This is a genomic window from Paenibacillus sp. FSL H8-0457 (assembly GCF_038051935.1).
GTDB lineage: Bacteria > Bacillota > Bacilli > Paenibacillales > Paenibacillaceae > Paenibacillus_AQ > Paenibacillus_AQ lautus_A.
On record NZ_CP150293.1, the window covers coordinates 72,672 to 130,342 of the forward strand.

Here is a 57,671-nt window from a genome sequence, read left to right on the forward strand (position 1 = left end):
AGCTGGAGATTACCGCCTGGACGGAAGAGGGCGAAATCATGGGGCTTCGGCACAAGCATTATCCCGTGGAAGGCGTGCAGTTTCATCCGGAATCCATCATTACCGACCATGGCCATCAGATGCTGCGCAACTTCCTGAAGCGCACGGCTGGCGCCAAGGCATGAAATATATAGGCATGAACGGCGGCATCGTTGAAGCTGCCGACGCGGTCATACCTGTGATGGATCATGGGCTTTTGTACGGAATGGGTCTATTCGAGACCTTCCGCACGTATCAAGGGAAGCCCTTTTTGCTAGAGCGGCATTTGAACCGGCTGGCGGACTGCTGCCGGGAGCTTGGGATCGCCCACAAGGCGGATGCCGAGAGGATCAGCGGCTGGATTGCGGAGCTGATGGAGGCGAACGGCCTTCAGGATGCCTATATACGGTACACCGTAACCGCAGGAGAAGGATTACTCGGTTTGCCTGCCGGAGATTATGCGAAGCCGGCCGAGATATTATTCGCCAAGGAGCTGCCGGCCGCCAACGCTGCGCTCTACGAGACAGGCAGAGCCATGAGGCTGCTGTCCCTACCGCGGAACACGCCGGAATCATCGGTCCGGATGAAATCCCTGCATTATATGAACAATATACTCGCAAAGCGGGAATTGGCAAGATATCCGGAACCATCGGGTGGTCCGCCAGAGGGGCTGATGTTAACTTCGGCGGGAGACGTGGCCGAAGGCATCGTCAGCAACGTCTTTTTCGTCAAGAAGGGGCGTTTATATACGCCGGACGTGGGTACCGGCATTTTGCCGGGGATTACCCGGGCAGTGGTGCTGGAATTGGCTGCCTATCTTGGCATCGAGGCCGAAGAAGGCCGTTATGGTTGGGATGTATTTACCGGAGCGGATGAAATATTTACCACAGGCTCTGTTCAGGAGATTGTTCCGGTTACGACGCTGTTTGGAGTAGAAAGCGAGGCTCTGACCATCGGACAAGGAGTGGCCGGCCCGATAACCCGTACATTGCTGTATGCGTATAGAAGGAAAGCAGGGCTTGATATATGAAAACAACCATCTATGAACGTGAATATCGTTTGGGCAAGGACGCTGAGTTAAAGCTCGGTCAATCGACGCTTATTATGGGCATATTGAATGTGACGCCGGATTCGTTCTCGGACGGAGGCCGTTATAACGACACGGAGCGAGCGGTGGAGCATGCGCTTCAGCTGATTGAGGAGGGAGCCGACATCATCGATATCGGCGGGGAATCGACGCGGCCGGGACACGAGCCGGTTGGAGCTTCAGAGGAGCTTGCGCGCGTAATCCCGGTTATTGAAGCTATTCACCGGCACGCGCCGCAAATTCCGTTGTCGATTGACACCTATAAAGCGGAAGTGGCGCGCCAGGCAATTGGAGCGGGGGCTCATATCATTAATGATATCTGGGGCTTTAAAGACGATCCTGATATGCCTAAGACGGCGGCAGAGCTCGGATGCCCGGTCATTCTTATGCATAATCGACGCGAACGAAATTACACGAATCTGATAGAAGACGTAAAACGCGATTTGCTGGAAAGCGTCGAAATTGCGCGCACTGCCGGTGTGCAGGATCACCAAATATTGCTTGATCCGGGCATCGGGTTTGCAAAGGACTATGACGAGAACATGAAAGTGATGGCATCACTCGATCAGCTTGTGGGATTGGGGTTTCCGGTACTGCTGGCTACCTCCCGCAAAAGGTTTATCCAAACCGCGCTTGGCGCTCCGGCACAAGACGTGCTGGAAGGAACGGCAGCCACCGTCGCATACGGGATTGCGCAAGGCTGTCAGATCGTTCGGGTGCACGACGTGAAGCATATGAAACGGACAGCCAAGATGTGCGATGCCATGACTTACGCTTCAACGGAGCTTCAACGCAACTAATTTTTTGGGATCAAGGATGGAAGGGCGGAGTACGAGATGGATAAAATGATACTGAGCCGCATGGAATACTACGGTTACCACGGTGTGTTTGAGGAAGAGCGGAAGCTGGGCCAACGATTCTATGTGGATCTTGAGCTGGAGATGGATTTGAGCAAAGCCGCGAAGACGGATGATCTGACATTAACGGTAAATTATGCAGAAATTCATGAACTCCTGCTGGAGATTATGCGGACGGAGTCGTTCCGCCTGATTGAAGCTTTAGCGGAGCATATTGCATCTAAGGTATTGGACACTTATACTATTATCGATGCTTTAACGGTCCGATTGACGAAGCCGCACCCGCCTTTTGACATTCATTTTGAAGGTGTGACCATTGAGCTGCACCGGACCAGGAAGTGAGACGATCATGAATTCACACGCCACCTCTGATTGTTCAGAGGCTTATATTGCTTTAGGGGCCAATTTGGGAGACCGCGAGGGGAACCTGATGGAGGCTTTGGAACGGTTGGATGAAGTGCCAGGCATTGAGGTAGACCGCGTATCCAACCTGTATGAGACCGAACCGGTCGGTTACGTGGATCAGCCGATGTTCCTTAATATGGCCGCAGCCGTGTCGACATCGCTGAGTCCCCATGAGCTGCTTGCCGTAATGCAGCAAATCGAGAAACAGCTCGGCCGGGTCCGTCATATTCACTGGGGACCACGGACGGTGGATCTGGATCTGTTATGGATGGAAGGACGCCGTCTGGATACGCCGGACCTCGTTCTGCCGCATCCCCGCATGCAGGAACGGGCTTTCGTTCTCAGGCCGCTGGCCGATATCGTGTCTGAGCTTGAACCTTCTGGTCTGTACCCCGTGGTGAAGACAGCACTTGAGAACCTGGAAGGAAAGGAAGGAATTCAGCTTTGGAAAACAAGCAGCTGGCGCAGCGTATCCGCGCTTTCCGAAAATTGAAGGGTTTGACCCAGCAAGAGCTCGCCGAGCGATCCGGTATTTCTCTGGCTGTTCTTGGCGCAATCGAGCGGGGGAACCGCCGTGCCGAGGAGCAGATGCTGGTTCAGATTGCCGACGTGCTGGAGATTACGTTGCAGGAGCTTAAGGAACGGAGCTAGATTATCTATCGTGACGGGATTCAGGTTTATTTTTTAGAGACCCTGCCATTAATATAGGAAGATGCTTCTTGGATGGGATCTACAAGAATGAGTGTATTTTGCGGACTGGACGATTGCGCGATTCATGGGTATGATGGTTTGGTTTGAAACTTAGGGATTTCACACTCAAGAAGCGAGATCCTTCAACAATAAATATTTGAAAATAAAGGAGGGAAACATGGAATGGATCAATTGAAAATCGGAAACGTTGAAATGAAAAACCAAGTGGTTCTGGCGCCGATGGCTGGCGTGTGCAATCCGGCGTTCCGATTGATCGCCAAGGAATTCGGCACCGGTCTGGTCTGCGCCGAAATGGTCAGCGGCAAGGCGATCGTTCACGGCAACAAGCGCACCCAGGAAATGCTGTTCGTCGACGAGCGGGAGAAGCCGTTGAGCCTGCAAATTTTTGGCGGCGACCGCGTATCCCTGGTGGAAGCGGCCAAAGTCGTCGATCAGCAGACGAATGCCGATATCATCGACATCAACATGGGCTGCCCTGCACCGAAGGTAACGAAGATGGATGCGGGAGCGCGCTGGCTTCTGGATTCGAACAAAATCTATGAGATGGTCGCGGCGGTTGTCGATGCCGTGAACAAACCGGTCACGGTGAAAATGCGCACAGGCTGGGATAGCGATCATATCTATGCTGTCGAAAATGCGCAGGCTGTCGAACGGGCGGGCGGTCAAGCCGTCAGCGTTCACGGACGTACGCGCGAGCAGCTCTACACCGGGCACGCAGATTGGGACATCATTCGCCAAGTGAAAGAAGCCGTCTCCATTCCGGTTATCGGCAACGGCGACGTAGTGACGCCGGAAGATGCTCGACGGATGCTGGATACGACGGGATGCGATGGCGTCATGATCGGTCGTGGAGCGCTGGGGAATCCTTGGATGCTGTACCGTACCGTGGAATACCTGAAGACGGGCCAGCTGCTGTCGGATCCGTCTCCTCAGGAGAAAATCCGGATAGCCATCCTGCATATGGACCGGTTGATCGCCCTGCGCGGCGAAGCGGTAGCGGTTAGAGAGATGCGCAAGCATCTTTCCTGGTACTTGAAAGGGCTCAAGGGATCGGCTCGCATTAAAGATATTATTATGGAAGAAACGAAGCGCGATGAATTGGTCAGCCTTCTGAACAACTTTGTGAACAATCTGGAGGACCATGAAGAATCGGCAAAAAGCGTATACCCTCAAGCCGCTGCGGCGATTGGATAATACGAGGTGCAGGCTGTTAACGGTTGCGTATATGCGACATCCGTGACAGCCTTTGCGCGCATTGACTTTTTGAAATGGTTCCCATATAATCTTTCAGTATAAATTCAAGAAATTGAGCAGGCATCAGAGGGAAGTTCTGATCCCCAAGAATTCGCATATAGTATGTTGATACCGTGGTTTAAATTATTTACATGACAGGAGAATCGGTTAATGAGCGATAAAGAAGTCATTCTTACCCAGGACGGTCTGAAGAAACTGGAGGACGAACTTGAGAATCTGAAGTCTGTGAAGCGCCGCGAGGTGGCTGAGCGGATTAAAGTTGCCATCGGTTATGGCGATATTAGTGAAAACTCCGAATATGAAGACGCCAAGAACGAGCAAGCCTTTATCGAAGGCCGGATTATCACGCTGGAGAAAATGCTCCGTAATGCGCGCATCATCAACAACGATGATATCAATACCGATGTAGTCGGCGTGGGCAACACGGTGATCGTGGAGGATTTGGAATTTGGCGACACGATGGAATATACCATTGTAGGTACGGCTGAATCGGATCCGCTTAACAACAAAATCTCGAACGAGAGCCCTGTCGGCAAAGCGATTATCGGCAAGCAAAAAGGATCGGTTGTGGATGTTAACGTTCCTGCGGGCGTTATTCAATATAAAATTGTAGACATTAAGAAGTAAGTCGGAATGTGGTGTAGAAAGCTTCCTTCGGGGGGCTTTTTTAAATAGGTTAGGGCCGGGTTGAGGGCTTAATGGATGGATGGCATGTCTTGAAAAATGGCTGCCCTACCGTTAAGTCCTTGCCGAATGTGTACGGGATTCACTATGGAAGCGAAATGAAGGAGATGAATGACGATGACGGAAGAAATGAACAACCAGGAACAAGAACAGGAGTTAAGTGAGCTTTTGCAAATCCGCCGCAACAAATTGGACGAGCTTCGCAAGCTGGGCATCGATCCGTTTGGCGGAAAATACGAAAGAGAACATCACGCAGGTGATATTCTGAAACAGTACGACGAGCTCTCCAAGGAAGAGTTGGAAGAGAAGCAGGTGGAAGTGAACCTGGCTGGACGAATTATGGCTAAACGCGGCATGGGCAAGGCCTCTTTTGCTCATATTCAGGATTTGAGCGGCCGGATTCAGATTTATGTTCGCCAGGATTCCGTTGCAGAAGCGCAGTATGAAGCATTCAGCATCCTTGATCTGGGTGACATCATCGGGGTAAAAGGGGTCTTGTTCAAGACCAAGACCGGTGAAACTACCGTGAAGGTGAAGGAACTGGAGGTTCTTTCGAAATCGCTGTATCCGCTCCCTGAGAAATTCCATGGTTTGAAGGATGTAGAGCTCCGTTATCGTCAGCGTTACGTCGACCTGATCATCAATCCCGATGTGCAGAAAACCTTCATTACCCGTTCCCGGATTATCCAATCGATGCGCCGTTACCTGGATTCCCAAGGTTATCTTGAGGTGGAGACCCCGACCTTGCATTCCATCGCTGGCGGTGCGGCGGCACGCCCGTTCATCACGCATCATAATGCGCTCGATATGGAACTGTATATGCGGATCGCAATTGAGCTCCATCTGAAGCGCCTGATTGTGGGCGGACTTGAGAAAGTGTACGAAATTGGCCGCGTTTACCGGAATGAAGGGATCTCAACCCGTCATAATCCGGAGTTTACGATGATTGAGCTTTATGAAGCTTATGCGGACTACAAAGATATTATGGCACTGACCGAGAATCTGATTGCCCATATCGCCCAAGAGGTGCTGGGCACGCAAGTCATTTCCTATCAAGGGCATGAAGTGGACCTGACGCCGCAGTGGCGCCGCGTATCCATGGTGGATGCGGTAAAAGAAGTTGTCGGCGTAGACTTCAGCGTGGACATGTCCAACGAGGAAGCGCACCGTCTTGCCAAAGAACACAAAGTTCCGGTTGAGCCGCATATGACATTCGGTCATATTTTGAATGCGTTCTTTGAGCAATTCGTAGAAGAGACGCTGATTCAGCCGACGTTCGTAACCGGTCACCCGGTTGAGATTTCGCCGCTGGCGAAGAAGAACGACGTGGATCCGCGGTTCACGGATCGCTTTGAGCTGTTTATCGTGGCGCGCGAACACGCCAATGCATTCTCGGAGCTCAATGATCCGATTGACCAGCGTCAGCGTTTTGAAGCGCAGATGAAGGAGAAAGAGCAGGGCAATGACGAAGCGCACGAGATGGATGAGGATTTCCTGCGTGCACTGGAATATGGTATGCCGCCAACAGGCGGACTTGGCATCGGGATCGATCGTCTGATCATGCTTCTGACCAATTCCCCGTCCATTCGCGATGTCTTGCTGTTCCCGCACATGCGTAATAAGGAGTAGGTTTTGCTCCTTTCATAGATAGAAAAGAGGCAGTCGGCTATAGCTTTCTATAGTCGACTGCCTCTTTTGTGCATAGAGCGCGCTTTTGTTATGAATGTAAAGCTTGTGCTACATTCATTTGGTACAAACAATTAATGGACTGGGTGTTTAGGTGTCGTCTGCTTGGCGCCTATGATACTTGGCTGGGGAACCAGCACGAACGGAGCTGCTAAAGATGATGGCCTGCAGTGGACCGTCATTCTGGGGACTCATATACAGCTTCAGTTATACCTATTCCCGAGAAGCAGACAGAATTAGATGGACTTAAAGAGTCATATAAGGCAAGCAAACGAGTGTATAATTTTACCTTATTCTTAATTTACGAAAAAGGGTTGCATATAGGCGGATGCCATGGTATATTATATTTCCGGCCAAGAAATACGGCCTGGAACAAATGCTTGGATCAACAAGCTAAAATGAATTTGATAAATAAATTCAAAAAAGCTTGCAATGATCGAGCGAATGTGATAAGATATAAGAGTTGCTAACGAGATAACTTGTTGGTAACAAACGAAGAAGTTGATCTTTGAAAACTGAACAACGAGTGAGTAAAACGAACCACTTCGGTGGGACGTTGAAATAGAGAATTGAACAAATTCTCGTCAGTTAAGAAATGAGCAAGTCAAACTTTATTGGAGAGTTTGATCCTGGCTCAGGACGAACGCTGGCGGCGTGCCTAATACATGCAAGTCGAGCGGACTTGATGGAGTGCTTGCACTCCTGAAGGTTAGCGGCGGACGGGTGAGTAACACGTAGGCAACCTGCCCTCAAGACTGGGATAACTACCGGAAACGGTAGCTAATACCGGATAATTTATTTTGCAGCATTGTGAAATAATGAAAGGCGGAGCAATCTGTCACTTGAGGATGGGCCTGCGGCGCATTAGCTAGTTGGTGGGGTAACGGCTCACCAAGGCGACGATGCGTAGCCGACCTGAGAGGGTGAACGGCCACACTGGGACTGAGACACGGCCCAGACTCCTACGGGAGGCAGCAGTAGGGAATCTTCCGCAATGGGCGAAAGCCTGACGGAGCAACGCCGCGTGAGTGATGAAGGTTTTCGGATCGTAAAGCTCTGTTGCCAAGGAAGAACGTCTTCTAGAGTAACTGCTAGGAGAGTGACGGTACTTGAGAAGAAAGCCCCGGCTAACTACGTGCCAGCAGCCGCGGTAATACGTAGGGGGCAAGCGTTGTCCGGAATTATTGGGCGTAAAGCGCGCGCAGGCGGTTCTTTAAGTCTGGTGTTTAAACCCGAGGCTCAACTTCGGGTCGCACTGGAAACTGGGGAACTTGAGTGCAGAAGAGGAGAGTGGAATTCCACGTGTAGCGGTGAAATGCGTAGATATGTGGAGGAACACCAGTGGCGAAGGCGACTCTCTGGGCTGTAACTGACGCTGAGGCGCGAAAGCGTGGGGAGCAAACAGGATTAGATACCCTGGTAGTCCACGCCGTAAACGATGAATGCTAGGTGTTAGGGGTTTCGATACCCTTGGTGCCGAAGTTAACACATTAAGCATTCCGCCTGGGGAGTACGGTCGCAAGACTGAAACTCAAAGGAATTGACGGGGACCCGCACAAGCAGTGGAGTATGTGGTTTAATTCGAAGCAACGCGAAGAACCTTACCAAGTCTTGACATCCCTCTGAATCCTCTAGAGATAGAGGCGGCCTTCGGGACAGAGGTGACAGGTGGTGCATGGTTGTCGTCAGCTCGTGTCGTGAGATGTTGGGTTAAGTCCCGCAACGAGCGCAACCCTTGATTTTAGTTGCCAGCACTTTGGGTGGGCACTCTAGAATGACTGCCGGTGACAAACCGGAGGAAGGCGGGGATGACGTCAAATCATCATGCCCCTTATGACTTGGGCTACACACGTACTACAATGGCTGGTACAACGGGAAGCGAAGCCGCGAGGTGGAGCCAATCCTATAAAAGCCAGTCTCAGTTCGGATTGCAGGCTGCAACTCGCCTGCATGAAGTCGGAATTGCTAGTAATCGCGGATCAGCATGCCGCGGTGAATACGTTCCCGGGTCTTGTACACACCGCCCGTCACACCACGAGAGTTTACAACACCCGAAGTCGGTGGGGTAACCCGCAAGGGAGCCAGCCGCCGAAGGTGGGGTAGATGATTGGGGTGAAGTCGTAACAAGGTAGCCGTATCGGAAGGTGCGGCTGGATCACCTCCTTTCTATGGAGAATCGTTTCCCGCAGCGGAAACATTCAAATATGACTTCGCAAGAAGTCACCCTTAAAATCAGGTTTAGGCCTGTTACTCACTCGTTGGTCAGTTTTGAGAGTTCAACTCTCAACTTGTTGATTCCAGATCTTTCTTGTAGATAAGATCGTTAAGAATTGATAAGATATTCTTCCGGCTGTTAAATAGCCGATTGAATTTGATCCTTGAAAACTAGATAACGAAACGAATTTGCGCAATTAGAAATATCCTTTTAGCTGAACTTGTGTTAAAACAAGTTTAATAAAAAAGTAGCGCGAAGGTTTTGGGATCATCGATCCTTTGGAAGTTTGTTTCTACCTATTGACTCGTTTAGTAGATCAGGAAACAAACGGACAACAGAGCGATGAGCGCAATAACCGGAGCAATTGGTTAAGCTACTAAGAGCACACGGAGGATGCCTAGGCGCTAGGAGCCGAAGAAGGACGTGGCGAACAACGATACTGCCTCGGGGAGCTGTAAGCAAGCTTCGATCCGGGGATGTCCGAATGGGGAAACCCAGCTGATGTAATAGTCAGTTACCCGTATCTGAATACATAGGATGCGAGGAGGCATACCCAGGGAACTGAAACATCTAAGTACCTGGAGGAAGAGAAAACAAGAGTGATTCCGTCAGTAGCGGCGAGCGAACGCGGAACAGCCTAAACCAGAGAGCTTGCTCTCTGGGGTTGTGGGACGTCTCACATGGAGTTACAAAGGAACATATTAGGCGAAGAGGTCTGGAAAGGCCCGCTATAAGAGGTAAAAGCCCTGTAGCCGAAAGTATATTCCCTCCGAGACGGATCCCGAGTAGTGCGGGGCACGTGAAACCCCGTATGAATCCAGCAGGACCATCTGCTAAGGCTAAATACTCCCTAGCGACCGATAGTGAAGCAGTACCGTGAGGGAAAGGTGAAAAGCACCCCGGAAGGGGAGTGAAATAGAACCTGAAACCGTGTGCTTACAAGAAGTCAGAGCCCGATCTATGGGTGATGGCGTGCCTTTTGTAGAATGAACCGGCGAGTTACGTTCCCATGCAAGGTTAAGGCGAGAAGCCGTAGCCGCAGCGAAAGCGAGTCTGAATAGGGCGATTTAGTATGTGGGCGTAGACCCGAAACCGTGTGATCTACCCCTGTCCAGGGTGAAGGTGCGGTAACACGCACTGGAGGCCCGAACCCACGTATGTTGAAAAATGCGGGGATGAGGTGGGGGTAGCGGAGAAATTCCAATCGAACTCGGAGATAGCTGGTTCTCCCCGAAATAGCTTTAGGGCTAGCCTCGGAATGAAGAGTCGTGGAGGTAGAGCACTGATTGGGTGCGGGGCCCGCAAGGGTTACCAAGCTCAGTCAAACTCCGAATGCCATAGACTTATATCCGGGAGTCAGACAGTGAGTGCTAAGATCCATTGTCAAAAGGGAAACAGCCCAGACCATCAGCTAAGGTCCCCAAGTGTGTGTTAAGTGGGAAAGGATGTGGAGTTGCACAGACAACCAGGATGTTGGCTTAGAAGCAGCCACCATTTAAAGAGTGCGTAATAGCTCACTGGTCGAGTGACTCTGCGCCGAAAATGTAACGGGGCTAAACACACCACCGAAGCTATGGCTTGATGCGTATGCATCAGGGGTAGGGGAGCGTTGTATGTAGGTTGAAGGTGTACCGTAAGGAGCGCTGGACAGCATACAAGTGAGAATGCCGGTATGAGTAACGAAAAGATCAGTGAGAATCTGATCCGCCGAAAGCCCAAGGTTTCCTGAGGAAGGCTCGTCCGCTCAGGGTAAGTCGGGACCTAAGGTGAGGCCGAAAGGCGTAATCGAAGGACAACAGGTTGAAATTCCTGTACCACCGTAAACCGTTATGAACGATGGGGTGACGCAGGAGGGTAGTGACGCGGACTGATGGATGTCCGTCCAAGCAGTGAGGCTGATGTGTAGGCAAATCCGCACATCGATAAGGCTGGGCTGTGATGGGGAGTGAAAATTACAGTAGCGAAGGTCATGATCTCACACTGCCAAGAAAAGCCTCTAGTCAGGTGAAGGTGCCCGTACCGCAAACCGACACAGGTAGGCGAGAAGAGAATTCTAAGGCGCGCGGAAGAACTCTCGTTAAGGAACTCGGCAAAATGACCCCGTAACTTCGGGAGAAGGGGTGCCTCGGTAGGGTGAATAGCCCGAGGGGGCCGCAGTGAAAAGGCCCAAGCGACTGTTTAGCAAAAACACAGGTCTGTGCGAAGCCGTAAGGCGAAGTATACGGGCTGACGCCTGCCCGGTGCTGGAAGGTTAAGGGGAGCGGTTAGGAGCAATCCGAAGCTGTGAACCGAAGCCCCAGTAAACGGCGGCCGTAACTATAACGGTCCTAAGGTAGCGAAATTCCTTGTCAGGTAAATTCTGACCCGCACGAATGGCGTAACGACTTGGGCGCTGTCTCAACGAGAGATCCGGTGAAATTTTAATACCTGTGAAGATGCAGGTTACCCGCGACAAGACGGAAAGACCCCATGGAGCTTTACTGCAGCTTGATATTGGATTTGGGTACGATCTGTACAGGATAGGTGGGAGCCTAAGAAGCATGAGCGCCAGCTTGTGTGGAGGCGACGTTGGGATACCACCCTGATCGTATCTAGGTTCTAACCTAGTACCGTGATCCGGTACGGGGACAGTGTCAGGCGGGCAGTTTGACTGGGGCGGTCGCCTCCTAAAGAGTAACGGAGGCGCCCCAAGGTTCCCTCAGAATGGTTGGAAATCATTCGAAGAGTGCAAAGGCATAAGGGAGCTTGACTGCGAGACCTACAAGTCGAGCAGGGACGAAAGTCGGGCTTAGTGATCCGGTGGTACCGCATGGAAGGGCCATCGCTCAACGGATAAAAGCTACCCTGGGGATAACAGGCTTATCTCCCCCAAGAGTCCACATCGACGGGGAGGTTTGGCACCTCGATGTCGGCTCATCGCATCCTGGGGCTGAAGTAGGTCCCAAGGGTTGGGCTGTTCGCCCATTAAAGCGGTACGCGAGCTGGGTTCAGAACGTCGTGAGACAGTTCGGTCCCTATCTGTCGTGGGCGTAGGAAATTTGAGAGGAGCTGTCCTTAGTACGAGAGGACCGGGATGGACGTACCGCTGGTGCACCAGTTGTTCCGCCAGGAGCATGGCTGGGTAGCTACGTACGGACGGGATAAGCGCTGAAAGCATCTAAGCGTGAAGCCCCCCTCAAGATGAGATTTCCCAGTATGTAAGACCCCTTGAAGACGACGAGGTAGATAGGTTGGAGGTGGAAGTGCAGCAATGCATGGAGCTGACCAATACTAATCGGTCGAGGGCTTATCCAAAATATATTTCAATGTGCTGCAAATTCGTTTCGTATCTAGTTTTCAGGTGATCAAGCATCTGAACCGTTTGGTGGCGATGGCGGAAGGGTTCCACGCGTTCCCATACCGAACACGACCGTTAAGCCTTCCAGCGCCGATGGTACTTGGACCGAAGGGTCCCGGGAGAGTAGGACGTCGCCAAGCGAAAAACCATAAAGACCGTTATCGATTACTCGATAACGGTCTTTTCCTATATGCCGTGTCGTGGATTTCTGATTTCTGGACTATCTCGAGCCGGCTTGGGTGATACTAAACGACAGTCATGCATCGTCTCCGTGATAATGCCTAAAGTGATGCAATATGGCAGGCCAATCTTAAACGTGGATAAGTCTCCATTTAATAGAAGAAAGCTGTCCGTTTGTCCACTCCAAAGGGACAGGACAACGCGCTGGATGGATACTTGCGAACTTCAGGAAATGGGCCAATTCAATCCTTGACAGCCTATGGGCCCTTTGCTAAGATGGCAATAATATATTTCTGAAAATACTTGAAAATGCCGTCCGGTCCAGCTCTGACAGTAGTTGTAGTCCGCAGGAAGACGACAAAAAGGAGGAATAACCCAGGTGTGGGAAGATAAGTTTAGCAAGGAAGGCTTCACTTTTGACGATGTATTGTTGGTTCCTAGAAAATCCGAGGTACTTCCAAAAGAAGTGGATGTTAGCACCAAATTGAGCGAGCACGTGAAATTGAACATCCCGCTCATCAGTGCAGGTATGGACACCGTTACGGAAGCTCCTTTGGCAATTGCCATTGCTAGAGAAGGCGGAATCGGCATTATTCATAAAAATATGACGGTTGAACAACAGGCGGAAGAAGTAGATCGGGTGAAGCGCTCGGAAAGCGGAGTCATCACCAATCCATTCTCGCTTCATGCCGATCATCTTGTATCCGACGCTGAGAAACTCATGGGCAAATTCCGGATTTCCGGGGTTCCGATCGTGGATGAGAACAATAAGCTGATCGGGATTTTGACGAATCGTGATCTTCGTTTTGTTCATGATTACAATACGGTTATCAGCGAAGTGATGACCAGCGAGAACCTGGTTACAGCTCCGGTTGGAACGACCCTTCAGGATGCCGAAATGATCCTACAGAAGCATAAAATCGAGAAGCTGCCTTTGGTGGACGACGATAATGTTCTTAAAGGACTTATCACGATTAAAGACATTGAGAAAGCGATTCAGTTCCCTAGAGCAGCGAAGGACGCTCAGGGCCGCCTGCTTGTAGGTGCAGCGATCGGAATCTCCAAAGATACCTTCGAAAGAGCAGAAGCGCTTGTGAAAGCCGGTGTAGACGTCATAACCGTTGACTCCGCTCATGGGCATCACATCAATATTATTGATTCCGTACGCAAACTGCGCGAATTGTATCCGAATCTGACCATTATCGCGGGTAATGTGGCTACAGGCGAAGGTACGCGAGAGCTTATCGAAGCCGGTGCATCCGTCGTTAAAGTGGGAATCGGTCCTGGATCCATCTGTACGACCCGCGTTATTGCCGGCATTGGCGTACCGCAAATCACGGCCATCTATGACTGCGCAACGGTTGCTAAAGAGTACGGCGTACCGATTATCGCAGACGGCGGTATCAAATACTCCGGAGAAATTACAAAAGCCATCGCGGCCGGCGCTAGTGCCGTTATGCTGGGCAGCATGTTTGCAGGGACGGAAGAAAGCCCAGGCGAAGCCGAGATCTACCAAGGACGCCGTTTCAAGGCTTATCGGGGCATGGGTTCCCTTGCTGCCATGAAACAAGGCAGTAAAGACCGTTATTTCCAAGATGACGACAAGAAATTGGTACCGGAAGGCATCGAGGGCCGTGTAGCTTATAAAGGGCCATTGGCAGATACCATCCATCAGTTGATCGGTGGATTGCGTTCCGGCATGGGGTATTGCGGAACGCAAAACCTGGAGGAGCTGCGGAATGATACCCAATTTATCCGCATTTCCGGGGCTGGTCTCCGCGAGAGCCATCCGCATGATATTCAAATCACCAAAGAAGCGCCTAACTATTCCTTGTAATTCACGGAAAAGAATAAGGATACACAGTATATGTCATTTATTTCCTGGACAAGCTGGATGAAATTCATCTAGCTTGTCTTTTTTTGATACCCCCCCTATGATAGAATAGAACAAGTTAATGACTTATTGAGAATTAGAGGGGAGTAATTCCATTGATAGACAAGTCTATAAAGAAGAATAAGCGACAACGAATTCAAAGAACGCTGGCATCCTTGATGCTGTTTAATATACTATGTTTCTCTGCTGCGCCTGCGGTTTCGCTCGCTGCGCCTAATATGCTGGCTACAGCGGATACAACCAAAGCTACGGAAGACAAAGCGGCAACGGACAAGGCTGCGACGAATAATGCGAAGCCGGACAAAGTGCCATCGGTCGATCAGTTGGGCTTGGAAGTGAGCTCTGCCGTCTTGATCGAGCCATCTACGGGCCAGGTGCTGTTATCCATAAATGCGGATGAAGCATTGCCACCGGCAAGCATGACGAAGATGATGACGGAATATATCGTGGCAGAGAAGGTAAAACAAGGCGAGTTAGCTTGGGATGACGTAGTCACGGTAGGGGAAAATGCTGAAAAAACCGTGGGCTCACGGATATTTTTAGCTGAAGGCGACCAACATACAGTGGAAGAGCTCTACATAGCCATGGCTGTCGGCTCGGCGAATGATGCAACGGTAGCATTGGCTGAACATGTCGCTGGTTCCGAAGCAGAGTTTGTTACCATGATGAACGATACGGCGAAAAAGATGGGATTGAAGACCGCTTTCTTCATTAATTCCACAGGCCTTAGCCGTGCAGATATGCCTGAGAAATACCGTCCTGCAGAAGATAAAGAAACCGTAATGTCGGCAATGGATACTGCATTACTTGCCAAGTATATCGTTGAGGATCATCCTGACTTTGCGAAGTTTACGGCCATTCAATCGCATAAATTCCGGCCGCGCGATACGAGTCCGATCATCAACTACAACTGGATGCTGGAGGCCAACAAAAGCATTACGAACTTCAAGGCCTATGCTTACGAAGGTTTGGACGGTTTGAAAACCGGTCATACCAATGCGGCGGGTTATTGCTTTGCCGGTACTGCTGAGCGTGACGGCATGCGTTTGATCAGCGTGGTTATGGGAACGAAATCCGAAGGGGCTCGCTTTAAGGAAACCAAAAAAGTCCTGGATTACGGCTTTGACAACTTCGAAGTGAAGGAAGTCCAAGCAGCCGGAGCAACCGTGCAAGGATTTGAAACCGTCGAAGTGAAGAAGGGCAAAGGAAAGGAAGCTGGGCTGGTGACCGATAAAGCCCTCACATTTGTTGTGCCTAAAGGTTCTAGCGGAAAGAACATTACCTTCGAAGCCAAACTGGATTCTTCCAGCGTGACGGCGCCTGTCGCTAAGGATACGAAGGTGGGCACGGCAACCTACTCATACAAAATCGAAGGCATGAAGGAAACCCAGACCGAAACGGTGAATCTCATCACGGCAGACGAGGTAGAGAAAGCCGGCTGGTTCAAGCTGTTCCTCCGTGCGATCGGTGACTTTTTCGCGGATTTGTTTGATTCCATCAAAAATCTTTTCTAAGCAGCCGATAAATTCCGAGTAAATGGGTTGTGTATTTGATTTTGATGCGGTAAAATATCAAGTTAGATTCATTGCAAGTATGCACCATACGGGTACAGACCATATCGCCAGGGAATGCTCTAAATGGCGATGAGATACAACATATAATCGGGAGGCTAGGGGACATGGAAACAGGAACATCTACTGTAAAAAGAGGTATGGCGGAAATGCAAAAAGGCGGCGTCATTATGGACGTCATGAATGCGGAACAAGCGAAAATCGCTGAAGCTGCCGGTGCTACGGCAGTTATGGCGCTGGAGCGCGTTCCTTCCGATATTCGCGCTGCTGGGGGAGTAGCACGTATGGCTGACCCAACCATCGTTGAGGAAGTAATGAAGGTCGTATCCATTCCAGTTATGGCCAAAGCTCGTATCGGTCATTACGTTGAAGCGAAAGTGCTTGAATCTCTCGGCGTGGATTACCTCGATGAGAGTGAAGTGCTGACGCCTGCGGATGAAGTGTTCCACATCGATAAATGGGATTTCACCGTACCGTTCGTATGCGGCGCGAAAGATATCGGTGAGGCATTGCGTCGTATCGGCGAGGGTGCATCCATGATCCGCACGAAGGGCGAGCCGGGAACGGGCAATATCGTGGAAGCCGTTCGCCATATGCGTTTGATCAACAGCCAAATTCGCAAGATTCGCAACATGTCGAAGGACGAACTGTATGCCGAAGCCAAAAACCTCGGTGTTTCCTATGACCTCCTGAAAGGCGTTCACGAGACGGGCAAGCTGCCTGTCGTTAACTTTGCCGCCGGTGGCGTGGCCACCCCTGCGGATGCCGCATTGATGATGCATCTGGGCGCTGATGGCGTTTTTGTAGGATCCGGTATTTTCAAATCCGATAACCCTGAGAAATTTGCTCGTGCGATCGTGGAAGCGACAACGCATTATGATGATTATAAATTGATTGCTGAAGTATCCAAGAACCTGGGTGCTCCAATGAAAGGCATCGAGATATCCAAGCTTAGTCCGGCTGAGCGCATGCAGGATCGCGGCTGGTAAGAGAGAAGGGGTAACATGAAGGTCGGCGTACTGGCACTTCAGGGTGCCGTTGCAGAGCATATTCGAAGCATTACGCTTGCTGGCGCCGAAGGGGTGCCGATCAAGAAGGTCGAGCAGCTGGACGACATTGACGGCTTGATTATCCCTGGCGGTGAGAGCACGACGATTGGCAAGCTGATGCGCAAGTATGATTTTATGGATGCGATTCGTCAGTTTTCAGCCCAAGGCAAACCGATATTCGGAACCTGCGCCGGACTGATCGTGCTGGCCGAGCGAATTCAAGGCGACGAAGAAGCGCATTTGAAGCTGATGGACATCACGGTGGCGCGGAACGCGTTCGGACGACAGCGTGAAAGCTTCGAGACTGATTTGCCGGTTAAGGGCATCGATGAAACGGTGCGAGCCGTCTTCATCCGCGCTCCGCTTATTCTGGAAGTGGGACCGGGCGTTGAGGTTCTGTCCACGTATAAGGATGAGATCGTCACAGCCAGACAAGGGCATCTGCTTGCGGCTTCCTATCATCCGGAGCTGACAGACGATTTCCGGCTCCATCAATATTTTGTGGAGATGGTTCGCTCCCGGGCGACGGCGCCACAGGCGTAACGTAATAGTTTCAGTAGAAGACATCTTGGCTCTTTGGCAGTATGTGGGAGTCAAGTTGTCTTTTTCGCTGGAATGCAATAAGATGTATCGTATGTAACAACGTATAATGCAGCCTTGTCCCAAGGCTTTTTATCAACAGGTAGGGCAGCTGCTTCGATATACTTGATGGATGTTTTACTTTAGGAGGGTTTCCCGTGTTAGACGTAAAAATATTGCGCAGCGAGTACAGTCGTGTTGAAGAAGCGCTGAAGAATCGAGGCAAATCGCTCGATTTGATTGCGGATTTTCCTAAGCTTGACGCCCGGCGCCGGGAATTGCTGCAGGAAAGCGAAAGTTTGAAGAATCGCCGCAACACCGTGTCGGCTGAAGTAGCCAAGCTGAAGAAAAATCGCGAAAATGCAGATGAGCTGATTCTGGAGATGCGCCAAGTGTCAGACCAGATTAAAGCCATGGATGAGGAAGTTCGTGAGCTGGAAGCCAGCATATCCGAGCTTACTTTGGCGATTCCGAATATTCCCCACGAAAGTGTGCCGATCGGTGCCTCGGAGGAAGAGAACGTGGAAATTCGCCGGTGGGCGGAGCCAAGAGCTTTTGATTTCGAACCTAAGGCTCACTGGGAGATTGCCCAGAACCTGAGTATTTTGGACTTTGAAGCAGGCGCGAAGGTTACGGGTTCCCGGTTTACGTTCTACAAGGGTTTGGGTGCACGGCTTGAGCGTGCCTTAATCAGTTTCATGATGGATCTGCACAGCGACAAACACGGCTATGAGGAAATGCTGCCTCCATATATCGTCAATCGGGACAGCTTGTACGGAACGGGACAACTGCCTAAATTCGAAGAGGATTTATTCAAAATTAGCGATACCGACTATTACCTGATCCCAACGGCTGAGGTTCCTGTAACGAACTACCATCGTGAGGAAATCCTAAATAGCGAGGATCTGCCTAAATATTACGTCGCATACAGCTCCTGTTTCCGTTCGGAAGCCGGTGCGGCAGGACGCGACACCCGGGGACTTATTCGTCAGCATCAGTTCAATAAGGTCGAAATGGTGAAGATTGTGCATCCGGAAACATCGTTTGATGAGCTCGAGAAAATGACGGCGGATGCGGAGCGAGTGCTCCAGCTGTTGAATCTCCCTTATCGCGTTATGACGCTATGTACCGGGGATATGGGCTTCGGCTCCATGAAAACCTATGATCTGGAAGTATGGCTTCCGGAGAGCGGCGTATACCGTGAAATTTCCTCATGCTCGAATATTGGTGATTTCCAGGCACGCCGTGCCAATATTCGCTTCCGTCCGGAGCCGAAGAGTAAACCGGAATTTGTTCACACCTTGAATGGATCTGGGCTTGCGGTAGGGCGTACGGTTGCGGCGATTCTGGAGAATTATCAACAGGCCGACGGCTCCGTTGTTATTCCGGAAGTGCTTCGCCCTTACATGGGGAATGTTAGCATCATCGAACTCAAGAAATAAGTTGATAACACAGATTGACTTGTGGTATAATGATTTTTGCACGTGATTCATTTTGCAGTGATCATTTCCACATGGAGAGGTACCGAAGCGGTCATAACGGGGCGGTCTTGAAAACCGTTAGGGGGCAACTCCACATGGGTTCGAATCCCATCCTCTCCGCCATACATATACAAACGCAAGCCGTTTCCTTCGGGGAACGGTTTTTTCTATGGTTTTTATGCTTTGTTTGCAAGACAAATGCACGGAAGCTTCGGATATATAGCACTTTATGCTTGGGGGACCTGCTGTATAAAACAGCGCCTGTTATCGCAATTTATAGAGAAGGGGAGGTGTGAACATGAACTCAGAACTGAATGTCGATCAGTCGACGCTGGTCAATGCTTGGCAGGAAAGGCTGCCGACCATACTCAAACCGGGGGATCGTGCAGAAGTGGCAGCAGACGAAGGAGATCCGAACGCCATCCGCATTCACATTGGCGCAGCAGGTCGTCAGGAGTATTCGTTTGATTTTCAATGCACCTATGTGGATTCCCGGGAAGTGAAGGTCGCTCTGATCGATGTAGAGCGTGACGGCGCGACGACGGATGAGCGCAATGAGAACATACAGGGCATGGTGGGCGATTATACGCGTCATATTCATGAGTGTGCTCAAACGCTGCAGCAAATCACGCATCACTAAGTTCCATGAATGAATGTGAAAGCTGTGATGCTCCTTTCAGACCGAAGCATCAAGGCCGATTGCGTAGAACAAACGCTGTGATCCATGAAATGGAGGGCTATCAGATGAGTAAACCAAAGTCGATTCCGGTGCCTGAAGCACAGGAACAACCGAGGCAGCGGAAGGACCATGACCGGGGCGGCCAAGAGCCGCTGTCAGGCTCGCACAGAGCGAAGATCCGCAAGCAGGATGGCCATTTTAATCCGGAGGGCTAACAGCCTTTAGGAGCAAAATACGAAGGCGCCAAGAAGCAAGAATCGAGAGAACTTCCTGTCATTCGACAGGAAGTTCTTTTTTCGATTTGAAACCTTTTGCTTCCAACTTCCGTATTAGTGTTCAAGTGTAATATTTTGGGGCCCCACCTTATTCGCATGTTAAGAAGTTTGAAATTAAGATGGATGGAAAAAGAAAGGAAATAAAATTTCAGTAAATATTCCAGAAAGTGTTTCTCATTTTGGTTAAATGGTTTATGATTAGAAGGTCTGTTATTTTTTTGACTGTTAGAGGGGAGAGAAATTTTAATGAACAAGAAGTTTGCAGCTATCATGCTGACACTGCTGCTCACGGTGACAGTTGTGCTTTCCGGCTGCGCCAAGAAAGAAGAGCCTAAGGCGGCAATGACCAATGCTGCTACGAACGCGATGAAGATGACATCCTACGAAATGAAGAGCAAATTTGTCATTGAAGACCTTCAAGTTAACATACCTGCAGTTGAAGGCGATCCAAGCGTAACACAGGCGATGACGATGCTGAAGAATGCGGAGGTTACACTGGACGGGATCTACCAGGCTGAGCCAATGCAAACCGAAATGAACATGGGCATCAATTTGAAGGGTGACATGGCGATGTCCTTCAACATTGATATGGTGATGACGAAAGAGAAAATCTACGTTAAAATTCCAAGCATTCCAATGCTGCCATTCCCGGAAGACGTTGTTGGCAAATTCCTCGTGATGGACATGAAAGAGCTTGCTGAGCAATCCGGCGAAACATTTAACCCAGAAACCCTGGATACCGAGAAGTCCCAAAAATTCGTTAACGAAATCCTTGAAGCTGTGCTGAGCGAATATGACCAAGCGAAATACTTCAAAGAGATCAATGTTAAAGATGCCGGCCTTCCAGAAGGTGTTGACGCTAAACAAGTGGTACAATTCTTTGTAACCAATGATAACCTGAATGAAGCATTGGATATTATGGTAAACAAGGTTGCACCTAAGGTTGTTGATATTGCAGCTAAAGACGAGTACCGCGAATTGCTGGGTCTGACCCAAGAAGACATCGATGCTGCTAAAGCTGAAGTGTCCAACGTCAACCAAGACGAATTCAAAGCGGGCTTGGAAGAAATGCAGAAATACCTGAAAATCAATACATTTAACATCAACACGGCTATCGATAAAAAAGATTTCCCTGCGTACCAAGATGTTGTGTTGAACGTTGATTTCAATGATCCAGAAACGAATGAGAACGTGAAGTTGGCTGTGAAGGGTAGCACCCAATACAACAACATCAACGCGAAACAAGAGTTCAAAATCGGTATTCCAAAAGACGCTGACGTCATCACGATGGAGCAATTTGAGGAATCCATGAGCCAAATGAGCACTTACTAATTTTATTCATCGCAGACAAGAAAACCCGGCCATGACGGCCGGGTTTTCTGTGTTCATTCCTCTTTCGGTACATAAAATCATATTTTCCCGCGTAAACGCCGAAAGAACTGAGTCAGCAACGATGCGCATTCTTCCTGCAGCACGCCGTCCACCACGTGCGTCCGATGATTAAAGCGCGGCTCTTGAAGCAGATTCATCAGTGTGCCCGCACAGCCTGCCTTGGGATCGCCTGTGCCGTAGATGAGCTGCGGAACCCGGGACTGAACAATGGCACCTGCACACATGGGACAAGGCTCCAGCGTCACGTATAATCGACAGTCGAGCAGCCGCCAGGCTCCAAGATGCCGGCTGGCCTCCCGGATCGCTACCATCTCGGCATGAGCCGTACCATCGTAAGTCGTTTCACGCAGATTATATCCACGGCCAATAATTTCATCGCCCCGTACGATGACAGCACCAATAGGAACTTCACCGAGCTCTTCGGCCTTCCGGGCTTCCGCGATGGCTTCTCGCATCCAGCGTTCATGATTTTCGTTATCCACAGCCAGTGGGTCTATTGAATGTGATATCAATCTAAAGTCTCCTTTCGCTGCCTGCTAAAACCCTGTATTTATACCCAATGTTCAACGAACATTTATTCGTTTGTTAACATGATGTGGACAGAATTGTGGATAAGTAAAAAATTATACACAAAGTTATACACATTATCCACAGATAAGTTGTGTATTTGTGCGCAATCTGTGGATACGTCGTTTTATTTATCGGGATTAGCCTCTTATATTGTAAGGATTCCCTAATTCAATAGCAATGCGATTGCGGAAAAAACCCGTCAGCCGCAATACGGCTTGTCTTTTCAAACGTTCGTGATCAAGGTATCATGAGGGTATATATTCACAAGTCGTCGATGTGACAGCAGAAAGGTGAAGATGCCACTTGTCGATTAAGACGAAATTATCGATGATCATGTCCATATCGGTATTATTTATCCTTCTGCTTAACATTACGCTGAATTATTACACGACCCAGGAAAACCTGCAGCAGGATAGTGAAACCAAAATGGTGATGGCCGCCACGCAGATCGCCATTACGGTTCAGCAAACCGGCTTTAGCTCTGCGTATGTGGATAACATTTTCGGGGATATGCTGAAGGTAGCAGCAGTTAATGCGGCAAAGGCCTTAGATCCCGATATTAACAATATAACCAATCAGCAATTGGCCGAATTAAGTAAAGAGATCGGTGTGACCCACATTTCGCTGCTGGTTCGAACCAACGATGATATCGTTGTTGCCCGTTCCTCCTCCCAAGACGAAATCGGCCTTTCCACAAAAAACTGGGGGTATTGGCATACCGCATTTCTGGAATTGTTCCAGCATGGCAAAGTCGTGTCCGTTACGGAGGGGCAGCGTGCCGAGCATTTCTGGTCCGGACCGTTCGAGTTCTCCACATCCAATCCGGAATTCATTGATAAATGGGGATACTATTATGATGGCAAGCGGAATTATATTATCGATCCCTACATCCGGAATTCGAATATCAAGGATTTTGTGAAGATCACAAGCCCGAACACCGTGGTGGAGGAGACTTTGAAATCGAATCCGCGGATATTGGAAGTGACGGGCATCAACCCCGAAACGTTTGGCAATGAATATATGAGAGAGGATGGAACGGACGATGTTCACCACAAGCTCCGCAATCGACCGATCACGTTCGGCACCTACAATTATGGGAGCCTGGATCAAGATACGGAAGCTGTGCAGAGGGCCGTATCTACCAGCGACAATGTGGTGTTTGTCAGCACCATCAATAATAAGAAGGTGTTAAAAAGCTTCATTCCCATCCTGTCCGAAAATAAACCGACCAGCGTGATCAGTGTCGTCATGGATTATGAAGCCATCTCTTCCGTGATGAGGGAGCAGATGATCAGCCTGGTGGCTATTTCACTGGTTTTGCTCGAAATCGTGATTTTTGGCAGTTACATTGTAGCGGGTTATTTTACGAAGCCGATTCAGGCCATCCTGGGCACCGTAAACGATGTATCGGATGGTCACTTCGATCGTAGACTTGAGGTTAGCAGCCGGGACGAGCTGGGGCAGCTTGCAGGCCGCATCAATGCCATGACCCGCAATCTGGGTACCTACACGAGCCAGTTGAAGCAGATGGTGGATGAGAACCAGTCCGTTAAAGAATATTTAGAGTCCGTTATCAATCAGACGGCCGATGCCATTCATACAACCGACACCTATGAACGCGTGATCAGCGTGAATAAAGCGTTTGAGCAATTATACGGCTGGAAGGCGCACGAAGTGGTCGGGCGGAAGCTTGCGCTTGTGCCTCCGGCCAAAGAGGAAGAGGAGAAGGAACGCATCCGTCGTTTGCGGGCTGGTGAGCGGCTTCCGCCGGTGGAGACGGTCCGTCTGCGCAAGGATGGAAGCACGATTGAAGTGAGCATCAGCACCTCGCTTGTGCGGGACGAGAACGGTGAGGTTACCTCCATGATTAGCGTATCCCGCGATGTGACGGAACGCAATCGGATCGAGGAGCTCCTGCGGCGTTCGGAGAAGCTCAATACCGTGGGGCAGCTGGCTGCCGGGGTTGCGCATGAAATCCGGAATCCGCTTACGACCCTCCGAGGATTTTTGCAGCTTCAACAGCAGACTCACAAAGCGAATCCCGATCATATCGACCTGATGCTGTCCGAGCTGGATCGAATCAATCTGATCGTCAGTGAATTTCTGATATTAGCCAAGCCTCAGGCGATTAATTTCCAGGAGAGGGACGTGGGCGTCATTATGGGGGATGTCATCTCCTTCCTCGACAGCCAGGCGCATCTGTACGGCATCGAGTTCAAATTGGATTTTATTGAAGAACCGACCTTTGTGCATTGCGAAGAGAACCAGCTCAAACAGGTGTTCATAAATCTGCTCAAGAATGCCATTGAAGCCATGCCGGAAGGCGGCAATATATGGATCAGGCTTACACGCCCGCAGCCCGAACAGATACAGATCGATATTCGGGATGAAGGTCAAGGCATTCCGGAAGACATGATGCCGCATCTTGGCGAACCGTTTATTACGAATAAGGAAACGGGCACAGGCCTCGGGTTGATGGTAAGCCAGCGCATTATCCAGGGCCACCGGGGGACGATGGAAATCGAGAGTGAAGTTGGAGTAGGCACGAGAGTAAGTATTGTCCTGCCTGCGGTACCGCAGAAAACAATCGAAGGCTGAACATGAAGTAGTTACAGATAAGGGGATGGCATCTTTGAGAATCAATAAATTTATCAGCGAAACGGGATATTGCTCGCGTCGTGAAGCGGACAAGCTGGTGGAGAGCGGGAAGGTCACCATTAACGGGGTGGTTGCGGTCTTGGGCAGCCAGGCCGAGGAAGGCGACGATGTGCGGATCCAGGGAAAGCCGCTTCAGGACAAGAAGAAGCATGTATATATTGCTCTTAATAAGCCGGTCGGGATTACGAGCACCACCGAGTCGCATATTAAGGGCAATATTGTAGACTTCGTAGGCCATAACGAACGGGTTTTTCCCATTGGACGATTGGATAAGGACTCCGAAGGACTGATCCTGTTAACGAATGACGGAGATATCGTCAATAAGATCCTTCGCTCCGAAGGAAAACATGAGAAAGAATATATTGTGACGGTGGACCGTCCGGTTACTGAATCCTTCCTTCGCGGAATGGCCGGCGGCGTCAAAATTTTGGGGGAGATGACGCTCCCCTGTGAGGTCACGCGAATGTCCGAACGCGTATTTCGAATCATTCTGACGGAGGGGAAAAATCGGCAAATCCGCAGAATGTGCAGCGCTTTTGGTTATGAGGTTCGAAAGCTGCAGCGAATCCGGATTATGAATATTCGACTTGGCAGCCAACGTATCGGCTCATGGCGCGATCTTAATGACAAAGAGAAGGAAGAGCTTGGCCGGCTGCTGAACTATAAGCTCGAGTAGCAATTATAGTGTACCGGGTTTGTGAATCCCTTGTGTAAAAAGAAAACAACCGATGAGATCTGGAGGCCAGATGCATCGGTTGTTTAGGGTGTGTTATAGTCGGTTAGACCGTTCCTTTACCGGTTATTCATTCACGCTGGTAAACGTTGCGCTATCCTGGTATTTACGTATAATGGATACCTCAACCCTACGGTTCTTGGCTCGTCCAACAGCGGTGTTGTTATCGGCGATCGGATGGTATTCTCCATAACCGATCGGCATGAACCGTTTAGGGTCCAGTTCCGAGTTGGTGAGCAGAATCTTCATGAACTGCAATGCTCGATCCGAGCTTAAATCCCAGTTGGACGGATATTTGCTGTTGGAAATCGGCACATTATCCGTATGACCGGAAACAATGATCTCATAATCCGGGAATTTGTGAAGCATTTGCGATATGGCCTTGGCCAGTTTACGGGCCTCCGGCTTCACCACGGCTTCGCCGGACGGGAACAGGGCATTATCCCGGATCGTAATGACCAGCTGGGAGTGGTTTAACTTGGTGCTGAGCTCAGAGGTTAAACCGTTATTTTTAATATAATTATCGAGCTGTTTCTTCAGCTTCTCCAGATCCTCTTGTTCCTGACGCATCAACTCGGCACGACGTTGGTCAGGCGTTGTTGCGGGAACGGAAGGGGTTGTCGCTTTATGATCGTTAATATTAGGCGGGGTGTCGCTGGGCTCGGTCTTGCTGTAATCCAGCACGCCGGTTCCGCCGGTGAGAGCAACGCTGAAGGCTTCGCTCATTTCTTGAAATTTGCGTGCATCCGTCGCGCTCATGGCATACAAAACCAGGAACAGGGCCAGAAGCAATGTCAGCAGGTCTGCGTACGGAAGAAGCCAGGATTCGTCGGCATGCTCCTCGTGCGGCTCGTGTCTAGTCTTTTTGCTCACTAGCACCAGCCTCCCTCTCGCTGAGCTCAGCGCGTTCGGATGGTGTCAGGAACACGGAGAGCTTCTGATTGATTGCAATGGTGGATACACCGGATTGAATGGACAGCAGGCCTTCTACCATCATCAGTCGAATTTCAACCTCGCGCTTGGATAGGCGCTTGAGTTTGTTCGCAATCGGGTGACAGATGACATAACCGGTGAAGATACCGAGCAGGGTAGCAATAAACGCAGCCCCGATGGCATGGGCAAGCTCGCCCATGTCTTCCATATGGGATAGTGCAGCGATCAAACCGATAACGGCTCCGAGTACTCCGAGGGAAGGTGCATACATGCCGGCCTGGGAGAAGATCAGCGAGCCGGAACGATGGCGCTCTTCCGTGGCGTTGATATCTTCCATCAATACATCGCGTACGAATTCCTGATCGTTGCCGTCGATAATCATGCGCATTCCGTTACGCAGGAAGCTGTCATCGATCTCATCGACTTTGGTTTCCAGAGCCAGCAGACCTTCACGGCGCGTAATCGAAGCCCATTCCATGAACAGCTTGATCATGTCCGTCTTGTCCATCAGATTCTGTTTCACGAAGGTCATTTTGACCAGCTTCGGAATCTTTTTCAGCTCGGATAACGGAAATCCGATGAATAAAGTTGCTGCCGTACCGCCAAGAATGATTAGATAGGCTGCCGGGTTATACAAAGCGAGAAGGGAGGCACCTTTAAGAATCATGCCCACCAGTACCGCGACGATACCGATGATTAAGCCTATAATTGTTGAAATTTCCATACCACACCTCATCCGTGAGAAATAAAATAACGAATCCATTCGTCAGAACGGCTCTCATGGAGAACCGGGCCCCTTTTGTGGGGCGTTATCCTATTTATCGTCAGGTCGGGCTTTTTTTTTTAGTTGTAATTTCCGGTATAATGGAAGGAAGGGAAACGAAGCTTAGTACGGTAAGGAAAGGAGTGATTGAGATGGGTGTGAAGCACGGAAGGGATTACGGCGAAATCCTCGCGGAGTTGACCGAAGCCGTCGGGCGAATTTCCGACAGCTACGTTTTCTTTGAAATGGAAGCGGAGGATTGGGGCAATCTGGGCGAAGCCGAGCGGAATGAGGTTCATGAGGCGCTGGCGGAGGATTTGTTCTATGCGCTGGGCACGGAGCCGGTGATTAGCGTCGGCAGCGGCGTGGTCATGCATGACCAGAATAACCATCGAATACATATTTTGATCGGTGAAGAAGAGTTGGCCTTTGTGGCTCTTGTGTAATCACTCCAGTTATCAACGGAAACAGGGCAGAATAGAATAGATGACAGAAGCCCATACACGTGTCAGTCGGCTTTACGATAGGTTTTTTTCGGGGAGGAAGATAAAAGATGCTTTATACGCAGCAAGAAGTAGAGGCTCATCTGGAAAAGCTTGAGGGTTGGGAATTTGAACAAGGGAGATGGATCGTCAGGAAGTATACCTTCTCCTCCTTCATGAAGGGAATCGCTTTTGTTGATGAAGTGGCAGCTATTTCGGAAGCTTTCGGACATCACCCCTATATCACCATAGATTATAAAGTCGTTACGCTGCGTCTCACTTCCTGGGACGACGGCGGCATTACGGCTGTGGATATTAAGGAAGCACAGCAGTTTAACGAGGCCTATGAGAAAAGCCGTTCCAAGGACGGCAAGACGGGACAATAGACGGGAGTCGGATCCAACCGGCTCATAGCTCCCCAATATGTAAAAACACGCTTGCGCCGGGAGGTTCTCCAGGTTCAAGCGTGTTTTGCGTATAAGCTGATTTATTTTTTCTCAGCAAGGTACAGCGCGATGTTTGCGATTTCTTCAGGCTTAAGTTGATCCTTAAAGGAAGGCATACCCTTACGGCCTTTGGTTACAACGTTGAAGATCGCGTCCGCATCCATGTGTCCACCTACTTGATTCAAAGCCGGTCCAGCGCCGCCTTGAAGTTGGTCACCATGACAGCTGATGCAGCTTGCTTTCAGTGTGGCTTCCGCTGTGGCAGCATCCAGAGTCACTTCCGGCATAGTCGGCTTCTCTTCCTGAGCTACCTGTTCCTTGCCTGGGAGCGTAAACATCAGCGCAATAGCCAACGCACATGCGACGAAGAACAATCCGCTCATGATCCATTTTTGCATCGTCATATCGTCCCTTCTATGTATACTGCACTTTTGCACTTGTCTCCATTATAAACCAACATCCATAGACAGCATAGCCAGTTGTGACAAAAAAAGCAACTATACCGCGCACCTTCATAAAAAGTACACAAAATTGTGCCTTTTCATATAGACAAAGATTACTATTCCTCATTTGCCGGAGGCTCATACACCATGCAGTGGAAAAGGGCGTTTCCCGTCGGCGTAAGGCGCTCATACGTATCGGTGATATGAAAGCCCGCCTTTTCGTACGCGCGGATCGCACGTTCATTCCAGGTCATTACCTCCAGGTCGATCTCATCGGCAGGCCGCCTCCGCCTCGCTTCCCGGACAATCGTCTGCATAAACCGTTTACCCATTCCCCGCCCGCACCAATCAGGCCGCATGCCCAGCCCGATTCGCGTAACCTCATGCATCGGAAACAGTTGGGCAAATCCCCATAGCGTCTTCCGTTCATCCAAAATCGAAATGTACTGTTCCCGGCGGATGTCGGGATCCCCAAACTCGATCTCAAGCCCCTTCATCTGCTCCCAGGGAAGAAAAGCGTAAATGTTATAGGGAGGAGGATAGGTCCAGGCGCATATTTCTTTCGCGTGCTCTTCACGCATGACCACCGTATGAAATGAAATCGGTGCTGCATCCATTGGCAAAGTCCCCCTGTCATAATTACAAATTAAATTATACCCCATTTCTCAAACATTCTAGCCGCATCAAAAAGCCCGTCCAAGAGAAGTAGGTCTCCTTTGACGGGCAAACGGATATGTATGGGCAGGACGAGGATAAGACATCGAAGCTTAGGAGGATTCTCCGGTCGACTTTTCATACTGATCATTGCTCATGATGCGCTCGGCACCTACGTATCGCTGCTCGTAGTAGTCCTCAGAAAATAAAATCAATATTTTTCCATTAGGGTGTTTAATGAAGGGAGAGGAGGGTATATAAAGGGTAGAAGATGCAACGACATGAGGGGGCGAAGTGAATTCGCATAATAATTTTCTTTTTTTCTCGAAAAGTGGGAACTTTTTCGTTGTCCCAAACGTTATAAAGGTATACACAGAGCAGACAAAAGAAAAAGCCGCTGGATGAGATCGGCACAATCTCATACGCCCAGGGCTTCTTGTAAAGGATAAATCAATGAAGTTCCAGTAATTAATTGTAGTTCACAGCTACAGACTTGTACGTAGACTGACTCATGACTCGCTTAGCACCTACGTATCGATTGGCGTAATAGCTCTGGCTCAGCGGACTGATGATGACACCGCGCGAGGATGAGGAATGAGCGAATTTGCCGCCCCCAACATAAATACCCACATGAGATACACCTCTGCCGGATGTGTTGAAGAACACGAGATCGCCAGCTTTCAGCTTGCTCTTGGCTACGGCCGTACCGACTTTGTATTGAGCTCCAGACGTGCGCGGCAGGCTAAGACCAAGTTTCTTGTAGATATAGCTGGTGAATCCGGAGCAGTCAAAACCATTCGTTGTGGTTCCACCTGTTTTATAAGAGACACCAATGGCTGGTTTGATTGCAGTATTTAATTTGGAATCGGCGAAAGCGCTTCCGGTCCCTAATGTGAGTGCGAGGGCCAGGCCTAGAGAAATGGCCGTTAACTTCTTTTTCAAAACAAAAAGCTCCTTCCATTGCCTGCGAGGTTAGCTTAAGGGTTCGGTTGAAGGTCCCCTATGATCCCTCTCTTGCGAGATCAATTCACCCAAAACGGATCCCCCGCTTCCCAATCATGGGAATTCGGCTCCTTAAAATGTTGATGAACCCATTCATAGACGTCTGACGTTCCAACATGCTTAACGAAATTACATAGTTCCAGCAAAAAGTTACAGTAAAGATGACAAAGTTGTTACTAACATATTCGTTATTTTAGCAGAGTATTAACAATTTGGCAAATGAGGAAAGCTCATTTTTATACAAAAAAACCTGTCCCCATCATGCGGGATCAGGTTTTTTTGTAACTTGGCCATCGGAAAATGTAATATTGAGGAAAAATGAGCTTCTATTCTTTGTAAAATCAAGTCCGAGAGAGAAATGTGTCGCTTCCGATTACAGCATATTTACGAGCTTGTTTATCATATGATGGTAACGAAATGTAACGATTAGGCATGCTGCGAAGAAGAATCCCGCCACAAATGATATTGGGCGGAAATTACCCAAATTTGGAAGAGTCCATTTAAAAAATAAGAGGCTTGCTGAATAATCAAGCCGATCAATCCCGCCCAGAAGAGCGATGCCGAGCTCAGGAGCAAAAGAATGACGCAGGCCGATCCGCCAACGGTAAGGGATAACAGCACAGCCGTGCCCAGTCGGCGGAAGAGCGCAAGAACGGAGCTGATCATGCCGGAATTGTCCGTACGGCCGAATTGCATATAGAGCAATAACAGGCGAATCAGATAGGCGTACAGAAACCAGCCGGCTGCATGAGGCAGCGCATGAAGCAGCAGAACCGGCTCATGGATCCCGTTCAGCAGGATCGGAAGGATTTTGGGCAGAATCCAGTATCCGGGCACAAAGGTAAGAACAAGTTCGATCAGATAAAATACCGTAACGGGCTTCCATAGCTTCTGCATGCCGGTGAAGAAGAATAATCCGCGCTCGCCCTTAGCCTCCTGGTGGAGGTTATAGAAGATGCCTGCCCGAATGAGCGGGGTACATACCATCCGGATCAGGAGCAGAGCGGCCAGAAGCCAACCATAGGTATGGACCGTGCCGCTTAACGATAGACTCATCTCGCCCTCGTAGAAGAATAACAGGCGACTAAGCTCGTTAGGGGCAGAATCCGGATACCGCATCAGCAGGGGGACGACTGCCGATTTTACAAGCCGGTACAGGCAATATCCCCACAGCATGCGGTACAAGAACAGCAGAATGGAGACGTATAATTGGTCTTTAACACTGATCCACCCTTGGCCTGCATAACTTTTCATGTGCTCCCCCCTCACCATGACAGGCTGCCGAACAACGTCTCCACAAGCTTGGTAATACTGAGATTCCAGCGTGTGACCACCTTCGGATCCATTCCTGCCTTCATATAGTTATTGATGTGTCTATTCTCCAGAACGATGGAGTATTTCGGATCAACCATGGCCCAGGCGAGCGGGGTGCTGTACTCCAGGGTGTACGTAACTTTTTCGTCCTTACCGCTCCAGGTTCGCTCCACCGTTTTGCCGTCTTCAAAGGCGAACACGATAGGCACATCGGTTATATCTCCGTCCTTGCTCGTAATCTTGACCGTGGATTCATACCGCGGATGGTCTGACGTGCCTTTATTTTTGGTTTTGATCACATCGATGGCGACGTCGGCCATTTGGCTTCCATATACATATTGGTCAAAATACGATTGCCAGGATGTTTTGCTTACTTGCTCGACGACTTTCTGAAAATCAGACGTGGTTGGGTGCTTGAACCGATATTTCTGGGCATAGGTATGCATGATTTTCCCCATCATCTGTGGACCGACCTGCCGTTCAATGCCTTGCAGCACCAGCTTGCCTCTCGTGTAAACATTCAGCGCGTAGTTCTCGTGTGAGCTGTATTTCCAGGACTCCATCTTCAGCGGGGCAGGGGAGGTAATCGATGCTCCTTGAGCAGCGGTGTTGGAGGTAATGCCGTATTCCTTCTCCATCACTCTTTCTTCTGCATAGGTTGCAAAGGCCTCGTCCAGCCACGCTTCCTCAAATTCGTTGCTTGCGATCATTCCGTAAAAATATTGGTGGGCGATCTCGTGAATGACGGTCCGTTCGAGCTCATAACCCGGCGAATCGTTCTTGGCCCCGAAGGCCGTGACCAGCGTCGGGTATTCCATACCGCCTGCACCGTTGCCCGACTCCGGCGGGACGACGATGGACAACGTGGAATAAGGATAGGTTCCGTACCATTTACCGAACGAAGCCAGTGCCGACTTGGCGGCATCAAAGTAACGGTCCTTCAGGTCTTTATGGGCCGGATCGAGATACAGCTTGATGCGGACGCCCGGCACGCCCGGTGCCGAGAAGGCTTCCTCGGCCGTGACAAAATTGGGCGAGGCCGACCAGGCAAAATCGTGCACATCATCGGCATAGAATTGATAAATTTTTTCCCCGTTCGACTTTTGGGCGGGCTTGGTCGGGAATCCGGTCGCGGCGACAATGTAATTCTCGGGCACCCGGATGCGAACGCTGTAAATGCCGAAGTTGGAATAGAACTCGGAGTTGCCGTGGTATTGATGAAGATTCCATCCTTCCTCGGCTCTTCCGCGAAGTCCGGCCGGTTCATAGACCGATACTTTAGGAAACCATTGGCCAGCCATAATAAAATTCTCGGTGGTGCCCATGCGCGCGAATATTTTGGGAAGCTCGACTTCAAATTCCATGTGAATGGTGATGCTCTCCCCGCCCTTGATGGGTTTGGGCAATCTAAGTTTGACAAGGCTGTGATCCTTGATGTTCCCGTCATCGGGTTGGACGAATTGAAGGCGATGGGTCAGGGCCAGTCCTTCCGTGGTTTTCACATTGGTAATGGTCATGGAGCCGTACCCGTCGTCCGGCATGGGGTCGGAACGAAGCCTGCCGCCCGATTCCTTCATAAAGGTCGTTTCATCGGAAGCAAAGGCATTGGGATACAGATGAAAGTACAGCTCATTTACGCTTTTTTTGCCTGGGTGAGTCCAAGTGAGTGTCTGCTTGCCCTTAAGTTTGTTCTCCTCAGGCTCGTACCGAACATCCATGTGATATTCCACCAGCCGGTCGCTTAAGGCCGGAGCGGGAGTATCAGGCTGCACCTTAGGCGGTGAGAGCGGGGCCTTCTCCACGGCAGAGGCAGAGGGCTTGCCCGCATTTGGGGCAAGGACAGACGCTGAGGACCCTGGATTCAGAAATATCGGCATCGATCCTGCAAGCAAACCAAGGGCAAGCAGGGATGATAGAAAGACTTTGGCACGTGGTGGGACCATATCGAACAACCTCCCGTTGACAAGCATCTAGTGCATGTATATGTTTGCTTTTGGGGGATTATTAGTTAAAATAAAATTATTGGGACATGGTTATCAATTTAGCGGCTGATACGTGAGAATCGGCTCTGATATAGGAGGTCGGCAGCAGTGGAGAACGAAGATCAGAAGCAGGGTGCGAAGAAACCCATTGCGTTGAATATTATCAATAGCAAGAGTAAGCATAAGGGGTTTGGATCCGGCTCCATCGATCTGAACAGTTTGTCGCCTGTCATCATCGACAATGGCGAGGCGCGAGTGGATATTGGAGCCATGCATGCAAAGAGCAAGGTGGAGAAGGGCATCCGCTTCAGCATGAACCGTGATGAAGTGCCCAACGGACGCCAGGTATGGATCGTGTGGGTAGCTGTAGACCGTACCGCGGAAGGACAGCATTATGCAGGCATGACCGCGTGCGAAATGTGGATCGACCATGATGCCCGCCGCGGCTGGAAAATCCTCGCCGACCATGTGAATAAAATGGATGCGGCGATGAAGCGCAAGATTATTCTGGATGGGCTTGGCGACGTGGAGAAGAAAGCGCTGCGCGAACTGCTGATCTCCCGTAACGAGGAATGGTGGAATGCCTCGCCGGAGGAGTTTAGAGAAGCTCTTCAAACAGCGGAATGATACCATAAATAAGCATTTTTCTAGATGCGGACATAAGGAAAGACCGGTTGGATTCGTGAATGAATCCGCCGGTCTTTTTTTGTGATTGATACGGTTAGAATGGAAGGGCGTAGGTCAGCTCTTTCTTTATATCAAGAAACGGATTTTCGTATTGAAGCTTCAGCTTGCCGCCGGCATATCCGTCATACGTAAGGCCGTCTCCGATGAAACCCACTTCGTTTGGCGGCATCTCTTCAATAGCTTTGATACTCTCCTCGTCCAAAAGTTCGGGATAGATAAGTTCTGCGGACTTGCCTGTCGGTTCAACGATATACAGGGTTGCCTTCGTATAGGGACGGACGAGCAGGAAGTCCCGTTCGATCGCTTCCACAATAAAATGATCGTCAACACCGGTGAGGGCGGCCAGATCGTAGGTTTTTACCGTTTTGCCCATCGGATGAACCAGCTCCAGCGTGCTGCCATTCATCATGGCGATATTGCCTTTGTAGCTGAGTTGGTCCGGATGATAGTTGATCCCGGCAAAATTGGTGTGATTGGTTTTGGAAAGCTTCAGGATTTTCTTGTCTTGAATGAGCACCCGATATCTTCCTTCATGGATATGGGGTTCCCCGTAATAATTGGACAAGTCGACGACATAGGTATTGCTGTTGATGCGATGTGCGTTCAAGCCCACTTGATCGATATCCTCAACCGGGAGAATGCCGACTTTCGTTGGCGTCGTTCCGGCTTTCCCCATGGACAGCATACCGGTCTCGCGATTCACCCAGAACAGCATATTGGCCTTGGAGGCATAAGCGTATCGGGACCAGGAATCAAAGGTGGTTCGAAGTCCGGATTTGCTGTCGTACTTCAGCTGAATGCCGAAGCCTTTGGTAATCAGGCTGGCGGGAACATAAGTCACGCCTTTCTTCACAACCGGAGCCGCCTCGAGCTTCAAAGCGGTACCCTTGGCATTCACGGCGCGCGAATTTCCAATAATAATGCGAACAGACTGGGTCGGGCTGTTAATGTACAGCTCGTTCTTTCCAGGGATCGTCAGCTGCAGCTGCAGCTGCTCGGAAACTTCCTTCAGTGGAATGAACACGACGCCTTTGTTTGTATAAGGTTTATGCTTCACATCGAGCGCGCTCCAGGCTGCCTTGCTCTGCGATGTGGAGGCTGCTGCCGCATGGGCAGGAATGGTTATGAGCGATGAGGATGTAAGCATTAAAGACAATGCTATGGATGCGGTACCTGCTAGTTTGATGATTTGTACGGATTTCATTGTAATTCCTCCTTCTGTTTTCACTCCCGCCTATATAAACGACTAAATAATGGGAAATGTTTCATCAAATCAAAAAATCATGTAAAAAATGATATATGCGATGAAGCAAAGCTGAGGGGAGAGGGAGCGTCCGAACCTAAAAAACCGGAGCTGCCCAGAAGGGACGCAGCTCCGGTTTATATCAATGTCCTGATTGCAGCTCCTGATCCTTGCCAAGCAGAATGGTGAGACCCAGCAGGGTAACGATAATGGTGGCCCCCATGTCCGATATGATCGCGATCCATAGGGTCAGCCAGCCCGGAATCGTTAGCAGCAGAGCGATGGCCTTCAGCGACAAGGAAAGTCCGATGTTCCATTTAATAATCCGGTTGACTCGTCTTGCCGTCTTGATGGCTCCGGGCAGCTTACCAAGGTGATCCTGCATCAATACGATGTCGGCGGTTTCGATGGCGCTGTCCGTTCCTTTTCCCATTGCGATGCCCAGATCGGCAGCGGCCAATGCAGGGGCGTCGTTAATGCCATCGCCGACCATGCCGGTCTTTTTGCGGGAGCTAAGCTCCTTGATTTTGGCAACCTTCTGTTCCGGCAGCAGGCTTGCGAACACCCGCGATACGCCGGATTGTTTCGCGATCGCCTGCGCCGACTGCTCATGGTCGCCCGTCAGCATCACCGTATCCGTGATTCCAGCCTCGTGAAGCTTGCGGACAACGGCTGCGGTCTCCGGCCTAATCTCATCGGCAAGACCGAATTGACCTAATACGCGCTCCTCGCTTACGGCGGCAACGATCGTGTACCCCTGGGCCTTCATTCTCCGAATGTCATCCTCAACGGCACGGATATGATCTTGAGGGCCGCTCACATGCTTCAGCACTTCCTCGCTGCCCACCCAGAACAGCTTCCCTCCGATTTCAGCCTGAATGCCTTCACCCGGCAGCACCGTAATCTGTTGAGGTTCATTAAACATGCAATGCGGCTGCTTGATCTCCAGATGTTTCATGACGGCTTTGGCCAACGGATGGAGCGAGGATTGCTCCAGCGCGCCTACCACGGCATAAAATTTATCCTCATCATATACGGTTTCCGCGTAGACGGCCGGCTCGCCCTTGGTCAGGGTTCCCGTCTTGTCGAAAGCGACGGCTTCCAGGCGTCCGAGCTGCTCCAGATGGACTCCGCCTTTAATTAGAATGCCGTTGCGTGCCGCGCGGGTCATCCCGCTAACCAGCGCTATCGGCGAAGAGAGCACGAGCGAGCAAGGACACCCGACAATGAGAATGGACAGCCCCTGGTAAACCCAGGTCATCCAGGGCTGATTCAGCAGCAACGGAGGAATCAGCGCAACAGCCAATGCGATGATCATAATGGCTGGCGTATAGTATTTAGCAAATTTATCGATGAATAGCTCCGTCGGCGTCTTGCTGTCCTGCGCCTCCTGCACAAGATGCATGATCTTGGCCAGGGAGGAATCCTGATAAGCCTTCGATATGGCGATATAGAGCACGCCGTCGGTACTTACGCTGCCGCCAAATACGGCGTCGCCCTCCCGTTTCGTAACAGGCACCGATTCTCCGGTTATGGCAGCTTCGTTCACCGCGCCGGTTCCCTGGGTTATGGCTCCGTCCGAAGGAATTTTCTCGCCAGGTCTTACCCGGACAACGTCTCCGGGAGAGAGGCTCTCGATCGGCACGCGTTTGGTTTGGCCGTCTACCCAAAGCTCGGCTTCCTTCGGCGCTGCGGCCAGCAGCGCTTCCATGGATTGGCGGGCACGGTTCATGCCGTAGCCTTCCAGCAGCTCATTGAGGCCGAAGAGAATGGCAACGAGCGTGGCTTCCCGCCACTCCCCGATGATGACGGCACCTACGAGCGCAACGGTCATCAGGGTATCCATATTGAATTTGAAGCGGGTCAGGTTACGCAGTCCGCGCAAAAACGTCGTATACCCGCTCAATATCATGGCACCTGCATATAATGCGATCACAACCGACTCGGCGGCGTTCCCTTCTAATAGAAAAGTCAGCAGATAAAACGCAGCCGAGATGGACAGCAGCCACTTCATTTTTCGTTCGCTGCCATGGCTGTGTCCATGTCCATGTTCATGGCTTTGTCCGTGGTCGTGTTCTTCTGACGCACCATGAGCGTGCGACGAAGAGGCGGGCCGAACATCAGCGCCGGCAGCCGAAAGGGCTGTTTGCGGGGCATGAACGATACGGGCGCCATCACTTTTCAAAATGGTTTCTACCCGGTTTAGGTTCACCTGGGGGGAAAGGGTCAGCTTTCCGCTGTTATAACTCAGCCGGGCGTCGCTTCCATGGTCGAGCTTCTGGATCTCCTCCTGCATTTCACGGGTGCAGTTCGGGCACGAGAGGCCCTGGACCTTGTATTCAACAAGTTTGCTGCCACCTGCTTCAGGAGATGTTTTGGATTGCTGATGGTTGTCCGTGCTCATCTACACCCTCTCCTTCTGGTGCTCCAGCGTCATATGAAGCAAAGTCCGGATATGGTCGTCTTTTAGCGAATAGTATACATTCTTACCCGCCTTGCGCGATTTGGCGATATTCTTGTTCTTCAGCGTGCGCAAATGATGGGAGGCTGTTGCGGTGGAGCTTCCGAGAACTTCAGCCACGTCGCAAACGCATAACTCGCCGCGGTCCAGCATATAGGCTACCTTGACCCGCGTCGGGTCGGCCAGCGCCTTGAAGATCTCGGCCATGCCGAGCATATCATCATCCGAAACCGTTTCTTTTAACAAAGCAACCCTCTCGGTTGAAGGACATTCCGTTTCACACAGCTCCAGAGCCACGTCCTCTTTCATTGTTCGGACATTCATAAGATCAACCTCCTTGAAATAGGAGCAATAAGTGCTCTTTATTCTATATATTCAAACGTTGATTTGATTGTTAGTCATAATATACCCGATTTACACATGATATTCAAACGAATATTTGATTGTTCACAAGCTTTTCACAGCGCAGGTTATGATCCGGCAAGTCATATCATATGAACCAATTCCAGCGTTAGGCGCAGCGGCCGCACAGAAAATCCTTCCATTTCATTTCACGCCAACTTATACTATTAGCAAAAAGATGTAAAATTCGCACAGGAAGAGTATCTGCGGCCCAGGCGCCTCAAGCGCTGCATCATATCCTGTACGGGCCATCGTTTCGACTCGAATGTGTACATTATCTAATACCTATCCTTCGATTTGCGGATGTGTATAAACAGGGGAGGCCGGAGTATGACTTGTCCGATATGTCGATATGAAACGGAAGATGGGAAATATTGCAAGAAATGCGGGGCCAGGCTGATTATCGAGGATTCCCCCGTCTTTGCGGCCATGAAGGAGCAAGCTGCTGCGTCGGAAATTTACGGCGTCGCCAGGCGAGGCGGAAGCATAAATAGGGAGATTTCTCATGTGCGCCAAGGAGAAGCTGCTCTGCCGGTGTATACTCCGCCGGATATTTCATTTCCTACAGCAGGCCGCCAGCATGCCGAAGAGGAAGAGGGGCCGAATCCTTATTGGACCAGCTTAAAATTGTATGGGCAGCTCTATGGGGACCATTTCCTGAAGGGGCTAAGGCATCCCTTCAGCGCAGCTGCCGTAACGGACAACAGCCAGTTCCTAAACGCGATCGTATCCATGCTGCTCTATATTGTGCTCCTTCCGCTCGCGCTGTACGCAGCGCTTCATCATGAACTGCAGGGACTCCCGGAGGGGGCGTTTGTAGATCTAGTCTTGAAGCCTATTGTCTGGATTGCGATTTTCTTGTTTTTGCTGAACGTCTTTACCTTCGCTGCAGTCAAGCTGTCATTTAACCCGGCTGCGAAGCTGAAAGAAGTCATGGCCAGATTCGGCACATTGCTGCCGCTATACCTTGTGTTGTATGCGATCAGTTTGTTGTTCCTGTTTCTTAATGGCGATATATCCAAGGTTATCATCCTTCTAGCGTTCATCAGCACCGTGATGACCGTGCCGTTATGCGTCATGACCGGCTACAAGAGAAGAGTGGCCGGCGGCCTGGATCCGCTGTATGCGATCCTGCTGGTCTACGTTGCAGTCATGCTCGTCATCGTGCTTCTGGGCAGCTCCATGATCGAATATATGAGCATTTTATAAGAAGCCATCTACATAATGAATCGTGAAAAAGAGAAAAACAGCAGGCTCTTTATCGGGAACGCCCGGAAAAAGAGCCTACTGTTTTTTGACGTGACGGGCTATCCGTTTATTCGACCCACCATCGTTTGAAATCCTTCCACCAGGAACGTTCCTCCTGTTTCTCGGCAGCATCTGCAGGGTTAGCCTTCTTGGCGGACTCCCCGCCTTCATGTTCGTCGCAATACTCCGTGGGTTCCGTCCCTTTGACGAAAACCTCCAGCATTTTGTCCGGACAGCCGGCGCCTGCAAGCTTGCCCGTCTTCGGATCCACATACGCGCTGACGACTTCATCCGGGATCGGAAAAATCTTGGGCGGCACGTTCTCCAGTGCCTTCTCCGTATACTGCGCAAAAATCGGCGCTGCGCGCCGTCCGTCGACTTTGCTGATCTCCCGTCCTTTGTCATACCCGACCCATACCGCCGTCGACAGTTCCGGGGTATATCCGACGAGCCAGGCGTCGGTGTCGGTCGTGCCCGTCTTTCCGGCCACGGGCCGTTTCATCAGGGTGGAGACGCGGTTACCCGTTCCGCCGGTCTCGAATACCCCCTCCATCATGCGCGTCATCACGTAAGCTGCGGAAGGCTCAACCACTTGTTCGCCTTCCTCTTCCGGAGCCGTATACAAACTGCGGCCGGCCGCGTCGGTGATGCTCAGCACCGCGACAGGGGAGACCCGCTTGCCGCTGTTAGCCATGACGGCGTAAGCGGAGGCCATCTCCAGCGGGCTGACGGGCGAGGTGCCCAGGGCCAGCGAAGGGACAGGCTCCAGCGGACTCGTGATGCCCATCTTTTTCGCCATGTCGGCGACTTTATCCGGGCCGATCTTCATGATGGTATTCACGGCATAGATGTTATCCGAGGCAGCAATGGCTTCCCGCATGGGGATTTCGCCTAAATATTTATCGCCGAAGTTGCTGGGCTGGTACGTTTTGCGATTGTTATCGTAATGAAACAGGGTAGGCTGGCTGTTGAACACGCTGGTGCTTGTCATTTCCTTGGATGCAATGGCCGTTAAATACATAATCGGCTTAAATGAGGAGCCGGGCTGCCTGGTTCTGGCCAATGCGTGGTTGTATTGATTCTCGCGGTAATTCTTACCGCCGACCATAGCTTTGATGTGGCCGTTTCGCGGGTCGATGGATACGAGCGCCGTCTCCAGCTCGCTCTTGCTGTCCATGCCCTGGGATACGGCCTCTTCGGCTGCTTTCTGGGCCCGCGGATCCAGGGTTGTATAGATGTTCAAGCCGCCCTGTTCGAGCTGCTGGTCCGTGATGTTCAACTGCTTGGTGACGAGACCCCGGACATAGTCCCGGAAGTAGGAGGCAATTACTTTATTCTCCTGCCGGTCCTGCGGGAGCAGGGCAAGCTTGGCCGAAGCGGCTTTATCCGCCTCGGCCTCCGTGATGAATCCGGTCTCTGCCATGGCATTCAGGACGATCTGCTGTCTTTTGACCGCGTTGTCCATATGATTGTAGGGCGAGTAATACGTGGGCCCCTTCGGAATGCCGGCCAGCATTGCGCTTTCGGCCAAGGTCAGGTTTTTTGCCGATTTGCCGAAATACAGCAGCGACGCCGACTCGATGCCGTAAGCGCCGTGACCGTAATAAATTTCGTTCAGGTACATTTCGAGAATTTGATCTTTCGTATATTTCATCTCAAGCTGGGCGGTGAATTTGGCCTCCTTGAGTTTTCGTGTCCATGTTTTTTCATGAGATAGGTATAAGTTTCGTGCAAGCTGCTGGGTCAACGTGCTCGCTCCCTGTTTGCGGTCCATATGCTGCAGGTTGATCAATACGGCCCTGGCCATGCCCTTCATATCGAACCCGGGATGATCATAGAATTTTCGGTCCTCCACCGCCAAGGTGGCCTGAATCAGTAGGGGGGATATGTCGGCGAGGTTCACCTGCTCGGATGTATGTCCCGTGCTTGAGAATGTGGCGATCAAATCTCCCTGGCTGTCGAGCAGACGGGAGTAGCGGGATGTTTCCGCGACCGGCAGCGGCGTTATAAATAAATAGGCGAGCAGAATGCCGCCGGCGATGATGGAAATGCCAAGGAGTACGAACAGAAATGTAGCAAGCCGGACGAAACGACGTTTGCGCTTGGGTGATTTTTTTTGCCCCGGCATCAGATGTTCTCCTTCCAGTCCTTTTGTAGAGTCAAGGCCTTTGTGCCGCCAAAAATGGAGATGTGCTCAAATTCTCCTTGGCTGCCTTCTTTTTCTATACAGTATGGGGCTGCAGCGGTCAGGATATTCATCGGAAAGGGCGATGTTTTTGCTTCCGTTCGCATGTACCGGAACTTTTGGTTGCAATTTGGGCTTGATTTAATATAATCTAATTTGTTTGGTACAATAGGAAAAGTGTGAAACTGTAAGCTAAAGGCATCTGCCCCGAATAAAGTTTTACGGCTTGGATCTGGACGGCTGAACATTATTCTAGCGGAAAGAAGGTAGTGACGATGGAATTATGGTACACAGAGAAGCAAACCCCGACTTTTGGCATTACGGCTAAAATCCGGGAGACCTTTGTACATGAGAAGACGGAGTTTCAACAACTGGATATGATCGATACCGAGGAATTCGGGCGCATGCTCGTGCTGGACGGTATGGTTATGACTACGATTAAGGATGAATTCGTCTATCATGAGATGGTCGCTCACCCCGCGCTGAACACGCATCCAAATCCGAAGAAGGTTCTTGTCGTCGGCGGAGGAGACGGTGGCGTCATTCGCGAAGTGATCAAGCATCCGGGCGTAGAGAAGGCCGTACTCGTTGAAATTGATGGAAAAGTTATTGAATATTCGAAGCAGTACTTGCCTGAGATCGCCGGCAAGCTGGACGATCCGAAGGTTGAAGTGCTGGTTAACGATGGATATATGCACATTATCGAGCATAAGAACGAATACGATGTCATCATGGTGGACTCCACCGAGCCTGTAGGCCCGGCTGCTCCGTTGTTTGAGCGCGGATTCTATCAAGGGATCTATGAGGCGCTGAAGGAAGACGGTATTTTCGTGGCGCAAACGGACAATCCGTGGTTCAAAGCGGACCTGATTCAGCAGGTCAACAAAGACGTGAAGGAGATCTTCCCGATCGTGCGTGTCTATGGAGCGAACATTCCAACCTACCCAAGCGGTCTGTGGACCTTTACGATGGGCAGCAAAACATACGATCCGCTTGAAGTGGACGAGTCTACGATTGATGAGATGGATACGAAGTACTATTCGCCTCGTCTGCATAAAGCCGCCTTCGTGCTGCCGAAATTCGTAGAAGACTTGGTGAAATAAGGAGGCGCGCATAAACTGATGAAACTGGATCAAGGTTATTCCGGCAACGTGTTTATTCTGAGCTCCGAGGATTATGAAGGATCCAAGGCCGTCATCTACGGTATGCCGATGGACTTCACGGTTAGCTACCGTCCCGGCTCCCGTTTCGGCCCGGCCCGTATCCGCCAAGCATCCGTTGGCTTGGAGGAGTACAGCCCGTACTTAGATAAAAGCATTGAAGACATGACGTATTTCGATGCAGGCGACCTCATGCTGCCTTTCGGCAATGCGGGCCGCAGTCTCGAAGTGATTGGCGATTATGTAGGTAAACTGCTGGATGACGGGAAATTCCCGATCGGACTTGGCGGCGAGCACCTCGTATCCTGGCCGATCATTCAGAAGGTGTATGAGAAGTATCCGGATCTTATTCTGATCCATATCGATGCCCATGCCGATCTGCGCGAGCATTACGAGGGAGAGCCGTTGTCCCACTCCACACCGGTCCGCAAGGCGGCGGGCATTATGGGCGGCAAGAACATTTATCAGTTCGGCATCCGTTCCGGCTCCCGCGAGGAGTTCCAGTATGGACGCGAGAACATCAATTTCCACCCGTTTGAGGTAGCCGCTCCACTGAAGGAAGCATTGCCTTCCATGGGCAACCGTCCGGTCTACGTGACTATCGACATCGACGTGCTGGATCCGTCTGCCGCACCGGGCACCGGTACGGCAGAAGCCGGCGGCATCACGTCGAAAGAGCTGCTGGAAGCCGTACATCTGATTGCGAACTCCGATGTGAATGTTGTTGGCTGCGATCTCGTGGAAGTGGCGCCGATCTACGATCCGACCGAGCAGACCCAGATCGTGGCTGCGAAGCTGATTCGCGAGATGCTGCTGGGATTCGTGAAGTAGGGATTCCACCCACCCAAACCCTCCCTGCCAGGGAGGGCCCCAAGGGCGCTGCCCTCTGGACACCCGGAACTATGTTGTTCGGAGTGGGTATGAGGATATGAGCGGGGCTGGTGCTTGTTCCCGGCCACCGCTCGGTCTCCCCTGCGGGGACGCCCTCGTGGCCTCTTGAGCGCCCATATTGCAGCCGAGGCTATTCGCCGTCGGCAGTTGAAGAAAAAGCAAGCCTCCCCTACCTAAGCCTATGGCTATCGGGGTTGGCTTGCTTTTTCGCACTTATTGGAGGCCTCCTCGCGTGGTCTGCCCTGATGGGCATGCTCGGGGCCGGAAGTATCAGCCAGGTTGGCACTGCCGCTCGGCTGCGGTAGAAAAAGCAAGCGTCCCCTCATCGAAGCCCGCGGTAGCGGGGTTGCTTGCCTGAGCAATTGAGAAGAAATCCTCGACGATCCTATGGTGTAAACTTAAGATAGATTCAGATTTATTAAGGAGGGTTACATCATGACGAATGCTTCAAGCAAGAAGAGAACCGACACGGCATCAAGGGTTATTATGGCGTCGCCATCTACGATTTATCAGGCATTCTTGAATCCGGAGGCGCTGGCTTCGTGGCTTCCGCCAAAAGGGATGACAGGCCATGTCGACACGTTTGATGCCCGCGAGGGTGGGACTTATCGTATGATACTTACCTATAACGATACCGATCACTCGGCACCCGGTAAGTCTTCGGACAATACGGACGTCATTGAAGGAAAGTTTCTGGAGTTTGTTCACGAAGAGAGGGTTGTGCAGCTGGTCGAATTTGAATCTGATGATCCCAATTATGCGGGGTTTATGAAGATGACATGGGCATTGGAGCCGCTTGCGGAAGGCACCCAAGTCACGATCGTGTGTGAGAATGTGCCCGAAGGCGTACGGAAGGAAGATCACGATGAAGGCTTGAGGTCCACACTCGAGAATCTCGCCAAATCTACGGAGGGACAATAGACGGTCGGCTGTATAACGAAACAAACGAATTGTGATGAGGCATTTTCATGAACAAATCGTTTTGTAGATTTTATCAGGACCACGTTTGTGCTCTGAATGTTTGACTAGTTGCAATGATATTGGAAACAGGTGAGAGCAGCATGAGAAAATTCATCTATAGCTTAATTGCGGTCATGGTCGTCTTAACACTAATTTATATGTTTTCCATAACAACATCTGAATGAAGAACCAGCCACCTTCTCTATCGCTGCAGGTAGCTGGTTTTTTCTTTTCGGAGAAACCAAACCCATCCTCCATCCCATCAACAAATCCTTTTTACCCTCCCTCGGTTTGCTTGCTCCTCCCTAATTTCAAGTTCGACTTCAAATCCATTCATGGGTACACGATACGCGTAGTTATGGGAAGAATCGGCGATCTGCTCATTGCGTGTTGGATTGGACGATTGTGCCGATTTATCGGAAGCCGTTAATATTGGCGTTACATCGACCATATCGACGAAAAGGAGGTACGAATACGATGGCAGCCCAGTCACCCGAAATAAAGCGGAAGGATTTGATAACCGCCCGGTACCCAGGGACATCCCGTAAACGGTACATAGCCAACATCCGCAAGCATTGGATGCTGTATCTCATGATCATTCCCGGAATTCTCTATTATATTGTGTTTAAATATGTACCGCTGGCGGGCAGTGTCATCGCATTTCAGGACTATCAGATTTTCAAAGGCATCCTTGGCAGTCCGTGGGTGGGCCTGGACAATTTTGGATTTATTTTTTCCTACCAGGATTTCTACAACGTGCTGCGCAATACGGCGGTGATCGCTTTCTATCAGCTTGTTTTTGGTTTTCCTGCTCCGATCGTGCTGGCTCTGCTGTTCAATGAAATCCGCATCATGCTGGCAAAACGGGTCGTGCAAAGCATGTTCTATCTTCCGCACTTTTTATCATGGGTCGTTGTCGGCGGGATCGTCTTCGAGCTGTTATCCAACCAAGGGGTTGTGAATGCGGTGCGGGACTGGTTCGGCTACGAACCCGTTCTGTTCATGCAGGAGGAACGGTATTTCCGAGGAATTGTCGTCCTTTCCTCGATCTGGAAGGAAGTCGGCTGGGGCACGATTATTTATTTGGCTGCCATCGCCGGCATCAATCCGAATTTATATGAAGCAGCCGTTATGGATGGAGCAAGTCGGTGGAAACAAACGATCTATATTACGCTGCCCACGATGTTTCCGACGATTCTGGTGCTGTTCCTGCTGCAAATCGGTAATTTCCTGGAGCTCGGCTTCGATCAGATTTACAATTTACTGACGCCGATGACGTACTCGGTAGGCGATATCATCGAAACGTACGTCTATCGTGCGGGTGTGCTTCAGGGGCAATACAGCATGACGACGGCTATCGGGCTGTTCCAGTCCGTCATTGGGTTTATACTGCTGTGGATTTTTAACCGGTTGGCCAGAAAAACGGATCAGGGGTTGTGGTGATGAAAGCGACATTCGGAGAAAAAATGTTTCAGACGCTGAATTATGTGTTTCTGTTCGCTGCTGCGGTGACGATGCTGTTCCCGCTTCTTCAGCTGCTTGCCGTATCGCTCAGCTCCCCGGTAGCTGCCGATTCGAAGGAAGTATTTCTGCTCCCCGTGGAGTTTACAACCGCATCTTGGGAGCATGTATTAAAAAATAAAGGCTTGTGGACATCTTTCGGGATCACCGTATATATTACGATCGCCGGGACGCTGCTCAGCATGCTGTTTTCGGTCATGACGGCATACCCGCTTTCACGACGGGAATTTCTGATCCGCAAACAAGTCATGTTCGGCATTGTGCTAACGATGATTTTTAACGCGCCGATGATCCCGTTTTTTTTGACCGTTCGCGAGCTTGGCATGATGAACTCCTTGTGGGCTCTCATCATTCCCGGTCTGGTTGGCACGTTCAACATGATCATTATTCGGACCTTTTTCATGGGCATTCCCAGTGAACTGGACGATTCGGCGCGAATCGACGGATGCAGCGAATTCGGCATATTGTTCCGCATGTACTTGCCTTTATCCAAACCGGTGATGGCGACGGTCAGTCTGTTTTACGCGGTCGGATACTGGAACACCTTCTCCCGTGCGGTGCTGTTTATAAGGGATCCGGAGAAATGGCCGCTTCAAATGAAGCTGAGAGCATACCTCCAGTCTCCCGAGGAGCTGGCTGCGGTCAATCTGTTTCTTGGGAATTACGATTTCAACACGACAACATTGAAAGCGGCAACAATCCTGTTTGCTACCATTCCGATCATTCTGGTATACCCGTATCTGCAAAAATACTTTGTCAAAGGGTCCATGCTGGGTTCGTTAAAGGAATAAAGCAAAACGAGGCATGCGATATGAAATCGGCCTTGCGGCCGGTTTGATATAACTACCAATCCGAAAAAGGGGAGGATTTACTCATGTCGAAATGGTTTTTCCAGAAAGGGGCATGGAAACCGGCGCTCACGGCGACACTTGCGGCAGTCATGCTGTTTGGCTGCGGCGGCAAGGGTGACGGCGAATCGCAAGCGGGCCAGAGCGGGGAGGGAAATCAAGAACTTACACAGGTAAAGGTGTTCAAAAGCCACATGGGCGTCGGCACGATTCCGGGTGCAGATAATCCGCATGTCCAGTATGTTGCGGAGCGGACCGGCGTGGAATATCAGTTGGTGACGACCCCGCCGGGATCGGAGCCGACCGAATATCTCAATCTGATGATTGCATCCGACGACTTGCCCGATATTCTTCGTCCGATCGGCGGGATCGAGCAGACCCTTATTCGCCAAGGAGGAGCGCTGGCACTGGATGAATTGCTGCCCCAGTATGCCCCGAACGTCTGGAACAATATCCCGCAGGAAGCATGGGATGTCGTTCGATCCGCTTCGCCGGACGGCAAAATCTATTATGTGCCAAAAGTGTTCCTGGTGCCGGAAAGAGCGCCGCTGATCCGTCAGGATTGGCTTGACAAGGTGGGGATGTCCATGCCGAAGACAACGGAGGAATACAAGGAGGTGCTGCGCGCCTTCCTTAACGAAGACCCGAACGGGAACGGCCTGAAGGACGAACTGCCTACAACGGGCCGCGAATTCGGCAAATGGATGGACCATTTGTTCGCCATGTTCGGCGTCGCGATGTGGGAGGGGAACCCGGAATGGGACGTCTATGACGGAAAAATCCAGTATGCCGGCGTAACGGACAATATGAAGGCTGCCATTGCGTTTGCCCGTGAGCTATATGACGAGAGGCTGCTGGACAACGAGACGTTTCTGAACAAAGGCGATGTGTGGACAGCTAAAATCAATAACAATCTGGTCGGTAGCTGGTACCACCTTCCCGCCAACCTGCGCGATCGGTTCACGGCCATGCAGCAAAAAGCACCGGATGCTTATATCGTTGGCATGCCGCTTCCAAAGGCCGATGGGTTTGAGGGCTTTGTCACGCAGAAGAGCATGGGCGAACCCGAGTGGATCATTCCGGTAAAGGCACAGGATAAAGCGCCTGCCGCCTTGAAGCTGCTCGACTTCTTCTATGATCGGTCGAATGACGAATTTATCCGCTTTGGCATCGAAGGACAGCAGCATGAAGTTGTCGACGGCAAAAAAGTGCTGCTTCCGGCCGAAGACAGCCGCCCATTGGCGCTCGGCATGCGCAACCTGACGACAGAGGAGGACATGGACATCCGGATTCAGGAGACGATCCCCGAAGACATGCAGCAGATGGTGAAGGATATATTCGAGGTGAGTACCGCCGACGCGAAGCGGATCGCCGGGGATGGACTTCCGAGTACCGTGTATGAAGGCTTCCCGGACATTCAATCGCATAAGCTGTTTCAGGAGTATGTAACCAAGATAGTCATTGGTGAATGGCCGCTGGAAAAGTTCGATGAATTCGTCGACCGCTGGCATAAGGCAGGGGGAGACGAAGTGACGAAGAGGGTAGAGGAATGGTACTCAAGGATGTGATCATACAGTGAAAAAGAAATATGCCATATGCGGTGTGAGCGGTCGTGCGCTCGGCATGTTCGCCAAACCGATTCTGACGATGCATGCACGGCGCTGCGACCTGGTTGCCATACTGGACTGCGATCCGGCCCGCTTCGAGCTGTACCGCTCCCGCTTCCCGGAGCATACCGCCGTCGGAACTTACGGTGAAGAGGAATTCGGGAAGATGATTGACGAGACTCGGCCGGATGTGGTCATCGTGGCGGGGCGCGACGATACGCATGCGCGTTATATTGTTGCCGCGCTTGAACGGGATCTGGATGTCATCACGGAAAAGCCGATGGTCACGACGGGCGAGGATGCACGGCGAGTGTTGGATGCGGAGCGGGTGAGCAAAGGCTCGGTGACGGTCACGTTTAATTACCGTTATGCCCCGATTCACGCCAAAATCAAGGAAATGGTGTGGGAGGGCAAGCTCGGCCGGATTACATCCGTCGATCTCAACTGGTATTTGGACACGTATCACGGCTCCAGCTACTTCAAACGGTGGAACCGCCGGCGCGAAATGTCAGGAGGCCTCTCCATCCATAAGAGCACGCATCATTTCGACCTCGTGAACTGGTGGATCGGGCAAAAGCCGGTCGAGGCCTTCGCCTACGGGGCGCTCCATTATTACGGTGCCCAAGGGGAGCTGAATCCGGGCAAAGAAGACGGTCGCCATTGCGGAACCTGCCTCTCAGCCAGCCGCTGCGCCTATCATTCGCGCTGGAACGCACGTCATGTGCAGGACGATCATCTCGGCCAGCTGGATAGCGTGGGATCGCAATTTCCTTATACAGGCTACCGCCCGGACCGGTGTATTTTTGATGATGAGATCGATATAGAGGATACGTATGCGGCCACCGTCAAATACAGCGGAGGCGCACTGCTCAGTTATTCCGTCAACTTTTCGCTGCCGTACGAAGGGTATCGCTTGGCGATCAACGGTACGAAAGGCCGGCTGGAGACGATCGAATATCATGCACCGTCCCGAACCCCTTTTCCGACACCGCTCCAGACGATCGACTACTTCCCGTTGTTCGGCTCCAAGGAAACCATCCATGTCGTCCATCGGGAAGGCGGCCATGGAGGAGGCGACCCGCTTCTGCTGAACGACCTGTTTCTCGGTGAGAACCGGGAAAGGCCGTTCCCGATTTTGTCGGGGGCTGTGGATGGCGCCTATTCCGTGGCAACGGGGGAAGCCGTGTGGCGTTCCGTGAAGGAACATCGTCCGGTGGCGATAGCGGATGTTCTGGGTGGGTGGAAGGAGAGTGAGCCTATTGAACGATAAAGGATACTTTGACCCGGCGGAAAGCCTGGCTTCCCGAACAGAGGGCAGTAACATCGAGCATGCGCTTACGGTCATTGCCCAGCGTTATGTCGGTGACAATCCGCCTCATGCCCCGGTTTACCGGGTGACGCGCAAGAGTCCGATCCGTAAGCGGGCCGACCACTGCTATCAACTCCCCATCGCGGATATGTTCCCCGAAATGACGGGGAGCCAGGTGGTCTACGCCTGGACGAAGCTGTGGGTTGCCGAGCCGCAGAGCTTCCCCTTTCTGATGGAATGGACGGGGCACGTTCGGCTGTACCATAACGGCCGAAAGCGGTTCGGTTCGGCGCCAGGGGAAGAAGCGACAGCAGGCGAATTGCCTCTGAAGCTTGGGATTCAGCTTACAAAGGGATGGAATCACTTCGTCTTGGAATTCCGCCGGAGCCCAAACGGATGCGGAGCGGTATTTGGCACAAGCAACCGCAAGAACAAGCCGTTTCACTTTCTGGCTCCATCCATGGAGCGGGAGGGCGAGGAAGGATGGATTGTGACGGTGCCGCTGGACGGGGCGCTTGCCTGCATCCCCGATTCAATGGAAAGTGAATCATGGACGGGTGCACAGTGGCTGCCCGTGCCAGCAAAGCACGGTGGGGAAGCAGATGGCGGCACAATGTTGAGAATGTACGGGCGGAAGCCGGGGTATGCCGCTTACGCCTGGACTGCCGTGGTCAACCGGACCTTAACGGCCAAGAAGGTGACCTTGTCGGGAACCTCTTATGGTCCGGTCCGGTTTGACTGGAACGGCAGGGAAGTTTACGCCAGCCGGGAGGCAGGCACGTTCAGTATCGCCATCGATGTGCCTCCGGGCCGCGGGGAGCTTACCGCACGCAGCGAATGCGTTCAAGAGGGCTGGGGGTTCGAGGTCAGCGAAGCCTCGCCTGAAGGGGTGCTGACCGCGCCGCGCAGGGTGCACGGCCTGACCGGCGAGTGGCTTTATCTGGGCCCGTTCCGCGCAGAAGCCCAGCTTGAGCTGTCCGACTATTTTGGTCTGGATACGGTCGCTGCGGACGGCGGACAGACGCTGTTCTGGACAGGAAGCGAACCGGGAGCCTGCGTGAGGCCGTTTTTGGAGAACGAGCTTTTCGGCCGCTGGAATTATCCGCTTGGTGTCACGATGTACGGCTTGCTGGAGTCGGGTAGGCTGCTGAATCGCCCGGACATCCAGGAATATGTGCTCCGCCATGTCGAGTTTGCAGCGGGGCATTACGAATATTCCTTATGGGACCGGGAGGAATTCGGCGCGGCAGGGCTGAACAATCAGCTGTCCGACATCGACAGTTTGGACGATTGCGGATCGTTCGGCGCGCTAGCCATTCTTGCAGACCGAATTCGATCCTTAAAAGGGGTGCACAAGGCGGCGGACGACATCGCCCGGTACATCATGGATAAGCAATCACGTCTTGAGGATGGGGCGCTTTATCGCGAAGTCGGCGTTTCCCCGAGCATGCACCTTACGATGTGGTGCGACGATATGTACATGAGCGTGCCGTTCCTGTGCCGATACGCCGAGCTGTCCGGCGATTCCCGCTATCTGGACGAGGCAGCACGCCAGCTTCTGCTGTATAAGTCCTACCTATACCTGCCCGACCTGCAGCTGATGTCGCATGTATACGATGTGCGTCATGGGCAGCCTTCCCGGACGGTATGGGGACGAGGCAACGGATGGGTGTTTTTCTCGCTGTCAGAGCTGCTTGCCGTGCTTCCGTTTGGCCATCCCGACTATGAGGAACTGCTTCTTTTTTATCGCGTGCTGGCGGAAGGGTACCTTCGTGTGCAGGGAGTCAACGGGTTATGGCACCAAGTGCTGACAGACCCTGAATCCTATGAGGAAGCCTCGTGTACCGCAATGTTTATTTTCGGCATGGCACGGGGGATTCGCCACGGCTGGCTGGAGGACCCGGATCCGTACTTGCAATCCGCCGCTGCGGGGTGGGAAGGTTTAACCAGCAGGGCCATCGACCGCCGGGGAAATGTGTATGGCGTGTGCAAGGGCAGCAGCTGGTCGACCTCGCATGCTTACTACAAGCACGATTTATCGTGGAACTTGAATGATACGCACGGAATCGGCATCGTGCTGTTGGCCGGAGTCGAGCTGCTCGGACTGATGCGGGCCAGCCCAATTGTAAACGCTTAAATTTGCGTGACGGCAGGAGCGGAACGTGAGCTATAATGGAACCATTCTTGTAGTAAAGCGGGGGTTGATATGTTCCTATCGATCGGCAAGTGGCTGAAATACACGCTGGCCCATACGCAAGCGCGGCTGGTGCTCATTTTGACCGTTTCCGTTTTTATGATCATTTTGGCCGTCAGCCTGACATCATATTACACCTCCAAATCGGTGCTTCAGGAAGAGCTCAGCGAGCCGCAGCACCAAATGCTGCAGATCAGTATGAAATATATCGACGATTTGATCCGGGAGAGCGACAAGATTGCGGTCCAAGTCGCGGTGAATGACTATATCTACGCTTTTCTGACGAGCGAGAATCAGAACTCGGTGTCCAATATATCGACATTGTACCGACTGCTCTCAACCTGGATCAGCAATTCAAAATACATTAACAGCATATACGTATACGATGTCGAGCGGGGAAGCTTTATTTCGCTTCCGCAGGGATACAGCTCGAGCAAGCTCACATTCGTGGATTCCGAGTGGACCGGTATCGCAGACGAATTCGGAGACGACACGATGATGATCCGCAAAAGGCATGTCCCCGAGGGGGCGGGCAATAAAGGATCGGAGCTGACGCTGTTCCGCAAAATCATGATCCAGGGCCGACTAAGAGGCGTCGTGGCGGTCAATTTGCTGGATGCTGAACTGTTCGCGAAATTGAATCCGCCGGCGCTGTCCCAGTTGGACAGCATGCGGTACATCGTGGACCAGCATAATAACATTCTTTATTCGGTTTCGAATTCGGAATTCCAACCGGAAGCGGTGAGACAGGCGCTGCACGAGCTGAAGGAAGACCACTTCGGCGATTTTTTCCATGAGGGACGGAAGCTGCTGGTCAATCAGATCGAATCGCCGCTGACCGGATGGAAATACGTATCCATCGTCTCCCAAGATAGTTTGCTTGCACAGTCCAAAAAGGTGCGAGACACGGTGCTGTATGTATCGGTGGCGGCACTTGCGCTCGGCGTGCTGACCATTCTGTATGTAAACTCCGCGGCCTTCCGCCCGGTGCGCAGGCTTAAGCAGCTGTTCAGCGCCTACAACGGGAAGGCATCCAGCCCGGACCGCATCGATCTGGAAAAGCTGGCCGGCGAACTGCTCAGCAATCATGCGCATCTATCTCAGCTGATCCGCGAGACGATATCCGATGCGGCTTCCAAGTTTCTGTATGACATTCACTCGGGTCATATGAGCGGCAGACGCGAAATCCGCGAGAAGTGGAGACGGTATTTTGCGGAATGGACGGATGCGCCCGTCACGGTAGCGGTGCTGTCGATCGACCGCTATGATTCGTGGTCGCGCAGGTTTCCGGCCAGTGACCACTCGCTGCTGAAGTTTGCCCTGGCCAATATCATGGCAGAGCTGCATGAGCCCGAATGGAGGGTGGCCTGCGCCGATTTCGGAGCGGACCGGATGGCTATCCTGTTTCAACCGCGGAGCGGCGAAACTCGGCCTCCGCTGGCCGAGGCGATCGAAACGGTGTCCCGTTTGCTGAAATTCAGTGTATCCGCCGGCGTGAGCATGCCGCAGAGTGAGGTTGTCCGGTTAAAGCAGGCCATGCTGGAAGCGGAGAACGCGTTAACCTACCGTTTATATAAAGGGTACGGTCAGCTCGTGCCGTTTCAGGATGTATCCAGTCACGAAGTGACGGATATGCAGCCGCAGGAAGATGGCGTACGGGAGCTGATGACTGCCGTGGAGACCGGTGATGGGGAGCGGGCTATAGAGCTGCTGGGGCGTATTATTGGCGATATCCGCAGCCGTTACTGGTATCCTTCGGAGGCGCTTGCCTTGCTTCAGGGGCTGCTGGAACGTCTTAAAGGAATATGCCCAGAGGGCGACGGTCCCGAGGGAGACCCGGCCGGTCGGCTGGGCACGCTGTACATTGAAGATATCGAGGCTGAGCTTTCCGGCCTGATTTCGGTCTTGGCCGACCGCTACCGCCGTTTAATCGGCAGCAAGGATTTCTTGATGTGCCAGCGGATGATCGAATTCATGGAGCAGCACCTCGGCGATCCGATCGGCATTCCGGAAATTGCAGAATCGACCGGCATCAGCAGCAGCTTGGCCAGCCAGCTGTTCAAGCAGGAGACAAACGAAACGATCTATAACTACTTAACCCGGCTGCGGATGGAGCGGGCTAGCGAGCTGCTGGTCAAAACCGACCGCAAAATATCCGATATCGCTCAAATGGTGGGCTACCAGCATGAAAACAGCTTCATTCGCAGCTTCCGCAAATTCAAGGATATCACCCCGGGCAAATACCGGGATATGATGAGAACCCGGATAGACGCCTTGTTTGAATGAAGGGGCCGGGAAGGGAGGAGCTATGGAGATGGAGAGAGAGCAGATTGTTTGGCGGCATAATCCTGAATTCGACAGGCTGGATCCGCTTTCGCCACTGTCGGTAGGCAACGGGGAATTCGCGTTTACCGCCGATATTACCGGGCTGCAGACATTTCCTGAACAATATGAGGTGCCGCTTGGCACCCAGTCGAACTGGGGCTGGCATTTTACGGGGGGGCGCGGCAGGTTCTCCGCGAAGGATGCAGCGTTGCAGTTGTTCGAGACCCACGGCCGGCAGGTCGGCTATCCGATGAAGCCGGGGGATAAGCCGGAAGCTTACCAATGGCTGCGGCAAAATCCCCACCGTCTTCACCTAGGCCGGCTGTCGTTCCGATTTCTGGACGAAGCGGGAGAAGAGCTCGGTTACAGCGATGCAGGCCAATTCCGTCAAAAGCTCGATCTGTGGACGGGCATTCTATCGAGCAAGTTCGAAATTCGCGGCGTGCCGGTAGAAGTTACGACGGCGTGCCACCCCGAAGCTGATATTTTGGGCGTGCGGGTGATCTCACCCCTTATCCGGGAAGGGCGGCTTCAGGTATTCATCCGTTTCCCCGCACCGGATATGACTCATTCGGCTTGGGCAAAATCGGTGTTTGCCGATTGGGAAAGCGATCATCGGCATGATACCGTTCTCGTTCGGCAGGAGAAAGGAACGGCCCTGTTGGAGCGGACGCTGGACGAGGAGCGTTATGCGGTCCGCTGGCGTTGGAATATTGGCCGGCTGGAGCAGACGGAAACACATGAATTCACGCTGAATCCTGGCGAGTCTCAGGATGAATCCCCCAATGAATCACCGGAGGAGCTGACGTTTTCCGTAGGCTTTGCGGCTGGGTCGCCCGGTGTGGCTGACTTTGAAGCTATTGTTTCGGCGAGCATCCGGCATTGGGAATCGTTTTGGCAGAGCGGTGGCGCAGTCAGCTTCGCAGGCAGCTCGGATCCGCGAGCCTTTGAGCTGGAGCGCCGCGTCGTCTTGTCGCAATGGTTATGCGCTATTCACAGCGGGGGCTCGATGCCGCCCCAGGAGACCGGTCTTATGTACAACAGCTGGTTTGGCAAATCGCATTTGGAGATGCATTGGTGGCATGCAGCCCACTTCGCGCTGTGGGGCCGGGCTTCCATCCTGCGGAGAAGTTTGGACTGGTACAACGGCATACTGCCGGTCGCTCGCGAACTGGCGCTATCGCAGGGATACGAGGGAGCACGCTGGCCGAAAATGGTCGGTTTTGACGGTATCCCGTGCCCCTCGCCGGTCGCTCCGGGTTTGATCTGGCAGCAGCCGCACCCGATCGCCATGGCGGAGCTGTGCTACAAGGCCGACCCGGCACAAGAAACGCTGCGCGGGTTCCGTGACATCGTCTTTGAATCGGCTGACTTTATGGTTTCCTATGCCCACTGGAATGAGTCAAAAGACGCCTTCGATCTCGGACCGCCGCTCATTCCGGCTCAAGAATGCCATCCGATGAATGCAAGCGTGAACCCGCCTTATGAGCTGGAGTATTGGAAATATGGCCTGGATATCGCTATAAAGTGGGCTGATCGATTGGGTGTCCAGCCAAATCCGCGCTGGGTTGAGGTGGCGACTAATCTGGCGGCGCCGCCCCGACTCGACGGCGTTTACCTGGCGCATGAGTTGGCGCCGGATACGTTTACGGAGAAGAATCATGACCACCCGTCCATGTTGTGTGCATTAGGCGTGCTTCCCGGCAAGCTGATCGACCGCGAAACCATGCGGCGAACATTGTGGAAGGTTAAGGATGCTTGGAAATGGGAGACGGCCTGGGGGTGGGATTTCCCCGTATGCGCCATGACCGCTGCTAGGCTCGGCGAACGCGATCTGGCTGTCGATTTTCTGTTAATGGACGAAATGAAAAACACGTATTTGCCAAACGGGCATAACTATCAGCGCCCGGGTCTGACCGCTTATTTGCCGGGTAACGGCGGACTGCTTACGGCGGTGGCCATGATGGCCTGCGGCTGGGAAGGAGAAGAAGATCTGCACTGTCCGGGATTTCCGGCAAGCGGCTGGACGGTGCAGTGGGAGGGGCTGAAGCCGTGGCTTTAGCTTCGTCTTCGGCTTGTAGAACTTGCGGACAGGAGGGCTGAATATGGCCAAGGGAACGGTGTGGAAGCCGGAACGTAAGCAGTATCGCGACCGGTTGACCGGAGTCGAAGTGGTGCAGCTGACCGACTATAAGGCTCATAGTCATCATCTATATTTTACGGAGAACGGATGGTATGACGGCGGCAAGCGGCTGTTGTTCGTATCGGATAGGGAAAACAGTTCGAACTTGTACAGCATGGATGTCATCAGCGGTGAAATGCTCCAGCTGACGGATTACCCGGACAATGATGATGTGGATGCCTGTCTGTTACCGGACGGCCGGGCCGCCTTCGTCAAAACGGGTCGGAGCGTACGCCGCCTTGATCTGGCAACATTGGAGGAAGAGCTTGTCTACGAAGCCCCGGAGGGGCATAACATCGGCAACCTGAGCTGTCCTGCCGATGGTCGCTCGGTCGTCACCTGTATACAGGAGGATCTATCCTATCGCATGCAGCTAGATCTCGGCAATGGCTATGTCGGCCATAGGGAGTTGATGGAGGCTGCTCCTCACAGCCGGATCGTGCGGATCGATTCGGAAGGGCAGACGCAGCCGGAAACCCTATATGAAGCCCATCGCTTTATAACCCATATTAATGCGTCACCCGTCGAACCATGGTTGATCACCTTTTGCCACGAAGGACCTTGGCATTTGGTCGATCACCGGATATGGGGGCTGGATCTCCGGAGCGGAGAGGCCTGGAGAATTCGTCAGCGCCTTGAACCCGGAGAAAAGGTCGGCCATGAGTTTTTTCATCCTGACGGCGTTACCATCGGTTACCATGGCTTCCGTACGGATGGAACCAATTTCTTCGGAAGTATCCAGTACGACAATACGGCCATGGAAGAGACGGATTTCGGGTTTGATACGTGGCATGCGTATGCGGACGGCCTCGGTCAGGCCGTTGTCGACGGCAAAGGGGCGGTCAAAACCCTCTCCGTATGGCGTAAAGACGCTCAAGGAGTTTACCAAGGGCCGAGGATGCTGTGCGAGCTCCGATGCAGTTTTCATTCCCAGAAGGTGCACGCGCATCCGCGTTTTGATCCAGACGGTAAACGACTCTTGTTCACAAGCGATAAAAATGGTTATGGCAATTTGTACCTGGTCGACATGCCGGAAGATTTCGATTCGCTGCCGCTGCAGTCGGTCTAAAGCGAAGGAGAGGGAGTGGTCTACGGTGGCTGAAGTTACAGTCAT

The 57,671-nt window shown here is 51.7% G+C and carries 48 protein-coding genes, 1 tRNA gene, 3 rRNA genes and 1 riboswitch (2 of these 53 cut by a window edge); of the genes, 39 read left to right on the top strand and 13 right to left on the bottom strand.

Features of this window, described 5'->3' with window-relative positions; genetic code table 11:
* The 21 genes from pabA to MHI43_RS00435 form a co-directional block, all read left to right on the top strand.
* Nucleotides 1-164, top strand: partial view of an aminodeoxychorismate/anthranilate synthase component II gene (gene pabA, locus MHI43_RS00335; RefSeq protein WP_009591892.1) — the 3' end only. The gene continues 418 nt to the left of window position 1, outside the view; only the last 164 of its 582 coding nucleotides appear in the window; its start codon lies off the left edge, out of view; its stop codon occupies nucleotides 162-164.
* Nucleotides 161-1,048: an aminotransferase class IV gene (locus tag MHI43_RS00340; RefSeq protein ID WP_036661683.1), complete on the top strand. Its 888-nt coding sequence runs from the start codon at nucleotides 161-163 to the stop codon at nucleotides 1,046-1,048. The genes pabA and MHI43_RS00340 overlap by 4 nt, the downstream gene beginning before the upstream one ends.
* Nucleotides 1,045-1,905: a dihydropteroate synthase gene (gene folP, locus MHI43_RS00345; RefSeq protein WP_012818332.1), complete on the top strand. Its 861-nt coding sequence runs from the start codon at nucleotides 1,045-1,047 to the stop codon at nucleotides 1,903-1,905. Before MHI43_RS00340 ends, folP begins: the two co-directional genes overlap by 4 nt.
* Before the next feature lie 36 nt (nucleotides 1,906-1,941).
* Nucleotides 1,942-2,304, top strand: a complete 363-nt coding sequence (folB, locus tag MHI43_RS00350) for a dihydroneopterin aldolase (RefSeq protein ID WP_009591901.1) — start codon at nucleotides 1,942-1,944, stop codon at nucleotides 2,302-2,304.
* 7 nt (nucleotides 2,305-2,311) lie between these two features.
* A complete protein-coding gene (gene folK, locus MHI43_RS00355; RefSeq protein WP_036661679.1) occupies nucleotides 2,312-2,860 on the top strand; it encodes a 2-amino-4-hydroxy-6-hydroxymethyldihydropteridine diphosphokinase in 549 nt (182 codons plus the stop codon).
* Nucleotides 2,812-3,018 carry a helix-turn-helix transcriptional regulator gene (locus MHI43_RS00360; RefSeq protein WP_036661677.1) on the top strand — a complete coding sequence of 69 codons (207 nt, stop codon included), beginning with the start codon at nucleotides 2,812-2,814 and terminating at the stop codon, nucleotides 3,016-3,018. The genes folK and MHI43_RS00360 overlap by 49 nt, the downstream gene beginning before the upstream one ends.
* A 222-nt stretch (nucleotides 3,019-3,240) precedes the next feature.
* Complete coding sequence (gene dusB, locus MHI43_RS00365) at nucleotides 3,241-4,272, top strand: tRNA dihydrouridine synthase DusB (RefSeq protein ID WP_036661675.1); 1,032 nt, start codon at nucleotides 3,241-3,243, stop codon at nucleotides 4,270-4,272.
* Nucleotides 4,273-4,482: 210 nt separating this feature from the next.
* A complete protein-coding gene (gene greA, locus MHI43_RS00370; protein ID WP_009591919.1) occupies nucleotides 4,483-4,959 on the top strand; it encodes a transcription elongation factor GreA in 477 nt (158 codons plus the stop codon).
* A gap of 174 nt (nucleotides 4,960-5,133) precedes the next feature.
* On the top strand, nucleotides 5,134-6,645 hold the full coding sequence (gene lysS, locus MHI43_RS00375; RefSeq protein ID WP_012818337.1) for a lysine--tRNA ligase: 1,512 nt from the start codon (nucleotides 5,134-5,136) through the stop codon (nucleotides 6,643-6,645).
* A 668-nt stretch (nucleotides 6,646-7,313) separates the two neighbouring features.
* Nucleotides 7,314-8,868 (top strand): 16S ribosomal RNA (locus MHI43_RS00380).
* A gap of 415 nt (nucleotides 8,869-9,283) precedes the next feature.
* Nucleotides 9,284-12,211 (top strand): 23S ribosomal RNA (locus MHI43_RS00385).
* A 66-nt stretch (nucleotides 12,212-12,277) separates the two neighbouring features.
* Nucleotides 12,278-12,394, top strand: a 5S ribosomal RNA gene (rrf, locus tag MHI43_RS00390).
* Together the 16S, 23S and 5S rRNA genes form the textbook arrangement of a ribosomal RNA operon.
* A 419-nt stretch (nucleotides 12,395-12,813) precedes the next feature.
* Nucleotides 12,814-14,271 (top strand): IMP dehydrogenase, encoded by a 1,458-nt coding sequence (gene guaB, locus MHI43_RS00395; protein ID WP_036662887.1) that lies wholly within the window; start codon nucleotides 12,814-12,816, stop codon nucleotides 14,269-14,271.
* Between the two features lie 152 nt (nucleotides 14,272-14,423).
* Nucleotides 14,424-15,842, top strand: a complete 1,419-nt coding sequence (locus MHI43_RS00400; RefSeq protein WP_012818339.1) for a D-alanyl-D-alanine carboxypeptidase family protein — start codon at nucleotides 14,424-14,426, stop codon at nucleotides 15,840-15,842.
* A 164-nt stretch (nucleotides 15,843-16,006) separates the two neighbouring features.
* Nucleotides 16,007-16,888 carry a pyridoxal 5'-phosphate synthase lyase subunit PdxS gene (gene pdxS / locus MHI43_RS00405; protein WP_036662885.1) on the top strand — a complete coding sequence of 294 codons (882 nt, stop codon included), beginning with the start codon at nucleotides 16,007-16,009 and terminating at the stop codon, nucleotides 16,886-16,888.
* 15 nt (nucleotides 16,889-16,903) lie between these two features.
* On the top strand, nucleotides 16,904-17,491 hold the full coding sequence (gene pdxT / locus MHI43_RS00410) for a pyridoxal 5'-phosphate synthase glutaminase subunit PdxT (RefSeq protein ID WP_012818340.1): 588 nt from the start codon (nucleotides 16,904-16,906) through the stop codon (nucleotides 17,489-17,491).
* Between the two features lie 194 nt (nucleotides 17,492-17,685).
* Complete coding sequence (gene serS, locus MHI43_RS00415) at nucleotides 17,686-18,969, top strand: serine--tRNA ligase (RefSeq protein WP_036662883.1); 1,284 nt, start codon at nucleotides 17,686-17,688, stop codon at nucleotides 18,967-18,969.
* A 73-nt stretch (nucleotides 18,970-19,042) separates the two neighbouring features.
* Nucleotides 19,043-19,131: transfer RNA gene (locus MHI43_RS00420), tRNA-Ser, on the top strand.
* Nucleotides 19,132-19,306: 175 nt separating this feature from the next.
* Nucleotides 19,307-19,648: a hypothetical protein gene (locus MHI43_RS00425; protein ID WP_009595528.1), complete on the top strand. Its 342-nt coding sequence runs from the start codon at nucleotides 19,307-19,309 to the stop codon at nucleotides 19,646-19,648.
* Between the two features lie 104 nt (nucleotides 19,649-19,752).
* Nucleotides 19,753-19,902 carry a hypothetical protein gene (locus tag MHI43_RS00430; RefSeq protein ID WP_012818342.1) on the top strand — a complete coding sequence of 50 codons (150 nt, stop codon included), beginning with the start codon at nucleotides 19,753-19,755 and terminating at the stop codon, nucleotides 19,900-19,902.
* Between the two features lie 306 nt (nucleotides 19,903-20,208).
* Nucleotides 20,209-21,294, top strand: a complete 1,086-nt coding sequence (locus MHI43_RS00435) for a hypothetical protein (RefSeq protein ID WP_012818343.1) — start codon at nucleotides 20,209-20,211, stop codon at nucleotides 21,292-21,294.
* Between the two features lie 77 nt (nucleotides 21,295-21,371).
* Here MHI43_RS00435 and tadA read toward each other — a convergent pair whose 3' ends face one another.
* Nucleotides 21,372-21,866 (bottom strand): tRNA adenosine(34) deaminase TadA, encoded by a 495-nt coding sequence (gene tadA / locus MHI43_RS00440; RefSeq protein ID WP_012818344.1) that lies wholly within the window; start codon nucleotides 21,864-21,866, stop codon nucleotides 21,372-21,374.
* Nucleotides 21,867-22,257: 391 nt separating this feature from the next.
* On the opposite strand from tadA, the gene MHI43_RS00445 reads away from it, so the two are divergent.
* The gene (locus MHI43_RS00445) at nucleotides 22,258-24,522 is read left to right on the top strand and encodes an ATP-binding protein (protein ID WP_341283209.1); all 2,265 of its coding nucleotides are present in this window, start codon (nucleotides 22,258-22,260) and stop codon (nucleotides 24,520-24,522) included.
* A 34-nt stretch (nucleotides 24,523-24,556) separates the two neighbouring features.
* Nucleotides 24,557-25,258, top strand: coding sequence for a 23S rRNA pseudouridine(2604) synthase RluF (gene rluF, locus MHI43_RS00450; protein WP_036662880.1), 702 nt, complete (start codon nucleotides 24,557-24,559; stop codon nucleotides 25,256-25,258).
* A 123-nt stretch (nucleotides 25,259-25,381) separates the two neighbouring features.
* Here the strand turns inward: rluF and motB are convergent, their stop codons facing one another.
* Both motB and motA read right to left on the bottom strand, forming a co-directional pair.
* Nucleotides 25,382-26,188: a flagellar motor protein MotB gene (gene motB / locus MHI43_RS00455; protein ID WP_009595545.1), complete on the bottom strand. Its 807-nt coding sequence runs from the start codon at nucleotides 26,186-26,188 to the stop codon at nucleotides 25,382-25,384.
* Nucleotides 26,172-26,972, bottom strand: coding sequence for a flagellar motor stator protein MotA (gene motA / locus MHI43_RS00460; protein WP_009595558.1), 801 nt, complete (start codon nucleotides 26,970-26,972; stop codon nucleotides 26,172-26,174). Before motA ends, motB begins: the two co-directional genes overlap by 17 nt.
* 191 nt (nucleotides 26,973-27,163) lie before the next feature.
* Between motA and MHI43_RS00465 the strand changes: the two genes are divergently transcribed.
* Together MHI43_RS00465 and MHI43_RS00470 are read left to right on the top strand one after the other, a co-directional pair.
* Nucleotides 27,164-27,457, top strand: a complete 294-nt coding sequence (locus MHI43_RS00465; protein ID WP_009595521.1) for a hypothetical protein — start codon at nucleotides 27,164-27,166, stop codon at nucleotides 27,455-27,457.
* A 107-nt stretch (nucleotides 27,458-27,564) separates the two neighbouring features.
* The gene (locus MHI43_RS00470; RefSeq protein WP_012818348.1) at nucleotides 27,565-27,879 is read left to right on the top strand and encodes a 4a-hydroxytetrahydrobiopterin dehydratase; all 315 of its coding nucleotides are present in this window, start codon (nucleotides 27,565-27,567) and stop codon (nucleotides 27,877-27,879) included.
* Between the two features lie 101 nt (nucleotides 27,880-27,980).
* On the opposite strand, the gene MHI43_RS00475 is transcribed toward MHI43_RS00470, so the two are convergent.
* The 5 genes from MHI43_RS00475 to MHI43_RS00495 form a co-directional block, all read right to left on the bottom strand.
* On the bottom strand, nucleotides 27,981-28,337 hold the full coding sequence (locus MHI43_RS00475; RefSeq protein ID WP_036662889.1) for a cytochrome c: 357 nt from the start codon (nucleotides 28,335-28,337) through the stop codon (nucleotides 27,981-27,983).
* Nucleotides 28,338-28,498: 161 nt separating this feature from the next.
* Entirely contained in the window at nucleotides 28,499-28,999 is a 501-nt protein-coding gene (locus MHI43_RS00480; protein WP_036662877.1) for a GNAT family protein, read from the bottom strand.
* Nucleotides 29,000-29,504: 505 nt separating this feature from the next.
* Nucleotides 29,505-29,978 (bottom strand): C40 family peptidase, encoded by a 474-nt coding sequence (locus MHI43_RS00485; RefSeq protein ID WP_012818351.1) that lies wholly within the window; start codon nucleotides 29,976-29,978, stop codon nucleotides 29,505-29,507.
* 4 nt (nucleotides 29,979-29,982) lie between these two features.
* Nucleotides 29,983-30,118, bottom strand: a riboswitch (cyclic di-AMP (ydaO/yuaA leader).
* Nucleotides 30,119-30,464: 346 nt separating this feature from the next.
* Nucleotides 30,465-31,292 carry a hypothetical protein gene (locus tag MHI43_RS00490; protein ID WP_036662875.1) on the bottom strand — a complete coding sequence of 276 codons (828 nt, stop codon included), beginning with the start codon at nucleotides 31,290-31,292 and terminating at the stop codon, nucleotides 30,465-30,467.
* 11 nt (nucleotides 31,293-31,303) lie between these two features.
* Entirely contained in the window at nucleotides 31,304-33,295 is a 1,992-nt protein-coding gene (locus tag MHI43_RS00495) for a M1 family metallopeptidase (RefSeq protein WP_036662873.1), read from the bottom strand.
* A gap of 147 nt (nucleotides 33,296-33,442) precedes the next feature.
* Here MHI43_RS00495 and MHI43_RS00500 point away from each other — a divergent pair, with 147 nt between their 5' ends.
* Nucleotides 33,443-33,961: a YwhD family protein gene (locus MHI43_RS00500; protein ID WP_012818354.1), complete on the top strand. Its 519-nt coding sequence runs from the start codon at nucleotides 33,443-33,445 to the stop codon at nucleotides 33,959-33,961.
* A gap of 94 nt (nucleotides 33,962-34,055) precedes the next feature.
* Here the strand turns inward: MHI43_RS00500 and MHI43_RS00505 are convergent, their stop codons facing one another.
* The 3 genes from MHI43_RS00505 to MHI43_RS00515 form a co-directional block, all read right to left on the bottom strand.
* Nucleotides 34,056-35,225, bottom strand: a complete 1,170-nt coding sequence (locus MHI43_RS00505) for a copper amine oxidase N-terminal domain-containing protein (RefSeq protein ID WP_036662871.1) — start codon at nucleotides 35,223-35,225, stop codon at nucleotides 34,056-34,058.
* A gap of 181 nt (nucleotides 35,226-35,406) precedes the next feature.
* On the bottom strand, nucleotides 35,407-37,668 hold the full coding sequence (locus MHI43_RS00510) for a heavy metal translocating P-type ATPase (RefSeq protein ID WP_012818356.1): 2,262 nt from the start codon (nucleotides 37,666-37,668) through the stop codon (nucleotides 35,407-35,409).
* Nucleotides 37,669-38,049 (bottom strand): metalloregulator ArsR/SmtB family transcription factor, encoded by a 381-nt coding sequence (locus tag MHI43_RS00515; protein ID WP_012818357.1) that lies wholly within the window; start codon nucleotides 38,047-38,049, stop codon nucleotides 37,669-37,671.
* Between the two features lie 408 nt (nucleotides 38,050-38,457).
* On the opposite strand from MHI43_RS00515, the gene MHI43_RS00520 reads away from it, so the two are divergent.
* Nucleotides 38,458-39,336 carry a hypothetical protein gene (locus tag MHI43_RS00520; protein ID WP_012818358.1) on the top strand — a complete coding sequence of 293 codons (879 nt, stop codon included), beginning with the start codon at nucleotides 38,458-38,460 and terminating at the stop codon, nucleotides 39,334-39,336.
* 106 nt (nucleotides 39,337-39,442) lie between these two features.
* Here MHI43_RS00520 and MHI43_RS00525 read toward each other — a convergent pair whose 3' ends face one another.
* Together MHI43_RS00525 and MHI43_RS00530 are read right to left on the bottom strand one after the other, a co-directional pair.
* Nucleotides 39,443-41,503 carry a PBP1A family penicillin-binding protein gene (locus MHI43_RS00525; protein ID WP_012818359.1) on the bottom strand — a complete coding sequence of 687 codons (2,061 nt, stop codon included), beginning with the start codon at nucleotides 41,501-41,503 and terminating at the stop codon, nucleotides 39,443-39,445.
* Nucleotides 41,503-41,634 (bottom strand): hypothetical protein, encoded by a 132-nt coding sequence (locus tag MHI43_RS00530; RefSeq protein ID WP_341283210.1) that lies wholly within the window; start codon nucleotides 41,632-41,634, stop codon nucleotides 41,503-41,505. The genes MHI43_RS00525 and MHI43_RS00530 overlap by 1 nt, the downstream gene beginning before the upstream one ends.
* Before the next feature lie 201 nt (nucleotides 41,635-41,835).
* On the opposite strand from MHI43_RS00530, the gene speE reads away from it, so the two are divergent.
* From speE to MHI43_RS00590, 12 genes are all read left to right on the top strand, one after another.
* The gene (gene speE / locus MHI43_RS00535; protein ID WP_012818360.1) at nucleotides 41,836-42,663 is read left to right on the top strand and encodes a polyamine aminopropyltransferase; all 828 of its coding nucleotides are present in this window, start codon (nucleotides 41,836-41,838) and stop codon (nucleotides 42,661-42,663) included.
* Nucleotides 42,664-42,681: 18 nt separating this feature from the next.
* Nucleotides 42,682-43,551 (top strand): agmatinase, encoded by an 870-nt coding sequence (gene speB / locus MHI43_RS00540; protein WP_036662869.1) that lies wholly within the window; start codon nucleotides 42,682-42,684, stop codon nucleotides 43,549-43,551.
* Between the two features lie 495 nt (nucleotides 43,552-44,046).
* Nucleotides 44,047-44,532 (top strand): SRPBCC family protein, encoded by a 486-nt coding sequence (locus MHI43_RS00545; RefSeq protein WP_036662867.1) that lies wholly within the window; start codon nucleotides 44,047-44,049, stop codon nucleotides 44,530-44,532.
* 516 nt (nucleotides 44,533-45,048) lie between these two features.
* Nucleotides 45,049-46,014: an ABC transporter permease subunit gene (locus tag MHI43_RS00550; protein ID WP_036662865.1), complete on the top strand. Its 966-nt coding sequence runs from the start codon at nucleotides 45,049-45,051 to the stop codon at nucleotides 46,012-46,014.
* Nucleotides 46,014-46,883 carry a carbohydrate ABC transporter permease gene (locus tag MHI43_RS00555; protein WP_036662862.1) on the top strand — a complete coding sequence of 290 codons (870 nt, stop codon included), beginning with the start codon at nucleotides 46,014-46,016 and terminating at the stop codon, nucleotides 46,881-46,883. Before MHI43_RS00550 ends, MHI43_RS00555 begins: the two co-directional genes overlap by 1 nt.
* 83 nt (nucleotides 46,884-46,966) lie before the next feature.
* Nucleotides 46,967-48,508, top strand: coding sequence for an extracellular solute-binding protein (locus MHI43_RS00560; RefSeq protein ID WP_012818364.1), 1,542 nt, complete (start codon nucleotides 46,967-46,969; stop codon nucleotides 48,506-48,508).
* Between the two features lie 55 nt (nucleotides 48,509-48,563).
* Nucleotides 48,564-49,817, top strand: coding sequence for a Gfo/Idh/MocA family oxidoreductase (locus MHI43_RS00565; protein WP_051425347.1), 1,254 nt, complete (start codon nucleotides 48,564-48,566; stop codon nucleotides 49,815-49,817).
* Nucleotides 49,798-51,993, top strand: coding sequence for a glycoside hydrolase family 88 protein (locus tag MHI43_RS00570; RefSeq protein ID WP_341283211.1), 2,196 nt, complete (start codon nucleotides 49,798-49,800; stop codon nucleotides 51,991-51,993). Before MHI43_RS00565 ends, MHI43_RS00570 begins: the two co-directional genes overlap by 20 nt.
* Nucleotides 51,994-52,062: 69 nt before the next feature.
* A complete protein-coding gene (locus tag MHI43_RS00575; RefSeq protein ID WP_036662855.1) occupies nucleotides 52,063-54,336 on the top strand; it encodes a helix-turn-helix domain-containing protein in 2,274 nt (757 codons plus the stop codon).
* Nucleotides 54,337-54,358: 22 nt separating this feature from the next.
* Entirely contained in the window at nucleotides 54,359-56,437 is a 2,079-nt protein-coding gene (locus tag MHI43_RS00580) for a glycoside hydrolase family 65 (protein ID WP_036662853.1), read from the top strand.
* Between the two features lie 43 nt (nucleotides 56,438-56,480).
* On the top strand, nucleotides 56,481-57,626 hold the full coding sequence (locus MHI43_RS00585; RefSeq protein WP_036662851.1) for an oligogalacturonate lyase family protein: 1,146 nt from the start codon (nucleotides 56,481-56,483) through the stop codon (nucleotides 57,624-57,626).
* Nucleotides 57,627-57,651: 25 nt separating this feature from the next.
* Nucleotides 57,652-57,671, top strand: partial view of a glycoside hydrolase family 88 protein gene (locus MHI43_RS00590; protein ID WP_081746298.1) — the beginning only. Its footprint extends 1,126 nt past the window's final position; only the first 20 of its 1,146 coding nucleotides appear in the window; it begins with the start codon at nucleotides 57,652-57,654; its stop codon lies beyond the right edge, outside the window.

Coding starts and splice junctions, on each gene's coding strand:
- MHI43_RS00340 (WP_036661683.1), top strand. CDS start 161: ATGAAATATATAGGCATGAACGGCGGCATCGTTGAAGCTGCCGACGCG.
- folP (WP_012818332.1), top strand. CDS start 1,045: ATGAAAACAACCATCTATGAACGTGAATATCGTTTGGGCAAGGACGCT.
- folB (WP_009591901.1), top strand. CDS start 1,942: ATGGATAAAATGATACTGAGCCGCATGGAATACTACGGTTACCACGGT.
- folK (WP_036661679.1), top strand. CDS start 2,312: ATGAATTCACACGCCACCTCTGATTGTTCAGAGGCTTATATTGCTTTA.
- dusB (WP_036661675.1), top strand. CDS start 3,241: ATGGATCAATTGAAAATCGGAAACGTTGAAATGAAAAACCAAGTGGTT.
- greA (WP_009591919.1), top strand. CDS start 4,483: ATGAGCGATAAAGAAGTCATTCTTACCCAGGACGGTCTGAAGAAACTG.
- lysS (WP_012818337.1), top strand. CDS start 5,134: ATGACGGAAGAAATGAACAACCAGGAACAAGAACAGGAGTTAAGTGAG.
- pdxS (WP_036662885.1), top strand. CDS start 16,007: ATGGAAACAGGAACATCTACTGTAAAAAGAGGTATGGCGGAAATGCAA.
- pdxT (WP_012818340.1), top strand. CDS start 16,904: ATGAAGGTCGGCGTACTGGCACTTCAGGGTGCCGTTGCAGAGCATATT.
- MHI43_RS00425 (WP_009595528.1), top strand. CDS start 19,307: ATGAACTCAGAACTGAATGTCGATCAGTCGACGCTGGTCAATGCTTGG.
- MHI43_RS00430 (WP_012818342.1), top strand. CDS start 19,753: ATGAGTAAACCAAAGTCGATTCCGGTGCCTGAAGCACAGGAACAACCG.
- MHI43_RS00435 (WP_012818343.1), top strand. CDS start 20,209: ATGAACAAGAAGTTTGCAGCTATCATGCTGACACTGCTGCTCACGGTG.
- MHI43_RS00445 (WP_341283209.1), top strand. CDS start 22,258: ATGTCCATATCGGTATTATTTATCCTTCTGCTTAACATTACGCTGAAT.
- motA (WP_009595558.1), bottom strand. CDS start 26,972: ATGGAAATTTCAACAATTATAGGCTTAATCATCGGTATCGTCGCGGTA.
- MHI43_RS00465 (WP_009595521.1), top strand. CDS start 27,164: ATGGGTGTGAAGCACGGAAGGGATTACGGCGAAATCCTCGCGGAGTTG.
- MHI43_RS00470 (WP_012818348.1), top strand. CDS start 27,565: ATGCTTTATACGCAGCAAGAAGTAGAGGCTCATCTGGAAAAGCTTGAG.
- MHI43_RS00475 (WP_036662889.1), bottom strand. CDS start 28,337: ATGCAAAAATGGATCATGAGCGGATTGTTCTTCGTCGCATGTGCGTTG.
- MHI43_RS00480 (WP_036662877.1), bottom strand. CDS start 28,999: ATGGATGCAGCACCGATTTCATTTCATACGGTGGTCATGCGTGAAGAG.
- MHI43_RS00490 (WP_036662875.1), bottom strand. CDS start 31,292: ATGAAAAGTTATGCAGGCCAAGGGTGGATCAGTGTTAAAGACCAATTA.
- MHI43_RS00495 (WP_036662873.1), bottom strand. CDS start 33,295: ATGGTCCCACCACGTGCCAAAGTCTTTCTATCATCCCTGCTTGCCCTT.
- MHI43_RS00505 (WP_036662871.1), bottom strand. CDS start 35,225: ATGAAATCCGTACAAATCATCAAACTAGCAGGTACCGCATCCATAGCA.
- MHI43_RS00510 (WP_012818356.1), bottom strand. CDS start 37,668: ATGAGCACGGACAACCATCAGCAATCCAAAACATCTCCTGAAGCAGGT.
- MHI43_RS00515 (WP_012818357.1), bottom strand. CDS start 38,049: ATGAATGTCCGAACAATGAAAGAGGACGTGGCTCTGGAGCTGTGTGAA.
- MHI43_RS00520 (WP_012818358.1), top strand. CDS start 38,458: ATGACTTGTCCGATATGTCGATATGAAACGGAAGATGGGAAATATTGC.
- MHI43_RS00525 (WP_012818359.1), bottom strand. CDS start 41,503: ATGCCGGGGCAAAAAAAATCACCCAAGCGCAAACGTCGTTTCGTCCGG.
- MHI43_RS00530 (WP_341283210.1), bottom strand. CDS start 41,634: ATGAATATCCTGACCGCTGCAGCCCCATACTGTATAGAAAAAGAAGGC.
- speE (WP_012818360.1), top strand. CDS start 41,836: ATGGAATTATGGTACACAGAGAAGCAAACCCCGACTTTTGGCATTACG.
- speB (WP_036662869.1), top strand. CDS start 42,682: ATGAAACTGGATCAAGGTTATTCCGGCAACGTGTTTATTCTGAGCTCC.
- MHI43_RS00545 (WP_036662867.1), top strand. CDS start 44,047: ATGACGAATGCTTCAAGCAAGAAGAGAACCGACACGGCATCAAGGGTT.
- MHI43_RS00550 (WP_036662865.1), top strand. CDS start 45,049: ATGGCAGCCCAGTCACCCGAAATAAAGCGGAAGGATTTGATAACCGCC.
- MHI43_RS00555 (WP_036662862.1), top strand. CDS start 46,014: ATGAAAGCGACATTCGGAGAAAAAATGTTTCAGACGCTGAATTATGTG.
- MHI43_RS00560 (WP_012818364.1), top strand. CDS start 46,967: ATGTCGAAATGGTTTTTCCAGAAAGGGGCATGGAAACCGGCGCTCACG.
- MHI43_RS00565 (WP_051425347.1), top strand. CDS start 48,564: ATGTTCGCCAAACCGATTCTGACGATGCATGCACGGCGCTGCGACCTG.
- MHI43_RS00575 (WP_036662855.1), top strand. CDS start 52,063: ATGTTCCTATCGATCGGCAAGTGGCTGAAATACACGCTGGCCCATACG.
- MHI43_RS00580 (WP_036662853.1), top strand. CDS start 54,359: ATGGAGATGGAGAGAGAGCAGATTGTTTGGCGGCATAATCCTGAATTC.
- MHI43_RS00585 (WP_036662851.1), top strand. CDS start 56,481: ATGGCCAAGGGAACGGTGTGGAAGCCGGAACGTAAGCAGTATCGCGAC.